Source organism: Streptomyces sp. NPDC059957 (genome assembly GCF_042730015.1).
Lineage (GTDB): Bacteria > Actinomycetota > Actinomycetes > Streptomycetales > Streptomycetaceae > Streptomyces.
Window position 1 is genome coordinate 1 of record NZ_JBHWMB010000050.1, and the last position, 56,611, is coordinate 56,611.

At 72.8% G+C, this 56,611-nt stretch carries 53 protein-coding genes; 19 read left to right on the forward strand and 34 right to left on the reverse strand.

The features are described from left to right. Positions 1–20: 20 nt before the first annotated feature. The 4 genes from ACFWBW_RS28305 to ACFWBW_RS28320 all read right to left on the reverse strand — a co-directional run bounded on the left by ACFWBW_RS28305 (position 21) and on the right by ACFWBW_RS28320 (position 3,841). Complete coding sequence (locus ACFWBW_RS28305; RefSeq protein WP_385377981.1) at positions 21–641, reverse strand: RDD family protein; 621 nt, start codon at positions 639–641, stop codon at positions 21–23. A gap of 282 nt (positions 642–923) precedes the next feature. Further along, positions 924–1,577 carry a fasciclin domain-containing protein gene (locus ACFWBW_RS28310; RefSeq protein WP_385377984.1) on the reverse strand — a complete coding sequence of 218 codons (654 nt, stop codon included), beginning with the start codon at positions 1,575–1,577 and terminating at the stop codon, positions 924–926. 115 nt (positions 1,578–1,692) lie between these two features. Continuing rightward, a complete protein-coding gene (locus ACFWBW_RS28315; protein ID WP_385377987.1) occupies positions 1,693–3,318 on the reverse strand; it encodes a molybdopterin-dependent oxidoreductase in 1,626 nt (541 codons plus the stop codon). Positions 3,319–3,601: 283 nt separating this feature from the next. After that, positions 3,602–3,841 (reverse strand): chaplin, encoded by a 240-nt coding sequence (locus tag ACFWBW_RS28320; RefSeq protein ID WP_385377990.1) that lies wholly within the window; start codon positions 3,839–3,841, stop codon positions 3,602–3,604. 468 nt (positions 3,842–4,309) lie between these two features. Between ACFWBW_RS28320 and sigK the strand changes: the two genes are divergently transcribed. From sigK to ACFWBW_RS28335, 3 genes are all read left to right on the forward strand, one after another. Further along, positions 4,310–4,834 carry an ECF RNA polymerase sigma factor SigK gene (gene sigK / locus ACFWBW_RS28325; RefSeq protein ID WP_385378147.1) on the forward strand — a complete coding sequence of 175 codons (525 nt, stop codon included), beginning with the start codon at positions 4,310–4,312 and terminating at the stop codon, positions 4,832–4,834. Next, positions 4,831–5,577 (forward strand): anti-sigma factor domain-containing protein, encoded by a 747-nt coding sequence (locus tag ACFWBW_RS28330; RefSeq protein ID WP_385377993.1) that lies wholly within the window; start codon positions 4,831–4,833, stop codon positions 5,575–5,577. The genes sigK and ACFWBW_RS28330 overlap by 4 nt, the downstream gene beginning before the upstream one ends. A 212-nt stretch (positions 5,578–5,789) precedes the next feature. Further along, entirely contained in the window at positions 5,790–7,421 is a 1,632-nt protein-coding gene (locus ACFWBW_RS28335) for an AMP-binding protein (RefSeq protein ID WP_385377996.1), read from the forward strand. A 101-nt stretch (positions 7,422–7,522) separates the two neighbouring features. On the opposite strand, the gene ACFWBW_RS28340 is transcribed toward ACFWBW_RS28335, so the two are convergent. After that, the gene (locus ACFWBW_RS28340) at positions 7,523–8,248 is read right to left on the reverse strand and encodes a PepSY domain-containing protein (RefSeq protein ID WP_385377999.1); all 726 of its coding nucleotides are present in this window, start codon (positions 8,246–8,248) and stop codon (positions 7,523–7,525) included. Between the two features lie 132 nt (positions 8,249–8,380). On the opposite strand from ACFWBW_RS28340, the gene ACFWBW_RS28345 reads away from it, so the two are divergent. Further along, positions 8,381–9,058, forward strand: coding sequence for a response regulator transcription factor (locus tag ACFWBW_RS28345; protein WP_267815321.1), 678 nt, complete (start codon positions 8,381–8,383; stop codon positions 9,056–9,058). 163 nt (positions 9,059–9,221) lie between these two features. Beyond that, the gene (locus ACFWBW_RS28350; RefSeq protein ID WP_385378150.1) at positions 9,222–10,589 is read left to right on the forward strand and encodes a sensor histidine kinase; all 1,368 of its coding nucleotides are present in this window, start codon (positions 9,222–9,224) and stop codon (positions 10,587–10,589) included. 28 nt (positions 10,590–10,617) lie between these two features. Here ACFWBW_RS28350 and ACFWBW_RS28355 read toward each other — a convergent pair whose 3' ends face one another. From ACFWBW_RS28355 to ACFWBW_RS28365, 3 genes are all read right to left on the reverse strand, one after another. After that, complete coding sequence (locus ACFWBW_RS28355) at positions 10,618–12,681, reverse strand: bifunctional metallophosphatase/5'-nucleotidase (RefSeq protein ID WP_385378003.1); 2,064 nt, start codon at positions 12,679–12,681, stop codon at positions 10,618–10,620. Positions 12,682–12,703: 22 nt separating this feature from the next. Beyond that, entirely contained in the window at positions 12,704–13,417 is a 714-nt protein-coding gene (locus tag ACFWBW_RS28360; protein WP_385378006.1) for a TetR/AcrR family transcriptional regulator, read from the reverse strand. A gap of 152 nt (positions 13,418–13,569) precedes the next feature. After that, entirely contained in the window at positions 13,570–13,818 is a 249-nt protein-coding gene (locus ACFWBW_RS28365; RefSeq protein WP_385378009.1) for a hypothetical protein, read from the reverse strand. 136 nt (positions 13,819–13,954) lie between these two features. Here ACFWBW_RS28365 and ACFWBW_RS28370 point away from each other — a divergent pair, with 136 nt between their 5' ends. The 4 genes from ACFWBW_RS28370 (at position 13,955) to ACFWBW_RS28385 (ending at position 18,453) form a co-directional block, all read left to right on the forward strand. Further along, positions 13,955–14,446: a GNAT family N-acetyltransferase gene (locus ACFWBW_RS28370; RefSeq protein ID WP_385378012.1), complete on the forward strand. Its 492-nt coding sequence runs from the start codon at positions 13,955–13,957 to the stop codon at positions 14,444–14,446. A gap of 243 nt (positions 14,447–14,689) precedes the next feature. After that, complete coding sequence (locus tag ACFWBW_RS28375) at positions 14,690–15,163, forward strand: hypothetical protein (RefSeq protein ID WP_385378015.1); 474 nt, start codon at positions 14,690–14,692, stop codon at positions 15,161–15,163. A gap of 284 nt (positions 15,164–15,447) precedes the next feature. Then, positions 15,448–17,484 carry a peroxidase gene (locus ACFWBW_RS28380; RefSeq protein ID WP_385378018.1) on the forward strand — a complete coding sequence of 679 codons (2,037 nt, stop codon included), beginning with the start codon at positions 15,448–15,450 and terminating at the stop codon, positions 17,482–17,484. Between the two features lie 9 nt (positions 17,485–17,493). After that, on the forward strand, positions 17,494–18,453 hold the full coding sequence (locus ACFWBW_RS28385; protein ID WP_385378021.1) for an aldo/keto reductase family oxidoreductase: 960 nt from the start codon (positions 17,494–17,496) through the stop codon (positions 18,451–18,453). Positions 18,454–18,657: 204 nt separating this feature from the next. Here the strand turns inward: ACFWBW_RS28385 and ACFWBW_RS28390 are convergent, their stop codons facing one another. After that, a complete protein-coding gene (locus tag ACFWBW_RS28390; RefSeq protein WP_385378024.1) occupies positions 18,658–19,548 on the reverse strand; it encodes an esterase/lipase family protein in 891 nt (296 codons plus the stop codon). A gap of 128 nt (positions 19,549–19,676) precedes the next feature. Between ACFWBW_RS28390 and ACFWBW_RS28395 the strand changes: the two genes are divergently transcribed. Then, entirely contained in the window at positions 19,677–20,927 is a 1,251-nt protein-coding gene (locus ACFWBW_RS28395) for a PucR family transcriptional regulator (protein ID WP_385378027.1), read from the forward strand. A 38-nt stretch (positions 20,928–20,965) separates the two neighbouring features. Here the strand turns inward: ACFWBW_RS28395 and ACFWBW_RS28400 are convergent, their stop codons facing one another. The 3 genes from ACFWBW_RS28400 to ACFWBW_RS28410 all read right to left on the reverse strand — a co-directional run bounded on the left by ACFWBW_RS28400 (position 20,966) and on the right by ACFWBW_RS28410 (position 23,515). Further along, on the reverse strand, positions 20,966–21,253 hold the full coding sequence (locus tag ACFWBW_RS28400; protein ID WP_385378030.1) for a hypothetical protein: 288 nt from the start codon (positions 21,251–21,253) through the stop codon (positions 20,966–20,968). Between the two features lie 116 nt (positions 21,254–21,369). Continuing rightward, entirely contained in the window at positions 21,370–22,791 is a 1,422-nt protein-coding gene (locus ACFWBW_RS28405; RefSeq protein WP_385378032.1) for an Ig-like domain-containing protein, read from the reverse strand. Between the two features lie 196 nt (positions 22,792–22,987). Further along, positions 22,988–23,515, reverse strand: coding sequence for an FBP domain-containing protein (locus tag ACFWBW_RS28410; RefSeq protein ID WP_385378035.1), 528 nt, complete (start codon positions 23,513–23,515; stop codon positions 22,988–22,990). A gap of 71 nt (positions 23,516–23,586) precedes the next feature. Between ACFWBW_RS28410 and ACFWBW_RS28415 the strand changes: the two genes are divergently transcribed. From ACFWBW_RS28415 to ACFWBW_RS28430, 4 genes are all read left to right on the forward strand, one after another. Beyond that, positions 23,587–24,156, forward strand: a complete 570-nt coding sequence (locus tag ACFWBW_RS28415; protein ID WP_385378153.1) for a TetR/AcrR family transcriptional regulator — start codon at positions 23,587–23,589, stop codon at positions 24,154–24,156. Positions 24,157–24,225: 69 nt separating this feature from the next. Beyond that, the gene (locus ACFWBW_RS28420; protein ID WP_385378038.1) at positions 24,226–25,401 is read left to right on the forward strand and encodes a GDSL-type esterase/lipase family protein; all 1,176 of its coding nucleotides are present in this window, start codon (positions 24,226–24,228) and stop codon (positions 25,399–25,401) included. A gap of 160 nt (positions 25,402–25,561) precedes the next feature. Continuing rightward, on the forward strand, positions 25,562–27,010 hold the full coding sequence (gene argG, locus ACFWBW_RS28425; protein ID WP_385378042.1) for an argininosuccinate synthase: 1,449 nt from the start codon (positions 25,562–25,564) through the stop codon (positions 27,008–27,010). Positions 27,011–27,181: 171 nt separating this feature from the next. Beyond that, positions 27,182–27,679: a GntR family transcriptional regulator gene (locus ACFWBW_RS28430; protein WP_385378045.1), complete on the forward strand. Its 498-nt coding sequence runs from the start codon at positions 27,182–27,184 to the stop codon at positions 27,677–27,679. Between the two features lie 7 nt (positions 27,680–27,686). Here the strand turns inward: ACFWBW_RS28430 and ACFWBW_RS28435 are convergent, their stop codons facing one another. Continuing rightward, on the reverse strand, positions 27,687–28,253 hold the full coding sequence (locus ACFWBW_RS28435) for a GNAT family N-acetyltransferase (RefSeq protein WP_385378048.1): 567 nt from the start codon (positions 28,251–28,253) through the stop codon (positions 27,687–27,689). A gap of 134 nt (positions 28,254–28,387) precedes the next feature. Between ACFWBW_RS28435 and ACFWBW_RS28440 the strand changes: the two genes are divergently transcribed. Continuing rightward, entirely contained in the window at positions 28,388–28,594 is a 207-nt protein-coding gene (locus ACFWBW_RS28440; protein ID WP_385378051.1) for a hypothetical protein, read from the forward strand. A 23-nt stretch (positions 28,595–28,617) separates the two neighbouring features. Continuing rightward, positions 28,618–28,971 carry a VOC family protein gene (locus ACFWBW_RS28445; protein ID WP_385378054.1) on the forward strand — a complete coding sequence of 118 codons (354 nt, stop codon included), beginning with the start codon at positions 28,618–28,620 and terminating at the stop codon, positions 28,969–28,971. A 75-nt stretch (positions 28,972–29,046) separates the two neighbouring features. Here ACFWBW_RS28445 and ACFWBW_RS28450 read toward each other — a convergent pair whose 3' ends face one another. The 4 genes from ACFWBW_RS28450 to ACFWBW_RS28465 form a co-directional block, all read right to left on the reverse strand. Further along, on the reverse strand, positions 29,047–30,405 hold the full coding sequence (locus ACFWBW_RS28450; RefSeq protein WP_385378057.1) for an MFS transporter: 1,359 nt from the start codon (positions 30,403–30,405) through the stop codon (positions 29,047–29,049). Between the two features lie 159 nt (positions 30,406–30,564). Further along, complete coding sequence (gene thpR, locus ACFWBW_RS28455; protein ID WP_385378060.1) at positions 30,565–31,173, reverse strand: RNA 2',3'-cyclic phosphodiesterase; 609 nt, start codon at positions 31,171–31,173, stop codon at positions 30,565–30,567. 5 nt (positions 31,174–31,178) lie between these two features. Continuing rightward, entirely contained in the window at positions 31,179–31,679 is a 501-nt protein-coding gene (locus ACFWBW_RS28460) for an isochorismatase family protein (protein ID WP_385378063.1), read from the reverse strand. A gap of 41 nt (positions 31,680–31,720) precedes the next feature. Next, on the reverse strand, positions 31,721–32,629 hold the full coding sequence (locus tag ACFWBW_RS28465; RefSeq protein ID WP_385378157.1) for a GlxA family transcriptional regulator: 909 nt from the start codon (positions 32,627–32,629) through the stop codon (positions 31,721–31,723). 150 nt (positions 32,630–32,779) lie between these two features. Between ACFWBW_RS28465 and ACFWBW_RS28470 the strand changes: the two genes are divergently transcribed. Further along, a complete protein-coding gene (locus tag ACFWBW_RS28470; RefSeq protein ID WP_385378066.1) occupies positions 32,780–33,463 on the forward strand; it encodes an MBL fold metallo-hydrolase in 684 nt (227 codons plus the stop codon). Between the two features lie 134 nt (positions 33,464–33,597). Further along, positions 33,598–36,123, forward strand: a complete 2,526-nt coding sequence (locus tag ACFWBW_RS28475) for a discoidin domain-containing protein (protein WP_385378069.1) — start codon at positions 33,598–33,600, stop codon at positions 36,121–36,123. 64 nt (positions 36,124–36,187) lie between these two features. Here the strand turns inward: ACFWBW_RS28475 and ACFWBW_RS28480 are convergent, their stop codons facing one another. The 13 genes from ACFWBW_RS28480 to ACFWBW_RS28540 form a co-directional block, all read right to left on the reverse strand. Then, positions 36,188–37,450, reverse strand: coding sequence for an MFS transporter (locus tag ACFWBW_RS28480; RefSeq protein WP_385378072.1), 1,263 nt, complete (start codon positions 37,448–37,450; stop codon positions 36,188–36,190). Positions 37,451–37,630: 180 nt separating this feature from the next. Then, positions 37,631–40,978 (reverse strand): S8 family serine peptidase, encoded by a 3,348-nt coding sequence (locus ACFWBW_RS28485; protein WP_385378075.1) that lies wholly within the window; start codon positions 40,976–40,978, stop codon positions 37,631–37,633. A gap of 123 nt (positions 40,979–41,101) precedes the next feature. Continuing rightward, on the reverse strand, positions 41,102–42,331 hold the full coding sequence (locus ACFWBW_RS28490) for a cytochrome P450 (protein ID WP_385378078.1): 1,230 nt from the start codon (positions 42,329–42,331) through the stop codon (positions 41,102–41,104). Further along, on the reverse strand, positions 42,328–42,645 hold the full coding sequence (locus tag ACFWBW_RS28495) for a hypothetical protein (protein ID WP_385378082.1): 318 nt from the start codon (positions 42,643–42,645) through the stop codon (positions 42,328–42,330). The genes ACFWBW_RS28490 and ACFWBW_RS28495 overlap by 4 nt, the downstream gene beginning before the upstream one ends. A 262-nt stretch (positions 42,646–42,907) precedes the next feature. Next, complete coding sequence (locus ACFWBW_RS28500; protein WP_385378084.1) at positions 42,908–43,255, reverse strand: 3-oxoacyl-[acyl-carrier-protein] synthase III C-terminal domain-containing protein; 348 nt, start codon at positions 43,253–43,255, stop codon at positions 42,908–42,910. A 42-nt stretch (positions 43,256–43,297) separates the two neighbouring features. Further along, positions 43,298–43,567 carry a hypothetical protein gene (locus ACFWBW_RS28505; RefSeq protein ID WP_385378087.1) on the reverse strand — a complete coding sequence of 90 codons (270 nt, stop codon included), beginning with the start codon at positions 43,565–43,567 and terminating at the stop codon, positions 43,298–43,300. 3 nt (positions 43,568–43,570) lie between these two features. Next, positions 43,571–43,891 (reverse strand): hypothetical protein, encoded by a 321-nt coding sequence (locus ACFWBW_RS28510; protein WP_385378090.1) that lies wholly within the window; start codon positions 43,889–43,891, stop codon positions 43,571–43,573. A 51-nt stretch (positions 43,892–43,942) separates the two neighbouring features. Further along, positions 43,943–45,199, reverse strand: a complete 1,257-nt coding sequence (locus ACFWBW_RS28515) for a beta-ketoacyl-[acyl-carrier-protein] synthase family protein (RefSeq protein ID WP_385378093.1) — start codon at positions 45,197–45,199, stop codon at positions 43,943–43,945. Next, the gene (locus tag ACFWBW_RS28520; protein ID WP_385378096.1) at positions 45,196–45,444 is read right to left on the reverse strand and encodes a phosphopantetheine-binding protein; all 249 of its coding nucleotides are present in this window, start codon (positions 45,442–45,444) and stop codon (positions 45,196–45,198) included. The genes ACFWBW_RS28515 and ACFWBW_RS28520 overlap by 4 nt, the downstream gene beginning before the upstream one ends. A gap of 313 nt (positions 45,445–45,757) precedes the next feature. Further along, positions 45,758–46,807, reverse strand: a complete 1,050-nt coding sequence (locus tag ACFWBW_RS28525) for a beta-ketoacyl-ACP synthase 3 (RefSeq protein ID WP_385378099.1) — start codon at positions 46,805–46,807, stop codon at positions 45,758–45,760. Between the two features lie 476 nt (positions 46,808–47,283). Beyond that, on the reverse strand, positions 47,284–47,607 hold the full coding sequence (locus ACFWBW_RS28530) for a putative quinol monooxygenase (RefSeq protein ID WP_385378102.1): 324 nt from the start codon (positions 47,605–47,607) through the stop codon (positions 47,284–47,286). 45 nt (positions 47,608–47,652) lie between these two features. Continuing rightward, entirely contained in the window at positions 47,653–48,756 is a 1,104-nt protein-coding gene (locus tag ACFWBW_RS28535) for an oxidoreductase (RefSeq protein ID WP_385378105.1), read from the reverse strand. 140 nt (positions 48,757–48,896) lie between these two features. Beyond that, a complete protein-coding gene (locus tag ACFWBW_RS28540) occupies positions 48,897–49,634 on the reverse strand; it encodes a TetR-like C-terminal domain-containing protein (RefSeq protein ID WP_385378108.1) in 738 nt (245 codons plus the stop codon). Positions 49,635–49,775: 141 nt separating this feature from the next. Between ACFWBW_RS28540 and ACFWBW_RS28545 the strand changes: the two genes are divergently transcribed. Then, a complete protein-coding gene (locus ACFWBW_RS28545; protein ID WP_385378111.1) occupies positions 49,776–51,236 on the forward strand; it encodes a purine-cytosine permease family protein in 1,461 nt (486 codons plus the stop codon). A 35-nt stretch (positions 51,237–51,271) separates the two neighbouring features. Here the strand turns inward: ACFWBW_RS28545 and ACFWBW_RS28550 are convergent, their stop codons facing one another. The 4 genes from ACFWBW_RS28550 to ACFWBW_RS28565 all read right to left on the reverse strand — a co-directional run bounded on the left by ACFWBW_RS28550 (position 51,272) and on the right by ACFWBW_RS28565 (position 56,207). Further along, the gene (locus tag ACFWBW_RS28550) at positions 51,272–52,708 is read right to left on the reverse strand and encodes a GH1 family beta-glucosidase (RefSeq protein WP_385378114.1); all 1,437 of its coding nucleotides are present in this window, start codon (positions 52,706–52,708) and stop codon (positions 51,272–51,274) included. Positions 52,709–52,783: 75 nt separating this feature from the next. Then, positions 52,784–53,731: a carbohydrate ABC transporter permease gene (locus ACFWBW_RS28555; protein WP_385378117.1), complete on the reverse strand. Its 948-nt coding sequence runs from the start codon at positions 53,729–53,731 to the stop codon at positions 52,784–52,786. Positions 53,732–53,735: 4 nt separating this feature from the next. Beyond that, positions 53,736–54,698, reverse strand: a complete 963-nt coding sequence (locus ACFWBW_RS28560; RefSeq protein WP_385378121.1) for a carbohydrate ABC transporter permease — start codon at positions 54,696–54,698, stop codon at positions 53,736–53,738. A 138-nt stretch (positions 54,699–54,836) separates the two neighbouring features. Then, positions 54,837–56,207, reverse strand: coding sequence for an ABC transporter substrate-binding protein (locus ACFWBW_RS28565; protein ID WP_385378124.1), 1,371 nt, complete (start codon positions 56,205–56,207; stop codon positions 54,837–54,839). Positions 56,208–56,611: the final 404 nt, after the last annotated feature.

Genomic DNA, 56,611 nt, shown 5'->3' on the forward strand with positions numbered 1-56,611 from the left:
GGCCCCGACGCAGGGCCGTATCAGCCCTTGGGCACCACGATGACGACGGTGCTGCACACCTTGTCGGCGAAGGTCTGCTTCTTCTCGTCCCACAGCGGCCACAGGTAGCCGATGTAGCAGGAGATGCTGTCGAGGAAGTGCGCGAGCTTGCGGACGAAGGCCATGCCGAAGCCGAGGACGTTGCCGTCGGCCTCGCGGCGCACGCTGATCCCGACGATCTTCTTGCCGATCGACTGGCCGGTCGCGCCTTCCTTGTAGAGGTTGAAGATGCTCATGCCGAAGGCGTAGAGGATGCCGATCATGAAGAAGACGCCCGGCCCGGAGGCGCCCGCGTCATCGCTCATGGCGAGGTCGATGAAGCCGAGGGCGTACATCGGTCCCACGGTGATCAGACCGTCGAGGAGGGTCCCGCCGAAGCGCAGGCCCCAGTGCGCCAGCGGCGGCATTCCGGTGCCGGGCATGGGCGGCATGCCGGCCGGCGGGTACGCGCCGTACGGCTGCTGCGGGGGGACGCCGCCCACGGGCTGCTGCGGGTAGCCGTACTGCGGGGGGACACCCTGAGGTGCCTGCTGCGGGTAGCCGGGCTGACCCTGCGGGGGCTGCTGCTGGCCGTAGGGGTTGTTCGGGTCGCCGAAGCTCATGGCGAAGTCTCTCCAGGGTGTGACGGGGACGAGCGGCCCGCCGGAGGGACGTGAAAGAGCGGGTTGCCCCCCTGCGCAGCCGCGAACTTGCGGGGGCCATCGTGTTAGTAACATCGGCCACTTGTCCAATCCGTTGTCACATGTGCCCAACAAGTGACGGACCCGTAAACACAGCATGGAGTCCCGGACCCTGAGGACGGGTCCGGGACTCCGGGGCCACTTCGCTGACCGCTTCTACAACGACCGGCGACCGTGCGGGTCACCGGTGGGCCGCGACCGCTGCTACTTCGGCATCAGGACGGTGTCCACGATGTAGACGGTGGCGTTCGCGGTCGGGACGTTGCCGCAGACCACGTTGGACGTGCCGTTGACCTTGTAGGACTCGCCCGAGCCGGTGGTGGTCACCTTGCCCGTCTCGAGCGTGGCGAAGGAGCCGTTCTCGAGCTGCTTCGGCGTCAGCTTCTCGCCGACCACGTGGTAGGTGAGGATCTTGGTCAGCGTGGCCTTGTCGGCGAGGACCTTGTCGAGGTCGGCCTTCGGGATCTTGGCGAAGGCGTCGTTGGTCGGCGCGAACACCGTGATGTCCTTGGCGTTGTTGAGCGTGTCGACGAGCCCGGCCTGCTTGACGGCCGCCACCAGGGTGGACAGCGCGGGGTTGTTGGACGCGGCGGTCGCGACCGGGTCCTTGGCCATGCCGTCGAAGCTGCCCGCGCCCTCCTTCGGGACACCGGCGCACGCGGCGCCGAAGGGCCCGTCCGCCGTCGTCGGAGCCGAGGCGTCCGCGGCCGGGGAGGAGGCGTCCGCACTCGCTTCGGCTACGGCGCCGGCGGCCGCGTCCTTGCCGGAGTCCGATTCGGAGCAGGCGGCCAGCGCGAAGGGCAGTACGGCTGCCGTGGCGACGGCGAGGGCGGTACGGCGGAAACGAAGGGCGTTCATGGTGTTCTCCAGAGAATGAGTTGGTGATTTACGCGTACGGAGGGGAAGGGGAGGGGGAAAGTGTGTGAAGTAGCGCGAAGGGGGCTGAACTGGTGTGTGGCCGGGGTTCCTTCGGTCAGGCGACCGTGACGAACACGCCGTGCCGGCCGCTCGCGCCGTCCGGGATGGTCCGGGTCCGCAGCTCGGTCTGGACCTCGCCCCGGCCGTCCGTGGCGCGGACGGTCAGGCGGTGGCCACCCGGCGCGGCCTTCCAGTCGAAGGACCACTGGCGCCAGGTGTCGGTGGTGGCCTGCGCCGCGAGCGAGGCCTCCTGCCACGGCCCGTCGTCGACCTGGACCTCGACCCGCTCGATGCCGCGGTGCTGGGCCCACGCCACCCCGGCCACCGTCACGGTCCCGGCCGGGATCCGGGCGAAGGGCTTGGGGGTGTCGATCCGGGACTGCGTCTTGATCGGTGCCCGGCGGGCCCAACCGCGCTTGACCCAGTACGGGTCGTAGGAGGCGAAGGTGGTGAGCTCGATCTCCCGGATCCACTTGCAGGCGGAGACGTAGCCGTACAGACCGGGTACGACCATCCGGACCGGGAAGCCGTGCTCGAAGGGGAGCGCCTCGCCGTTCATGCCGACGGCCAGCATCGCGTCCCGGCCGTCCATGACCTCCTCGACGGGGGTGCCCAGCGTCATCCCGTCCACGGACCGCGCGATCAACTGGTCGGCCCGGCCGCCTCGCGAGGGCGCCCGGACACCCGCCTCGCGCAACAGGTCCGACAGGCGTACGCCGAGCCAGCACGCGGAGCCCGCGTAGGGGCCGCCGACCTCGTTCGACACGCAGGTGAGGGTGATGTCGCGTTCGATCAGGGGGCGTTGGAGGAGCTCGGCGTAGGAGTAGGAGCGCGGGCGGGGGACGCCCGTGCCGTGGATGCGCAGCCGCCAGGTGTCGGCGTCCACCTTGGGTACCACGAGCGCGGTGTCGACACGGTAGAACTCCTTGTTCGGTGTGGTGAAGGCGCTGACCCCGGGAATCCGCAGGGCCGCCCCGGCCGGGATCGGCGGGGCCGGCGAAGCGGGAGCGGGCAGGCGTACGGCGGCGCGGGAGGCGGTGGCGCCCTGGCCGCGCCGGCCGGTCAGGGCCCGGCCGAGGGCGCCCGCGCCGGTGGAGGCGGCCGCGGTGATGCCGGCCGCGAGGAGGAAGCCCCGGCGGTTCCAGGCGGCGGGCACGTCGTCCGAGCCGCTCGCCGACGTCTCCACTGGTGCGCTGTCCCCTCCGGCGGGCCGGGTGGCGGGGCCGCCCACCTTTCCCACCAGCAGGTACAGCACCAGCGACCCGGCCGCGGCCCCCACCAGCGAGGGCAGTGCGTCCGCCGCCCCGGCCGCGTCGGGCCGGGTCAGGGCCGCAGCCGCGCCGAGGATGCCGAAGGCCAGTACGCCGGCCGCCCCCGTACGGCGGTGGCGCAGCGCGAACATCCCCAGCAGGGCCGCCAGGACGCCGATGGTGGCCAGGATGCCGAGTTGGAGGACCAGCTTGTCGTTCTCGCCGAAGGTCCGGATGGCGAAGTCCTTGAGCGCCGCCGGAGTGCGGTCGATGGCCGCCCCGCCGATCACCGTGACCGGCCCCGCCTGCGGTCGCACCAGGGACGCGGTCAGCTCGGCCGCGGCCAGTGCCGCGTATCCCGCCGGCAGGCCGCTCGCCGCGGCGAGGGCGCCGCGCTCGACTGTCCTTCGGTTGATGCTCACGACTCTCATTCGGCGCCGGACCGTTCGCGGATGGGCCGGTCATCCGATCAAGTGAAGATCCGTCGGTGTGTTGACCTTTGTGTGCGGGTCGCCAGGGCCTGGCTCCGTACGGCCTCGCTCCGCAAGGCCCGCGCACGCGGGCGGTGGCGCCGACGGCCACCGCCCGCGCGGGTCCCGCGGGGCCCGGCGGCGCTCAAGAGTGGCGACCCACTCCCCGCCGGTCCGCAGGACCACCGGCCCGCCGCCGCCCCGTAGCCGGTGGCGGGCCGGAGACTGCGGTCCGTGCGACCCGTCAGGCGTTGACGCAGGTGTTGCCGAACGCGGGGTTGAGGAGACCGATCACGCTGATCGAGTTCCCGCACGCGTTGATCGGGATGTGGATGGGGATCTGGATCAGGTTGCCCGATCCGACCCCCGGGGAGTGGGCGGCGAGGCCCTGGGCTCCGGCGTCGGCCGAGGCCACCGAGGCCCCGCCTACGAGAAGGGCACCCGAAGCGAGGGCGAGTGCGGCACTCTTGAGGACACGCGACACGACAGATCTCCTTGCCGGCTGTGCGGCGGCGGATTCCGGGGCTCGGCCCCGTGACCCGCCGCGCGGCGGGCCCTGGAGCGGACCCGCAGCCCTCCTTCGGCCCGGCCCCCCGGAGCGGTTTGGTCCCGGCGTGCCGGTTCCCCCGAACGGATGCCCTTTCGCGTGTATGTCGGCCAATCCGCGCGCGGACCGGCTCCGAAGACAGGGTGAGACAGCAAGGACCCGGCGCGCACCGCGACCTCGGCGGACGGGGAACGGGTGCGCCTGCCACGAAGGATCGTTCATGCGATGGATGGACCGGCGAGCACCGCTCGCGGCCCCGGCGTGCCCGCCCGGGCCCGGCCGTACACGGGGGGTGCCCAGGTGAACCCCGAGAAGCTGCACTTCCCCGGACCGGGCCCGGGCAGCGGCCCAGGACCCGGACCCGGCACCGGTCCCGGATCGGCCGCGGCCGAACTCGCCGATCTGATGGCGCGCGTCGCGCAGGGAGACCAGGACGCGTTCTCCGCGCTGTACGACGCCGTGGCCGGAACCGTCTTCGGCATCGCCGTCAAGGTGGTGCGCGACCGCGCACAGTCGGAGGAGGTCGCCCAGGAGGTGATGATCGACGTGTGGCGGCAGGCCGCCCGCTACCGCCCCGACCAGGGGAGCGTCATGGCCTGGGTGGCCACGATCGCCCACCGCCGGGCGGTGGACCGCGTCCGTTCCGCCCAGGCCTCGGCCACCCGCGAGCACGACGTGGGCGTACGCGGTCAGGAACGTCCCTTCGACGAGGTGAGCGAACAGGTGGAGACCCGGCTCGAACGCGATCAGGTCAAACGCTGCCTGCGCCGGCTGACCGACCTCCAGCGTCAGGCCGTCACCCTCGCCTACTACCAGGGGCTGACCTACCGTGAGGTCGCCGAGACCCTTCAGACTCCTCTTCCCACGATCAAGACCCGGATGCGCGACGGATTGATCCGCCTGCGCGACTGCATGGGGGTGACCACGTGAAGCACGACGAAGAACTGCACACCCTCACCGCGGCCTACGTACTGGACGCGCTCGGTCCGGGTGAACAGGAGGCCTTCTCCCGGCACTTGACCCGCTGCGCGCCGTGCTCCGGGGACGTGGCGGAGTTCTCCGCCACGGCCGGCAGGCTGGCCTCCGCAGTGGCGCTCGTGCCCCCGCCGCAGCTGAAGGCTGAGGTCCTCGCCCGCATCGAGACCGTCCGCCAGCTCCCCCCGAGGGTCGGCGTCCGCCGGGCTGCCGGATTCCTGGACCGGCTCCCGCGCAAGGCCGGAGCCTTCGTCGTCGCCGCTTCCCTCGTCGGGGCGGCGCTCTTCGGCGGCGCCGCGCTCCACGAGAGCGGGCAGGCGGACCGGGCCCGGCAGGAGGCCCGGCAGGCCGAGGCGCGCAGCCAGGAGCTGCGGGCCGTGGTGACGGCCCCGGACGCCCGTACCGTCCACGGCCGTACCAGCGGCGGAGCCGCCGCGACGGTGATCACCTCCGCGGCCCGGGACCGGGCGGTGTTCCTCGCCGACCGGCTGCCGGCCCCCGGGGAGGGGCGCACGTACCAGCTCTGGCTCGCCGAAGGCGGCACGATGCGCCCCGCCGGCTTCCTCGCCGGCGACGGGGCGGCCGTGCTGGACGGCGGCCTCGGCAAGGCCACGGCGGTCGGCCTGACGCTGGAGCCCGCCGGGGGATCGGCGCAGCCGACGACCAGCCCCCTGCTCCTGCTGGCCCTCCCGGCGTAGGGCACAGGGCGTACGGTGCACCCGGGCGGGTGGCCTGGAGCGAAGGCTCCGGTCACCCGCCGGCCGTGATCACGGGGCCTCCGAGCAGCCCACTCGGGGGCCGCCGCACCGGGCCCCACCGCGGTCTGGCCCCGGCCGCGGGACGCGTGGATCATGAGGGGGCGCCGGAGCGAAGGGGCCCCGGAGCCCGCCACCGAGCCCAGGGGGTCCATGTGCCGTCCGTCGAGCCGAGTTACGCGTCCGGGGCTTGTGAGGTGCCGCTGCTGGGCGACACCATCGGCGAGAACCTCGACCGCACCGTCCGCAGGTTCCCCGGCCGCGACGCCCTCGTCGACATGGCCTCAGGGCGCCGGTGGACGTACGCGGAGTTCGCCGCCGATGTGGACGACCTCGCGCTGGGCCTGCTGGACCTCGGGATCGCCAAGGGGGACCGGGTCGGCATCTGGGCCCCCAACCGCCCCGAGTGGACGCTGGTGCAGTACGCGACCGCCCGGATCGGCGCGGTCCTCGTCACCGTGAACCCGGCCTACCGCTCCCACGAGCTGGAGTACGTCCTGCGCCAGTCCGGGATCCGGCTGCTCGTCGCGGCGGACCGGTTCAAGAGCTCCGACTACGCGGCCATGATCGAGGAGGTCGGGCCGCGCTGTCCGGCACTGGAGTTCACCGCCCTGCTGGACGGCCCGCTCTGGAACTCCCTCCCGGAACGCGGCCGCCGCGCCGACCGGACCGAACTGCTGCGCGCCCAGGCCGCGCTGAGCCCGGACGACGCCGTGAACATCCAGTACACCTCGGGGACGACCGGCTTCCCCAAGGGGGCGACCCTCTCGCACCACAACATCCTGAACAACGCCTACTTCGTGGGCGAGTCGTGCCGCTACACCGAACAGGACCGGGTCTGCATTCCGGTGCCCTTCTACCACTGCTTCGGCATGGTCATGGGGAACCTGGCCTGTACCAGCCACGGCGCGGCCATGGTCATCCCCGCACCCGCCTTCGACCCCGGAGCCACCCTGGCCGCCGTCGAGGCGGAGGCCTGCACGTCGCTCTACGGGGTCCCCACCATGTTCATCGCCGAGCTGGCCCACCCGGACTTCGAGACCTACGACCTCTCGAGCCTGCGCACGGGCATCATGGCGGGCTCGCCCTGCCCGGTCGAGGTGATGAAGGAGGTCATCGACGGGATGGGCATGCGCGAGGTGTCCATCTGCTACGGCATGACGGAGACCTCGCCGGTCTCCACCCAGACCCGCGTGGGCGACTCGGTGGAGCGTCGCGTCTCCACCGTGGGCCGCGTCGGACCGCACCTGGAGGTCAAGGTCGTCGACCCGGCCACCGGCGTGACCGTCCCGCGAGGCGAACCGGGCGAACTGTGCACCCGGGGCTACTCGGTCATGCTCGGCTACTGGGACCAGCCCGAGCGGACCGCGGAGGCCGTCGACGCGGCCCGCTGGATGCACACCGGAGACCTCGCCGTCATGGACGGGGACGGGTACCTGAGCATCACCGGGCGGATCAAGGACATGGTGATCCGCGGCGGCGAGAACCTGTACCCGCGCGAGATCGAGGAGTTCCTGCACGCCCACCCCGACGTCATGGACGTCCAGGTCATCGGCGTGCCCGACCCCAAGTACGGAGAGGAGCTCATGGCGTGGGTCCGGATGCGCGAGGGCGCCGAGCCGCTGACCGCGGCGGCCGTGCGCGCGTACTGCGCCGGCCGGCTGGCCCACTTCAAGATTCCGCGCTACGTCCACGTCGTGGAGGAGTTCCCCATGACGGTGACCGGCAAGATCCGCAAGGTCGAGATGCGGGAGACCGCGGCCCGGCTGCTGGGCCTCCCCTCCTGAGGAGGGGTCCGCCGCTCGCGGACGGCCGCTCCGGTGCCCCGTACCGCTGTCGCCGTCGCTGTCGTCGCGGTACGGGACTCCGGGCGTGCGCCCGTACCCGGTCAGCGGGCCGTCCCGGCGCCCTTCCCCACGACCGTGTTGCTCGTGACCGTGCCGTCGGCGCCGGCCAGGGTCACCGCGTGCCGGACCCCGTCGGAGCCGAGGACCACGACGCGCCAGGCGCTCCCGCCGCCCTCCTGGGCGACCACGCGCAGGGCCTCGGCCTTGCCGCCGGGCACGGCGGCCTCCGCCTTCTCCAGGGCCTGGGCCGCCGGCAGCGCGGGCAGCGGTACGGGGGACCGGTCGGGCCCGTCCACGACGAACCCCTCCTCGCCGTCGGGCAGCCCCTGCCGTACCAGTCCGTCCGGCGGGAAGACCCCCCGCTCGCCCTTCTGGCCCCGCAGGCCGGGCTTGCCGGGCTCGCCCGGCTTCCCGGGGCGCGCGGGAAGTGGAGCCGTCATCTCGCCGCCCCCCTCCCGCACGACGTCGAACCGGTCCCACATCCGCTCCGCGCGCGTGCGGCGGACGTCGTGATCGTGGTCCGCCACGGCCACCACCGCGCCCCCCGCGCCGGCGGAGGCCACCACCACGAGCCCGAGCGCCACCCAGCGCCCCCGGCCCTCACGGGTGAACCGGGTCAAGCGGGCCATCCGGGCGCCGCGCCCCGCCGCCTTGCCGGCCGGGTCGCCGCCACCCTCGCCGCTGCCCTCGCCGCTGCCCTCGCCGCTGCCCTCGACGGGAACAGTGGCCGGGGGGTACTCGGGCGGCTGCGGACTGGACTGAGTCATCTGGAAGCTCCTCGCGTTCTCCGGGCGACGTGCCCGGCTCGGCCGATCCTGCGAGCAGGATGCTGAAGCCCCGCTGAAGCGAGCTGAAGAACCCTTCAGCAAGCCGGCGGCGCGACCTGAGAACCTTGCCCCATGCGCGTACTGGTGGTCGAGGACGAGCGGCGGCTGGCCGCCGCCCTGCAACGTGGTCTGCGGGCCGAGGGCTTCACTGTGGACACGGCACACGACGGTCCGCAAGGCCTGTGGATGGCCGGGGAGCACGACTACGACGCCATCGTGCTCGACATCATGCTGCCCGGCCTCAACGGCTACCGGGTCTGCGCCCGGCTGCGCGCGGCCGGCTGCGAGTCAGGCATCCTCATGCTCACTGCCAAGGACGGCGAGTACGACGAGGCCGAGGCCCTGGACACCGGCGCCGACGACTTCCTCTCCAAGCCCTTCTCCTACGTGGTCCTCGTCGCCCGGCTGCGGGCCCTGATCCGGCGCACCGGCCGCCGCAGCCCGCAGGTCATGGAGTTCGGAGACCTCCTCGTCGACCCGGCCCGGCAGCGCTGCACGCGCGGCGGCGTCGAAGCCCGGCTGACCGCGCGCGAGTTCGCGGTCCTGGTGCACCTGGCCCGGCGGGCCGGCGAGGTCGTACCCAAACGGGACATCCTCGACCACGTCTGGGACGCCGCCTACGAAGGGGACCTCAACGTCGTCGAGGTCCACGTCAGCGCCCTGCGCCGGAAGATAGACGCGCCCTTCGGCCGGGCCGCGGTGGAGACCGTCCGGGGTGCCGGTTACCGGCTGGCGGCCGACGGTGGCTGAGCCCGACCGGTCCTTTGGCTCCCGCGACGCCGACAACTCCGGCAAGCCCTACGAGCCGTACGACCTCTACGAGTCCCACGAGTCCCACGAGTCCCACAAGTCCCACGAGGGCCGGGACCGCTCCCGCGCGGTGGCCCACCGCCCGCGCGAGCTCGTGCACCGGCTGCGCCGGGCCGCCTCCCGGCTCCGGCCGAGGTCCGTCCGCGCCCAGGCCACCCTCGGCGCGTCCGCCGTGGTGGCGCTGGCCCTCGCAGTTGCCTCCTTCGCCCTGCTCGGGGCGCTGGAGACCAACCTGACCATGAGCGCCCAGGAGGATGCCGAACGGCAGGCCGTCAAGGTGGCCGCGCTGGCGGCCACCGGGCAGCTGGACCTCGTACCGCCTCCGGGCCGCGGGACCGGCTTCTTCCAGGTCGTCGACGCGCGGGGGCGCGTCCTCGCGGCCAGCCCCAACCTCCGCGGCCGCCCCGCCCTCGTCCCCGAACCACCCGTCGCACCCGGCACGGTCCGCGACACCTGGAAGGGCGGCAGGGTCCGCGAGGAACACCGCCAGCGCGTCGTGCAGGTCACCACGGTCACCGAGAAGGGCCTGGTCACCGTCTACGCCGGGACCTCGCTCCGCGACGTCGACACCGCCGACGCGACCATCATGGCGGTCCTGGCCGTCGTGGTCCCGCTGCTCGTCCTGGTCGTGGCCCTGATCACCTGGCGGGTCACCGGCTGGGCCCTGCGCCCCGTCGAGGCGATCCGCGCCGAGATGGCCGAGATCGGCGACCGCGAACTGCACCGCCGGGTGCCCGTCCCGCCCACCCGGGACGAAGTGGCCCGGCTCGCCGTCACCATGAACGCCACCCTGGACCGGCTGGAGGCCGCAGGCATCCGCCAGCGCCGTTTCATCGCGGACGCCTCGCACGAACTGCGCAGCCCCATCACGGTGCTCCGCACCCAGCTGGAGGTCGCGCAGGCCCACCCCGATCCCGAACTGTGGGGCGAACTGGTCAGCGGCGCGCTGGAGGACACCGTACGGCTCCAGGACCTGGCGGCCGACCTGCTCCTGCTGGCCCGCCTCGACACCTCGGAGCCGCCACCGGCCGCCGCCGTCGACCTCACGGAGGTGGTCCGCGAAGCGGCCCGTGCGCGCCGGGGCGCCCGCGTCCCCGTGCACGCCGACATCGCCCCCGGGATCGCGGTCCGCGGCAGCACGATCTGGCTGTCGCGGCTCGTCACCAACCTGCTGGACAACGCCGACCGCCACGCCGAGCAGAACGTCACCCTCGTCCTGCGCATGGACGAGCCCCGTGGCGAGGCCGTACTGGAGGTCACCGACGACGGAGCGGGCATCGCGCCCGCCGACCGCGAGCGGGTCTTCGAACGCTTCACCCGGCTCGACGACGCCCGCGCCCGCGACGAGGGCGGCACCGGCCTGGGCCTGGCCATCGCCCGCGACATCACCCTGCGCCTCGGCGGCACGCTCGCCGTCCGGGACTCCGCGAAGGGGGCCCGCCTGGTCGCCACGCTCCCGCTGGGCCCCTGACGCGGCCCGGGAACCCGACGGCGTCCGCTCAGCACACCGGCCGTCGTCCCGCGTCCCGCGCGGCCTCCTCCTCCGCCGCGACGGGCGCGGGCAGCCCCGGCACCGGCTCGGGCGGGGTCACCAGCAGGCCCGCGCTGCCCGGCGGGTTGAAGAGCGGGGCGGGCTTCACCGTCACCCGGCCCGTGGAGACGGCCTCCAGGGTGCCGAGGGCCGCGACGTACGCCGGGAAGCTGTCCGTGTCCCGCCGGTGGCGGGCCGGCTCCCGGTAATCGCCGAGGGCCGGGTAACCGTCCTGCCCGGTGAGCGTGTACGAGGTGGTCGCCACCCGGTACGAGGCCTCCGGCCGCAGCGGGACACCGTCGACGAACACGTCGCCGGGCGCCACCCGGTCCCCGACGGGCCCCGCCGCGTCGAAGGAGTACCGGACGTTGTCCGACACCGCGAGCGGGGCGTACGTCAGCACGCCGGAGGCGTCCAGCGCCCACTGCTGCTCCAGGGCCTCGTGGAGCCGGCGCCCGCTCACCTCGGCGCTGACCAGGGGGCATCCGTAGCCGACGGCCCGCCAGGCCCGCTCGAAGTTCACCGGGTCGTCCAGGGCGGGACCGGCGAGCAGATCGGTGTTGATCACGCTGCGGCCCACGCGCGGGGCGACCGCGATGAGCGCCAGGTCCGCGCCGGACCGGGCCGGCCGGGGACTGGTGTCGAAGGAGTCGGGCGCCTGACGGGCGGCCCACAGCGCCCAGTCGGCGACGAGATTGCCCATGGTGGACTCCCCGGCCGGGGAGAGACGGCGGCGGAAGGAGGCGCGCTGGCGTCCGATGACTCCCGCCCCGCGCCGCTGCGCGTAGCCGGCCCAGTGGGCGACGACCTCCCCCAGCACCGGATCGGGGTCCACGTCGCGGGTGTTGGGGTGGTTGACGGAGCTGGTGAGCGCGCGGACGACCGTACCGGTGTCCGCGTCGAGCCGCAGGGTGATCTCGCCGATGATCTGGCCGTGGCAGCCGGCCTCGACGAAGGGCCGCGGCCGCCCGTCCGGCCCCGGGAGCATCATGTTGAAGGCGCAGTGCCAATGCCCGGTGACGATCGCGTCGATGTCCGCGGACACGCGCAGCGCCAGCTCGTACGCCGGACCGCTGGGTTCGCTGCCGGAATCGAAGTCGGTGCCCGCCACCGCCCCGTCGTGCATGCTCAGCACGATGGCGCCCACCCCGAGCGCCTTGAGCCGGGCGGCGCAGAGGTCGGCGGCGGCGAGCTGGTCCAGGGTGGTCAGGCCGGGCTGGAAGGAGTTCCCGAACCTCTCGGTGCCGTCGACCGTCAGGTGGATGAACCCGATGGGCAGCCGCCGCCCGCCCGGTGCGTCCACCCACTCGATGTTGTACGGCGGGAGCACCGTCTCCCCGCTCGCCGCGAACACGGCGTTGGCGCTGTAGTAGCGGAAGTCGGCGCCGTGGAAGGGCGCGCCGCTCGAGTCCGGGAAGGTGTTGGTCAGTCCCGCCCCGTCGTAGGGAACCCCCTCCTCCATGTGCCGGCGCAGGAATCCGGGCGTGCGGTCGAACTCGTGGTTCCCGGCGGTCGCGAAGTCCAGACCGAGCCGGTTCAGCGCCTCGATGGTCGGCTCGTCGGCGAGGGTGAAGGCGGGGAACTCCCAGCCGGAGAAGAGGTCGCCCGGCGCGAAGAAGAAGGAGTTGGCCCGGCCTGCCCGCAACCGGGCCAGGTGGGTGGCCATGTAGGCGACCCCGCCCACCGCGTACGTACGGCCGCCCGCGCCGGTGATGAGGGAATCCCGGGCCGGGGGAGCGGACAGGTAGCCGTGCAGGTCGGTGATGTGCAACAGCTGTACGTCCACGTACCCGGCCGCGCTCGCGGCGTCGTGCGCCGCGCCGGTGGCGGCCGCCGTGGTACCGGTGAGCGCCTTGATCCCGACGGCCCCGACGGCCCCGACGGCCCCGACGGCCCCCGCGGCCCGGGCCAGGAACCGGCGCCGCCCGAACTCCTCCATCAGCGCCCCCGATTCCACGGGCGGGCCAACTGGCGCCCGCTCGGCAGCAGTCTGTGCCCGGCTGGTGACCGTCCGTGGCAGGGTGTCCGTCACCGTGGCGAAATTCCGGGAAACTTCACCCGCTCGACGAACGGCCCGCCTCCGGCGGTTGCGAAGCGGCGTAGCGGGCGAGGAAGAGGTCGACTCCCGAGGTGACCACGCGGGTCAGCTCCGCCGGGTCCGTCCCGGTGCCGGGGGCGAAGGTGTGCATCAGCTGCGGGACGCCGGCGGTCGCGGCGACGAGCTGCCGGACGGCGAGCACGGGGTCGGGGAGGTCGAGCCTTCCGCGTCGGGCGAGTTCGGTGCAGGCCTCGATGAGGGGCTTGTCGTACATGTCGTAGGCGAGCCCGCTCCAGAGCCGGCCGAGCTGAGGGAAACGGTCGGTCTCGCCGATCACCAGGCGGCTCAGCGCCATGAAGTCGGGGCGCAGCAGGAGTGCGGCCCGGTCGCCGGTGAAGGCGATCAGGCCGGCGCGCAGATCGGCGGTCTCCGTGAGGGCGGAGCCGTCGGCTTCGAGGCCGGCGCAGGTCTCGCGCAGCAGGCCGCCGACGACGGCGAGGAACAGTCGCTCCTTGGTGGAGAAGTGCTTGTAGACCGTCGCCTTGGAAACCCCGGAACGGCTGGTGATCGCGTCCATGGAGGCACCCGCGTACCCCTCGGCGAGGAACTCCGAGGCGGCCGCGCCGGTGATCGCCCGGCGCTTGCGCCGGACCGCCTCGGAGGAAGCGGGGATGGCGGGGAGGACCGGGATGCCGAATTCGTCGGTGGTGTTCGCCGTCTCGGCTTCCATGGGGGAGTCCTTCGTACCTGCGGGGGGAGGGCCTGGGGGGCCGGCGGGCGTGCGTACCGGGCCAGTGTAGGAACCGAACCGTTCGGTACGTACAGCCTGCCGTGCCGTGCCGTGCCGTGCCGTGCCGCGCCCTTGCCCGGCCGCCGCGAGGGTCAGCCCTGCGCGGCCCTGCCGTTCACCTGGACCGGCTTGCCGCCCGTGCTGGGCATCGTCACGCTCATCTCGACCTCGGCCGAGCCTGCCTTGGAGGCCTCGTCGGAGGCCTTCGTGAGCGTCGCGACCAACGACTCGGCCGCGTCCACCGCCTGCTTGCCCACGGAGGCGCCGGCCGTACAGCCGCTCAGGCCGGCCGTCACGATCACGGCCGCCGCGAGGCTCGCGGTGACTGTCCCTGCCTTCAATCCCACCCCTTGGTCGCTCGCCGCCCCACGTCCCCCGGGCCGGGACCTCATCGTCACACGCTCGCACGATGCCTCGACCGGCAAGCTCGGGAAACTCACGGGCACCCGGCCCAGCAGCCTGTATATCCTGCCCGGCATGCTGCGACTCGAACGCCTGCGGGCCGACCACGAGGATGCCCTGCTGGCCTTCGAGCGGGACAACCGGGCGTACTTCGCCCGCTCCGTACCTGACCGCGGGGACGCGTACTTCGCGGAGTTCGCCGCCCGCCATCGCGCCCTGCTCGAGGAACAGGACACCGGCGCGTGCCGGTTCCACCTCGTGGTGGACACGGCCGGAGAGCTGATCGGACGCGTCAACCTGGTGGACCTCGCGGACGGCACCGCCGACCTCGGCTACCGGATCGGCGAACGGGCGGCGGGCCGCGGCGCGGCCACCGCCGCCGTCCGGGAGGTCTGCCGGCTCGCCGCCACGGAGTACGGGCTCGGCATCCTCACCGCGTCCGCGACCCTGGACAACGCGGCCTCGGCGGCGGTGCTCAGGCGGACCGGATTCACGGTCGTGGGGGAGACCGTCCTGGACGGCGCCCCAGGGCTGACCTACCGGCGGGAGCTGACCGCCGAGGGCTGACCGGACCCGGCCGCACCTCGCCCCACCACAACACTGCGCTTCGCCCCGCCCGGCTCGAACGGGGCGACAGCCCCCGCCCTGGTGCGTACGGGTGACGGTCCGACGGCGATGCGTCACCCCATCGGTGGCCCCGGCGCGCGCGCACGGCGTTGATCACCGAGTGTGTTGATCACCGGCAGCGCGCGCTGCCCGTCGGCCCCCGCACGCTGCCCGTCGGCCCCGCACTGAGGAGTCCCCGGCCCCATGGCTGTCGCCGCCGTCCTCTCCGTCTTATGCGCCGCCCTCATCGCGATGGGCGCCGCGAAACTCGGCCACCACGCGGCACGCAGCCGCAAGGTGCCGGACGTGGGTCCCGTCCAGGACCCGGCCGTCGCGCGCATGGGCGACTACGCGAAGGCAGGCCCGCTGATAGACCTCTGCACCACCGAAGACCGGATGCCGGGGCCCGCCAAGGCCGAGGTGCGCGGCCACTCCGGGAAGTACGCGCACATGGTCATCGACCGCGAGTGGCCCAGGACGTGCGAGGGCGGGACCGGCGAGGAGACCCGGGCCATGGCCCGCGGTCTCTGCCAACTGGCCGCCAAGGTCCCGGCGCAGACCCCGCCGAAGGCCGTCGACGACGCGCGGGACGCGCTCGACCGGCTGCTCGCACAGCGCCGGCTCCGGGTGGCGGACATCGAGGGCGGGCTGCCGCGCTGCGCCGCACGGCGTTCGTGACCGCGCACGGCATCTGAGACACCCCACCTCCCGCTCCTGCTCCTTTCCTCTCCCTCCGCTCCCTCCACGTAAGGGTTCCCCATGTCCCGTCCCGGAGTCGCCCGCGCCCTCGTCGCAGGCAACCTCCCCGGGCTCGGCTCCGGAGCGCCCGCAGCGCCGCCGCGCTGAACCAGGCCGTTCCCCCCTTTCTGTTCGAGTCCGCTGGTCGGGTCCTCCACTCGATTCCCCTCTCCACGCTTCGCGCTTCGCCCCTCTCCGCCTCGCCCCCCACCGCCACTTGGAGCATGTCGATGGCCCTCGACCCGTCGCCGCACCCGGGCTGCCCCCACACCGGATCCGCCGGTGGCCCCGCCCGCGGACCCGCCCGCAGGACCGTGGTCCAAGCGGCGGCCCTCGCCGCCGCCGGAGTCACCGCGGGCCTCGCGCCCACGGCGTGGGCCGCCCAGGCCCCGGCCCGTCCGGCGGCGGGCCCGGCCGCGGAGCCCGCGCGCAGGGACACCGACCCCGCGCCCCTCCCGCTGCGCACCGACCGCGACTCCCAGGGCGACATCCTCGCCGGGTTCCGCAAGGACCACGCCTGCTTCCTCTTCCTCCGCTTCCGCGACGCCGACAAGGCCCGGCACTGGCTGACCGGCCTGCTGCCCTCCCTCTCCACCACCGAGGAAGTGGCCCGCTTCAACCGGGCCTTCAGCAGGGCACGCCGACGCAGCGGCGGCATCGACCCCGATTCCATGGCCACCCTGTGGACCGGGCTGAGCCTGACGCATCCGGGACTGCTCCTGTTCGCGGGCAAGGAGCCCTTCCCCGCGACCCCGGCGGGCTCCAGCGCCGAGGCCTTCACCCAGGGCTGCGCCGCCCGCGCGCAGCAGCTCGGCGACACCGGAACCAGCGCCCCGCAGTCCTGGCTGTTCGGCTCGCAGGAGCCCGGCCGCGTGGTGCACGCGGTCCTCACGCTCGCCGCCGACCAGCCCGAACGCCTCGCCACCGCCGTCGCCGAACACCGCGCGGGCGCGGCCAAGGCCGACGCGACGGTCCTGTTCCGCCAGGACGGGGCCACCCTCCCCGGCGAGCTCCGCGGGCACGAGCACTTCGGCTTCCTCGACTGCATCAGCCAGCCCGGAGTACGGGGCTTCGACGAGCCCGACCCGGCCGACCCCACCGGCGTGCTCGGCAAGCCCGGAACCCGGCTGATCCCCGCCGGCGAGTTCGTCGTCGGCGCCGAGCGCGTGGGCAAGCGCCCCACGGGCCTGCCCGCCTGGGCCACGGGCGGAGCCTTCCAGGTCGTACGCCGGCTCGCGCAGGACGTGCCCGGCTGGTGGACCCAGGTCGCCCTGCGTCTCGCCGACCTCCAGCGCTCCGGCGCCGCGCCCGCCGACGCCGGCCGGGAATGGCTCGGAGCCCGCCTGATGGGCCGCTGGCCCGGCGGGATGCCGGTCTCCCTGTGCCCCGCGGCGGAGCAACTGCCCGTGCCGGGCGAGCACCCCGACGCCAAGCTCGACTACAGCCAGGACCCGCAAGGCTGGCAGATGCCGCTGTTCGCGCACATCCGCAAGGGGAACCCGCGCGGCGGGCTCGTCCTCACCCCGGGCCGTCCCCCCGTGGCCCAGGCGGAGCTCGACGCGCGACGCCTGATGCGGCGCGGAATCCCGTACGGCCCCGTCTACAAGCCCGAACTGGGCGGGGAACACGGTCCGGAGACCTCGCGCGGACTGGTCTTCGTCTGCCACCAGTCCGACCTGGTGGGCCAGTTCGAGCTGGTGATGCGCAAGTGGGTGAACGAACCCGACTTCCCGGCCGGCCGCAACCCGCGCACCGGCTGCGACCCGGTGCTCGGCCCCGACTCGCCCATCGCCTTCGAGACCCCCTCGGCCGACGGCACCGGCAGCCGGGCCAACACCCTCCACTTCGGCCGGTTCGTGCGCACCGAGGGCTCCGTGTACGCCTTCAGCCCCTCCCTGCCCGTCCTGCGGGCCCTGGCCAAGGGAGAACTCGACGAGTCCATCGAGTTCCACACCGGCTCCGTACTCCGCCTCGGCGAAACCCTCGACGCCGGAACGTGTCGGCTGTCCCTGGACAACACCGGCGACCTCGCCCTGCTCGACTCGGAGGGCCGCCGTACGTGGCACAGCGACACCGCGGGCTCCGGACACGACGCCGTCCTCACCCAGGACGGCGAACTGCTCGTGCGCAAGGCCGACGGCGGCCCGGCCTGGTCCAGCGCCACCCCCGGCAACCCCGGCGCGCGCCTGCTGCTGCGCCCCGGTGGAGAGCTGGTGATCCTGGCCGGGGACCGGGTGCTCTGGAAGGCGTCCGCCTCGTAGGGTGGCGGCATGGCGATCACGGCACCAGTGACAGGCGACACCAGACTGATCTACGGCTGCATGGCTCTCGGCGGGAGCTGGGAGCCCGGCCCGTACCAGGCCGAGGACATCGACGCGGCCGAGGCGGTGATCGAGGCCGCCCTCGACAGCGGCATCACGATGTTCGACCACGCCGACATCTACCGGCACGGGAAGGCGGAGGCCGTCTTCGGCGAGGTGCTCGCCCGCACCCCCGGCCTGCGCGAGCGCATCACGCTGCAGACCAAGTGCGGCATCCGGCTCGCCGAAGGCGACCGCCCCGGGATGTACGACCTCCGGGGCGCGAGCATCCTGCGCCGCGTCGAGGAGAGCCTCACACGGCTGCGCACCGACGTCATCGACGTCCTGCTCCTGCACCGGCCCGACCCCCTGGCCGACCCGGCGGACATCGCCGAGGCGCTCACCTCGCTGCACCGCCAGGGCCTCGTAAGGCAGTTCGGCGTGTCCAACATGAACGCCGCACAATGCGCCGCCCTGCAACGCCACCTCGATGTCCCGCTCGTCGCCAACCAGCTGGAGATGAGCCTGCGGCGGCGGGACTGGCTGGAGGACGGGGTCCTCGTGAACACCCCGGCCGCGGCCGCCGTCGGCTTCCCGGCCGGCACCGTCGAGTACTGCACGGCCAACGGAGTCCGCCTCCAGGCCTACGGGGCGCTGGCCCAAGGCCGCTTCACCGGGCTGGAGGCGAGCGTCGGGGAGCGCATGACCGCCGAGCAACTGCGCGCCCTGGCCAAGGCCAAGGACACGACACCGGAGACGATCCTGCTGTGGTGGCTGCAACGCCACCCGGCCCGGATCGCCCCCGTCATCGGCACCGGCCGCCCCGAGCGCATCCGGGCATGCCGCGACGCCGCCCTGCGCGCCCCGGACCTCGGCCACGAGGAGTGGTACTCCCTGTGGCTCACGGCCCGGGGCGGGCCGCTTCCCTAGTGCTGTGGCCGGGAAGGTTTGCCGGGTCGCGGCGTCCGGTGCGGTGCATCGCAAGGCGGAGGATCGCGGCTCGTACTGGACGTACTTCCGTGGTCCGACAACGCGGCGAGGTGCCGTGCCGGGCGCCGTGACCCGGTGAACCTTCCCGGTCACAGCACTAGCCTCCCGGCTCCCGCCTCCCGCCTCCCGCTTCCCGGAGACGGCCTAGCCGGGCGAGCCGACCGCGCACACCAGGATCGGGGTGGCCCGGCGCGGGTCGAGGGCGTTGCGCACCAGGTGCCAGACGTTGAGGTCGTAGGCCTCGCCGATGTGGCCCACCGGGTCGAAGGGGCAGAAGTCCTGCACGTACTGGTTCTTGACCCCCGGCTCGCGGACGAACGCCGTCTCGGTCGGGGTCACCAGCTCGTCGTAGCGCGACGTGATGATGGTGTACGCGATGCCGGGCTGGGCCACCGGGCCGTCGTTCAGCGCCAGGATCGCGGGACCGCCGGGCACCTCGTCGGCGAGCACCGGGATGCCGATGGTGGTCACGATCTTCTCCATGGCCGCCCGGCCGATCAGCTTGTCGCCCAGGTCCAGCAGCCCGGCGGCGTTCGTGCCGTGGGTCGGGGGAGCGATGGCCACGACCGCCTTGATATGGGGCTGGATGCCCTGCATCTTCGCGAGGTAGAGGGCCTGGAGCCCGCCCTCGGAGTGGCCGACGACCGACACCTTCGCGGCGCCGGTCGCGCCGCGCACCTTCTCCACGTACTCCTTGATCTCCAGGTTGGAGACGGCCACCGGCTTGAGGCCTCCCACGAGCGGGAAGCCGTCGTAGGCGCCGTAGGTCAGGGCGAAGGTGCAGTAGCCGCGGGCGGCGAGGTCCAGTTGGAGGAAGTTGAGGTCCTCGTACCAGGTGGCGAAGGTGCCGTGGAGCAGCACCACGGGCTCGGGGTGCGCGGCGCTCGGCCGGCAGGAGAAGTCGTTGACCCCGCCGCCCGTGACGCCCTCGGTGGCGGCGTGCGCCGGGAAGGCGGCGCCGAGCATGAGGGCCAGCGGGAGAGCGGCTCTGGCGAGCAGGGTGCGGGTGCGCGACGCACGGGTACGGGGGGCCATACGACATCTCCTGACGGGGGGTCGTGCACTGGTCGGACTGCACAGAATGCTCCGGCGTGCGGCCGGTGTCCCCTGGCGGTACGCGCAGAATGCTTCCTCCCGCGTTTGTGCACGGTGACAATGCCGGGATGGACGACGCGGGCGGTACGGCAGGCGGTACGGCGGGCGGCAGCGCGGGCGGGGCGGCGGGCGGGGGGTTCGCGTCCGCGCCGGAGCTCGCCGCCGCGCTGCTGCCCCGGATACCGGAGATGGCGGCCGAGACCGTCGCCCGGCTGACCGCCGACATCCCCGCCTACCGGCTGCTGCCCGACAGCGTCCTCGGCGGAGACCTCGTCGCGAACACCGAAGCCGTGCTGAAGCTGTTCTTCACCACCGTCGCCGAAGGACGGGCGCCCACCGAAGCCGAACTGGCCGCTCCCGTCGCCTGGGGCGCCGAGCGGGCCCGGGACGGGGTCCCCCTGGAGGCGGTGCTACGGGTCTACCCGCTCGGCGCCCGCCGGGCCTGGGAGCTCGCCGCGGCCGGACCCGACCCCGTCGCTGACCCGTACGCCCTGGTCACGGGACTGCTGGCGTTCCTCGGGGAGGTCATGCCCAAGGTCGCCGAGGCCTACCTGCGCGAACAGGCCGACCTCGACTGGGAGCAGCGCGAACACGGCCGCAACCTCGCCGGGGTCCTGCTCGCCGGCCGCCCGGCCCGGCGCGCGGCCGAACGGTACGGACGCACCCTCGCGGAGCGGTACGAGGTGGTCGTACTGCGCCTCCCCGAGGCACCCGGCGGCGCGACGCACCGCATCCTGCGCGCCCTGCGTTCCGAACTGGACGGCAACCCGGAGGTGTTGGCCACCTTCAAGGGCGAGGGCGGTGTCCTCCTGGTCCCGCTCGCCCCGGACGGGACGGACGCGCCGGACGGCGCGACCCGGCGGCTGCTCGCCCGCCTCGACGCGGCGGCCGAACTGCGGTGCACGGTGGCGGCCGCCGTCGCCGAGGACCACGCATCGATCCCCCGGGCCCAGGCGGAGGCCTCCGAAGTGCTCTCCCTGGCCGAGGACTTGGGGCGCCCGCCGGGTCTCTACCGACTGGCCGACCTCGCCGTCGAGTACCAGCTCGTGCAGCCCGGCCCCGCCCGCGACGCCCTGGCCCGGGTCCTGGCACCCCTCGACGACCAGCCCCATCTGCTCACCACACTGCGGGAGTTCATCGCGGCCGGCTACCGGCGCGCCGAGGCCGCCGAAGCCCTCACCGTCCACCGCAACACCCTGACCTACCGCCTGGGCCGCATCCGGCTGCTCACCGGCCACGACGCCACCGACCCCACCGGCGCCCGCCACCTCGCGGCCGCTCTCACGGCGTACGGCGCGGCCCGCCGCACCGGCCCCTGAGGCGCGCCGGCGCCCTGGTGGGCCGGCGCGCCGGTTCCTCAGAGCACCGGCGGCCGGCCCGCGGCCGTCAGCCGCATCACCGTGCGCCAGCGCATGGGGCGCCGTACCTGGTCGTGCCGGGACGCCCACCCTTCGCGCAGGCCCTGGAGCGAGTCCCGCAGTCCGCCGCCCCGCAGTCCGCGCAGGGCCGTGACGGCCGTCCAGATGCCGAGGTAGGCCGGCATAAGGGGCGCGGGAAGGTTGCGGTAGGCGAGCCAGACGCGGTTGCGGGCGGCCAGCCGGTGGAAGAGCGCGTGCCGGGTGGGGCTGGTGACCGGGTGGTGCATCCGGACCTCCGCCGCGTACCAGCCGGTGCCGCCCTGCTCCCAGAGCCGGTGGCGGGCACGGACCGGATGCTATCGGAGCCGCCGCGCCCGCCCCGGCAGGGAAGCCGCTGGCCGGCTCAGGTGAGGGGGAGGAGCCGGGACGGCCCGTGCGCCGACGCGGGCGCGGAGGCGGGCGAGGCGAGCGGGGAGTCGGAGTCGACGCCCAGCGCGCTGCCGGCCAGCCAGGCGTCCCAGCTGAGGTTCCAGTCCCCGAACCCGTTGGCGAACGGGGCCATCGGCTCACCGCCGCTGTTCACCACCGACACCACGTCCCCCTCGCGCACCGTGTCGAAGAACCAGGCCGCGTCGGCCGTGCTCATGCCCGTGCAGCCGTGACTGACGTTCTCCTCGCCCTGCGCATCGACCGACCAGGGCGCGGCGTGCACGTACTCGCCGCTCCACGTCACCCGGGTCGCGTAGAAGACGGGCAGGTCGTAGAACTCGCTCGTACCGCGCTTGATGCCCACGCTGTCCCCGCGCATCCGCACCTTGCGCTCCTTGCCGAGTACGACCTTGATGCCGCTGCGCGTCAGGAATCCCGCTTTGCCGGTGGTCACCGGGATGGTCCGGACGGTCCTGCCGTTGCGCCGTACGGTCATCTCGTGCGCGGCGGCGTCGGTGAGCGCCTCGATCCGGTCCCCGATGGCGAACCGCAGGGGCTCCGAGGAGCCGCCGTACTGCCGTTCCCCGACTTCGACCCCGTCGAGACCGCTCACCACGTGCACCACGGCGTGGGCGGGCCAGTAGGTGCGGGGCCGGTAGTGCAGGGTCGATTCGTCGACCCAGTGCCAGGCCCCCTCGACCGCCGGCTCCGAGGTGACCTGCAGGGCCCGCTCCAGGCGGGCCCGTGCGGCCGGGTCGGTGGCGGGGACGGGGTGGCTCAGGGATGCCGTCACGATCTGCCCCGCCCCGTACGTGCCGGGCCGGGGCCCGAACTCGGCGGTGAGCCGGTCCTCCTGCGCCGCGGGCGCGGTCCGGAACGCCATGGTCACGCCGACCGGGGTACCCGCCGCGTCCTGGGCGCCGACCCGGACGGTGTAGGTCTCTCCCGCCCGCAGCGGCTCGGTGTTGGCCCAGTGGTGCCCCCGGGCACCCAGGGCGCCGCCCACGTGGCGGCCGCGACCGTCGTGGACGGTGACATAGGTGAGGAGCCCCGGTCCCGCGAGGGCGATCTCCAGGGGGCCCGCCGCGTCGGTGGGCAGGACGACCGTGTGCGCCGCCGCCCGGGACGCCCCGGCGTCGCGGGAGGAGGGATCGCGCACCACGGAACCGGCTCCGCTGGAGGTGGCCCGGACCACTTGCCGCTCCAGCCCGCTGCACAGCCCGGCCCGGAAGGCGTCCATCGCGCACCGCCGGCCCCCGCCGTCCAGCACCCGGCCGACCAGCAGCTCGACGGAGCCGGCGTGTTCGGCGCCGGCCTGCCCTCCGTCACCGGGCCGCGACGCCGACTGCGGCGCTGCGGCGACGACGAAGACCACTCCGGCCACCGCCCCGGCCACGCTCCACGTCCTGCTCCGTCGCCGGAGTCCTCCACGGTGTGTCGATGACAGCATGCGCGCCACGCAGCCCTCCCAGATCGCCTTCGGCCGGATGGCAGCATCAAAACGATTTCCGGGCAGCCTGATGATCATGCACTCGGCCCGTGGGGCCGAATGGGCACCGAAGAGGGCTCGTACGGAGTAGGGGAAGGGTGCTTCAGGCCGTGACGTCGGCGCCGGTCGTGACGTTGGCGACCGTCGTGACGTTGGCGAAGAACGCGGCGAGGTTCGCGACCGTCCGCTGGATCTTCTCCTCCAGGGTGAGCGACTCGTGGAGCCGTGCGCCCGGGCCCGCGTCCTTCTTGCCCCGTACGTAGAGCGAACAGGCGAGGTCGCCGCAGATGTAGGCGCCCACCGAGTTGCCCTGCTGCCCGGCCTTGCCCGCCTTCGGCGCGACCATCAGGGAGACGCCCCCGGTGTGGGTGGTCAGGCAAAGCGAGCACATGCTGCGCCGCGCCTGGGAGGGGGCGGCGGCGGAGGTGCGCAGCGCGAGGGCGACCGTGCGGCCGTCCAGCTGGGTGGCGAGGTAGGCGCGCTCGGGGGCCTTGGGGTCCCACCAGCCGAGGAAGTCCAGGTCCTCCCAGGGCCGTTCGGCCAGATCGCGGGGTACGGACAGGCGCTTGGCTTCGCCCTTGGTGCAGTTCACGAAGGCGGCACGGATCTCTTGCTCGGTCAACGGCTTCATGAGTGGCAGGCTAATTTGCCTAAAGGTTTTAGGCAAATACATAATGGCTATCGCCAGCTAGGAGGCACATGATGGTTCGAGCAGGACTGACCGCGGAGCGGCTGACCAGGGCCGGCGCGGAGCTCGCCGACGAGGTCGGTTTCGAGCAGGTGACCGTCTCGGCGCTCGCCCGGCGCTTCGACGTCAAGGTCGCGAGCCTCTACTCGCACCTGAAGAACTCTCAGGACCTCAAGACCCGGATCGCCCTGTTTGCGCTGGAGGAACTGGCCGACCGGGTCGCGGCGGCCCTCGCCGGGCGGGCCGGCAAGGACGCCCTCGCCGCCTTCGCGGACGCCTACCGGGACTACGCCCGGCAGCACCCCGGCCGCTACGACGCCGCCCGGCTCCGGCTCGACCCCGAGACGGCGGCCGCCAGTGCGGGCGTCCGGCACGCCCAGATGACACGGGCGATCCTGCGCGGCTACGACCTGACGGAACCGGACCAGACGCACGCGGTCCGGATGCTCGGCAGCGTCTTCCACGGCTACGTCAGCCTGGAGCTGGGCGGCGGCTTCAGTCACACCGCCGTGGATCCGCAGGAGTCCTGGAACTGGATCGTGGACTCGCTCGACGCGATGCTGCGTAAGCCCGTAAGCCCGTAAGCCCGTAAGCCCGTAAGCCCGTAAGCCCGCACCCCGTCCCGTAACCCCGATCATCACGAGGCTGAGGCGATGACCACCGACCACGACTGGATCACCACGCCCGTCACCGAGAGCCTCCTGCGCGGCGCCCTCGACACGGAGCGCACCGCGCACGGCCTGCTGCCCCACCGGCTGCCCGCCCGGGCCCGCCTGCAGATCCCCGACGAACAACTGGCCACGGCCGAGGTCCGCCCGTCCGGCGTGCGCCTGGTCTTCCGTACCCGGGCCACCGTCATCGAGCTGGACGCCCTGCCCACCAAGAGGGCCTACCGCGGCTTCCCGACCTCGCCGGACGGCGCGTACGACCTCGTGATCGACGGCGTGCTCACGGCCCGGGCCACCGTGCCCGGGGGCAGGGTCCGCACCCTCGACCTGGCCACCCAGGCCGTCGAACTCGAAGAAGGGCCGCCCGGCACCGCCCGCTTCGCGGACCTGCCCGCGCGGGACAAGGACGTCGAGATCTGGCTCCCGCACACCGAGATCACCGAACTGATCGCCCTGCGCACCGACGCCCCGGTCACGCCGGCGCCGGAGAGCGGGCGCAGGGTGTGGCTGCACCACGGCAGCTCCATCAGCCACGGCTCGAACGCGGCTCGTCCGACCGGCACCTGGCCGGCGCTGGCCGCGGCGCAGGGGGCGGTGGACCTGGTCAACATGGGATTCTCCGGCAGCGCCCTGCTGGACCCCTTCACCGCCCGCGCGATGCGCGACACCCCCGCCGACCTGATCAGCGTCAAGATCGGCATCAACATCGTCAACCTGGACCTGATGCGGCTGCGCGCCTTCGCCCCCGCGGTCCACGGCTTCCTCGACACCCTCCGCGAGGGCCATCCGACCACGCCGCTCCTGGTCGTGTCGCCCCTCCTGTGCCCGATCCAGGAGGACACCCCCGGGCCCCTCACCATCGACTTCAGCACCGGGACCGAGCGGTTCAAGGCCCTGGGCGACCCCGCCGAACGGGTCGCCGGGCGCCTGACGCTCACCATCGTCCGCGATGCGCTGGCCGGGATCGTCGCGCAGCGGGCTGCCGCGGACCCGCACCTGCACTACCTCGACGGCCGCGACCTCTACGGCGCCACGGACCACGCCGAGCTGCCGCTGCCGGACGACCTGCACCCCGATCCCGCGGGCCACGTGCGCATCGCCGAGAACTTCGCCCGCCACGCCTTCGCCGCCGGGGGCCCCTTCGCGGCCACGACCGGCTGAACCAGCTGCCGCTCCCGGCGGGGCGGCCCTCTCCGGGCGCCCCGCCGAACTCGCCGCCGACGCGGCCCCGCGCCACAATGACGGCACGCCCGTCCGGTGCCCAGCCGCTTCTCCGGCCCGGCATTTTGCATGAACATGCATCGTGGCGCATACTCATCCCATGTCAAAGGTCCTCACCTCCCTGCCCACCGGCGAGCGCGTCGGTATCGCCTTCTCCGGCGGCCTCGACACCTCCGTCGCCGTCGCCTGGATGCGCGACAAGGGTGCCGTCCCCTGCACCTACACCGCCGACATCGGCCAGTACGACGAGCCCGACATCGCGTCGGTGCCCACGCGCGCCACGGCGTACGGCGCCGAGATCGCGCGTCTGGTCGACTGCCGTGCGGCGCTCGTGGAGGAGGGCCTGGCGGCTCTCGCCTGCGGCGCGTTCCACATCCGCTCCGGCGGCCGCGCCTACTTCAACACGACGCCTCTGGGCCGCGCCGTGACCGGCACCCTGCTGGTCCGCGCGATGCTCGAGGACAACGTGCAGATCTGGGGCGACGGGTCGACCTTCAAGGGCAATGACATCGAGCGGTTCTACCGCTACGGCCTGCTCGCCAACCCGCACCTGCGCATCTACAAGCCGTGGCTCGACGCCGACTTCGTCACCGAGCTCGGTGGCCGCAAGGAGATGTCGGAGTGGCTGCTCGCCCACGAGCTGCCCTACCGCGACAGCACCGAGAAGGCCTACTCCACCGACGCCAACATCTGGGGCGCCACCCACGAGGCGAAGACCCTGGAGCACCTGGACACCGGTGTCGAGACCGTGGACCCGATCATGGGCGTCCGGTTCTGGGACCCCTCGGTCGAGATCGCCACCGAGGACGTGGCCATCGGCTTCGAGCAGGGCCGCCCGGTCACGATCAACGGCAAGGAGTTCGCCTCCGCCGTCGACCTGGTCATGGAGGCCAACGCCATCGGCGGCCGCCACGGCCTGGGCATGTCGGACCAGATCGAGAACCGCATCATCGAGGCGAAGAGCCGCGGCATCTACGAGGCTCCGGGCCTGGCCCTGCTGCACGCCGCGTACGAGCGCCTCGTCAACGCGATCCACAACGAGGACACCGTCGCCCAGTACCACAACGAGGGCCGGCGCCTCGGCCGCCTCATGTACGAGGGCCGCTGGCTGGACCCGCAGGCGCTGATGATCCGCGAGTCCCTGCAGCGCTGGGTGGGTACGGCGATCACCGGCGAGGTGACGCTGCGACTGCGGCGCGGCGAGGACTACTCGATCCTGAACACCACGGGCCCGGCGTTCAGCTACCACCCGGACAAGCTCTCGATGGAGCGCACCGAGGACTCGGCGTTCGGCCCGGTGGACCGCATCGGCCAGCTCACCATGCGCAACCTCGACATCGCCGACTCGCGCGCGAAGCTGGAGCAGTACGCCGGCCTCGGCATCGTCGGCACGACCCACCCCGCCCTGATCGGCGCCGTCGAGGCGCCGGGCACCGGCCTGATCGGCGCCATGCCCGAGGGCGGCGCCGAGGCCATCGCCTCCCGCGGCGAGGTCTCCGGCGACGACGAGCTGCTGGACCGCGCCGCGATGGAGTTCGGCACCGACTAGTCGCCACCGGCGGCAGGACGTGAAGCGGGGGAGGGGGGGGGCTTGTGGGGTGGGGGGGGGGGGAGGGCGCGGATCTTCAAAAAGGAGGGGAAGGAAGAGGAGAGGGAAAAGGGGAAAAAAAAGGAGGGGGGGGGAAGGGGGGGGGGGAGGGGATGTTTCTTTTTTTTTTCCTTGCCCCCTCCCCTCCCCCCCGCTCCCCTTGGTGGGGCGACGGCGCCCCCGCGGACCCGGCGCACCTCCGAGCGTCACCTCTGCGAGCGCCTCGGCGTCAGCCGGGTCACGCTCCGCAAGGCGCTGCACGCGCTACAGGAGGAGGACCGGGTCGGGTCGGCGGAACGGGCGGGGGGGGACGTGCCCGCCGGGACCCCGGCCGGCCGCGCCCCCGCCTTCGCGCCCACCCCTGAGCCGATCGGCGGGCTCCGGGAGTACAAACACATCATCTACCCCCCCGGGGGAGGGGGGGGGGAGGGGGGGGGGGGGGGGGGGGGGGGGGGGGGGGGGGGGGGGGGGGGCGCCACCTCCCCCCCCGGGACCCCGGCCGGACGCGCCCCGGCCTTCGAGCACACCTCGGAGCTGATCGGCGGGCTCAGGGAGTACAACCGCGTCGTCTACCGCGCCGACCGATACCGCTTCCACACTGTCCTGGCAGTCTCTCCCGGACGGGGCTGAGCGCCGGTCAGGCCGCCGGCGAGCGCCGTACGTGCAGGTGGCCGTCGAGCGGGAAGGCGGGCGGCGCGGCCGGCAGGATTCCTTCGAACCCGTAGCGGGCCTTCTCCGCGACCCGGCAGGACGCCGGATTGTCCACCTGGTGGAGGAGTTCGAGCCGTTCCAGGCCCTGGGCCCGGAGGGCGTCGAGGGACCAGGCGGTGACGGCCTCCAGAGCGCGGGGGGCGACGCTCCGTCCACGGGCCGAGGCCGAAGTCCAGTACCCGACCTCGGCGGAGGCCTTGCCGGGGGAGAGCTCCTTCACCACCACGCTGCCCACCAACCGCTCCTGCCGCACTCCGGGCGCGGCCTCCAGCACGGCGAAGCCGAGCCGCTCACCCGCCGCCCACCCCTGCTCCTGCTCCCGCACCCACCGCAGCCCCTCCTCCTCGGTCTCCAGCCAAGAACCCCAACGGCGCAGCACGGGGTCCCGGTGGATCTCGACGAGCGCGGCAACGTCCGCCGCCCGCCAGGGACGAAGGGCGAGGGCGGGAGCGGTGGCCGTCGGGGCGGCGGTGAGCGTGATGTGAGGCGGCACGGTCGGATCCTAAGGGGCTCTGGACGAGTGCCGGTTGGCGCCCGGAGTGGGGACCTTGGTCCCTTGCGAGGGGTCAAGCCGGCCGTAGCTTGGAGGAAAGGGATCTCTGATCAGCCGAGGAAGAGGCGAGAGCGATGACCGAGGTGCACTGGGAGGTCGGCTCCTACCGGATGACGGTGTCGCTGCCGGAGACGGACGCGCCGTGGGCGGTCGAGGGCACGAAGGGGTTGAGGGGCATCCGCCCCATGTTCGAGGGGCGGGGACCCGAGCCCCGGCCGCTCCCCGAAGTCGAGGGCGCGATCAACCCCCTGCTGCTGGGCGCGCTCGGCAAGGGATTCTGACGCCGTCCTGGCAGGATCGCGGCATGGAACGCGTACTGGGAATCGGTGGATATTTCGTGCGGGCCGCGGACCCGGCGGCCTTGGGTGCGTGGTACCGGGACTGCCTGGGGCTGGACTCGGACGAGCACGGCCTGTGGCACCAGGGAGCCGGACCGACGGTGTTCGCACCCTTCGAGTCAGGGACCGACTACTTCGGTTCCCCCGCCCAGCAGACCATGCTCAACTTCCGGGTCCGCGACCTGGACGCGATGCTCGCGCAGCTGCGCGCCAAGGGCGCGGACGTGGCACCGGAGATCCAGGACATGGACGGCGTCGGCCGGTTCGGCTGGGTCACGGATCCCGAGGGCAACCGGATCGAGCTCTGGCAGCCCGCCTGATCGGGTCTTCGGGTCTTCGGGCAGAAGACCGTGGTCGGGCGGACTGCGGGGGCCTCGTGGCGGGGTGCGCGCGTCTCAGGCGGTGGACGTGGCCGCCGGCTCGCTGGCAGCCGCTACCCGAGCCGCGTCCGGCGCGGGCACAGGAGCAGGCGCGGCGGCCCGCGCGGGTGTCGGAGCCGGGGGCGGCTGGGTGGCGTACACGGCCTCCGGGGGGAGGTGGCGTTCCAGGCGGGTCAGGGCGAGTGCGGCGCCGAGCGCGGCGACGGTCAGGAAGGCCCAGGGCAGGCGGCCGTCGAGGGCGAGCAGGCCCGTGAAGAGGGACGGGGCCAGCGCGGAGGCCAGGGAGTAGGACAGCTGGTAGGTGGCGAGGTAGCGACCGCGTACGGCCTCGGGCGCTGCCGAGACGGACAGGGCGCCGCCCGAGGGGCTGTGGACCAGCTCGCCGACCGTGTAGACCACCACGATGACCAGCAGCGCGACCAGCGTCGCGGTCCGTCCGGGCCGGACCGTGCCGAGCACGATCTGCCCCACGAAGGCAGCGGCGAAGAGCAGCGCCCCGAAGGCCGCGGAGCGGGTGCGGCGGGCTCCGGAGCGGCGGACCCGGCTCGCGATCAGGACGCCGATCCCCGCGCAGAGGGCGGTGTTGACGGTGAAGGCGGCACCGGTGAGGGAGTCGGGTCCGTGCAGCCAGGTGGTGATGTAGAGCGGGAAGAGGACGGACAGGGCCGAGTACCCGAGCGCGGTCAGGAAGTTGGCGGCGGTCAGGCCCAGGAAGGGCCGGTCGGCGAGCACCATCCGGTAGCCCGCGGGCGGACGCTTGGCCGAGCCGGGCGGGGCGCCCGTGCCGGGCCCGCCGTTCGCGTGGTCCCGTACCGGCTTGACGCGGGTGACGAGCAGTCCGGCGAGCGCGAAGGCGATCGCGTTGCCCCAGGCGGTGTAGGTGAACCCGTCCGTGCCCCACAGGGCCAGTACCCCCGAGACGATCAGGGCGCCGGCGCCCATGCCCGCGTTCTGCAGGGCGCGGATGGAGGCCTGGAGCCGGTCGCGGGCGCCGCCCCGGGCCACTTCGCCGATGAGGGACTGCTGGACGATGGGGAAGGACCGGTCGGCGAGGGCCGTGACCAGCGCGACGACGGCGAAGGCGGGCAGCGATCCGGCGAACGGATAGAGGGCGAAGCCGAGTGCCCGGACCCCGTAGAGCAGCAGGTTGACCTTCCTGGCCCCGAACCGGTCGACGGCCGAGCCGGCGAGCGGCATGACCGCGAGGCCGGTCAGGCCGGTCACCGTCAGCACGATGCCGACGAGGGCGAAGGAGAGGCCCGTGACGTGGTGGAAGAAGACGAGCGAGAACGGGATGTACATCCCGATCCCGATCGCGCTGACTCCCACACCGAGGAGCAGCGAGCGCTCGCCCGCAACCCGTTCCTCACGCATGCCTTTGACCACGTCGAACTCTCCCCCGAAATAGATTGACGGGAAGTAGCTTAGCGCTAAGTGACTTACCGTCAAGGAGTATTCTCGCGGTCGCGGTCGCAGGCGGAAGGCGGAAGGCGGAAGGCGGAAGGCGGAAGGCGGAAGGCGGAAGGCGGAGGCCTACTGTCCGCCCTCCGCGCGGCCCTCCCCGCCGAGGTTCCATGCCTCGATGTCGCGGTAGTGGATCGGCCCCGGGCCGCGGCCGATGTTGCTGCCGACCAGGTGCAGACGCTCGGTCCGCCAGCGGCGGCCCGTGAACCCGGCGAGTCCGGCGGCGGTCTCCACGGCCGAGGTGGCGTCGTTCCGGCGGGCCCGAGCCAGTGTCAGATGGGGGCGCAGCGGCCGGTCTTCGAAGGGGATTCCGCACTCCTTGACCACGTCGCGCACGTCGGCGGCGAGCCGGTGCAGCCCGTCGAGGTCCCCGTCGATCCCGCTCCAGAGCACCCGCTCGGCGAAGTGGCCGCCCCCGCGCAGGGTCAGGCGTACGGGACTGTGCGCCGCCGCGAGCTCCGCGAGCGGCGGCCGCAGGGGCGGGACGGCCTCGACCGGCAGCTCACCGAGGAACGCCAGGGTGATGTGCCAGTCCTCGATGCGGTTCCACCGCATGTGGGGGTACCCGGCGTAGGCGGGCCCCAGCTCGCGCGCGAGTTCCTCCTTCGCGTCGTCGGGCGGGGCGAGGGCGATGAACACGCGAACGGTCGCGGGCCGGGTCTGTTCGGTCTCGTTCATCGTGATCAGGTGTAGTCCGCCGTGTTGTGCACGTCGCCGAACCGGGGAAAGATCCGCTCCACGGTGAACTCGTGCTCGTCCGCGGTGAATCCGGACATGGCGTCGGCGACGAACTCCAGCTCGTAGCCGTGGTCGCTCGCGGACCGCGCCGTGGACTCGACCCCCATCGTGGTGACCAGACCGCCGAGCACCAGCGTGTCCACGCCCAGGTCGCGCAACCGGTCGTCCAGGCCGGTGCCGTGGAAGGCTCCCACGGTGTTCTTGACGATCAGGACGTCACCCGGCCGCTCCAGCCCGTCGGCGAAGCCGCTGCCCGGCGGCTGCTCCGCAACCCCCGGCCGGTCCACTCGGACGAGCACCACCGGGCGGCCCTTCGCCCTGAAGGCCTCGGCCAGCCGGAGGCAGCGGGCCAGCACCTCCGCACCGGAGTGAGGGGCGACCGGCAGGTCGATGATGCGGGGCATCAGGTCGATGAGGATCAGCGCGGAGGTCACGGGAACGATCATAGGACAGGGGCGTACGGGCGCCGGGGGCCTGACTCCGGGCCCTACGGCGTGCTCGTGAACGAGCGGCGGTAGGAGCGGGGCGGAACTCCCCTGCGCCGCACGAACTGTTCGCGCAGGACCGCCGCGCTGCCGTAGCCGACCCGGCGGGCGATCTCCTCGACGGGCAGGTCCGTGCTCTCCAGGAGCTCCTCGGCGCTGCTCAGCCGCAGGTTCCGCAGCCAGGCGTGCGGGGTCGTGCCGGTCGCGGCGGTGAAGCGGCGGGCGAAGGAGCGCTTGCTCATCACGGCGCGGCGGGCCAGCTCCGTGACGGGGAGCGGCTCGTGGAGGTGGTCGCGGGCCCAGGCGAGCACCTCGGAGAGCCGCTCGTCCCGGCAGTCCTCGGGGAGGGGCGCCGCGAGGTACTGGGCCTGCCCGCCGTCGCGGTGCGAGGGCAGCACCATGTCCCGGGCGACGGCGTTGGCCATCGCGGCCCCGTGTTCCCGCCTCAGCAGGTGCAGGCAGAGGTCGAAGCCGGCGGCGGCCCCCGCGCCCGTGACGATCCTGCCCTCGTCGATGTACAGGGCGTCCGGTTCGACGGCCACGTCCGGATGCCGGTGGGCCAGCAGTTCGGCGAACCGCCAGTGCGTGGTGGCCCGCAGTCCGTCGAGCAGCCCGGCCTCGGCGAGCGCGAAGGTGCCGACGCAGTGGGCCGCGAGCAGGGCGCCGCCCCCGTGCGCGGCCGCCAGCGCGTCGAGTACCGCCGGACCGGGCGGTGTACGGAAACCGGCTCCCGGCAGGGCGATCACCAGATCGGCGGCCGCCAGCCGGTCGAGCCCGTGCTCGATCGCGAGCGGCACGCCGAAGTCGGTGGGGACCGGCCCGGGCCGCTCGGCGCACAGGGTGAAGTCGAAGCCGGGGACCCCCTGCCCGTGCGGACCGAAGACCTCGGTGACGATCCCGACGGCGAGCATGCCGACACCGGGCGGGACGTACGCGGCGACGGTCTTGAAAGGGGGCACGGGGGCAGTCTGCCACCGCCGCGGGCACCTTGGCACGAATCCTGCGATCACTGGCAGGTGTGCCACTCGTACGTTCCCCGTCGCCGCGGAAGGATTACAGCCATGACGAACACGACGAAGAACCACACGACGAAGAACCACACGGCGAACACCAACACGGCGAAGCACGACACGGTCACCGCGCAGGACCTCCGCATCGACGCCCCGATCGGCCGCAGCGCCGTCTACAAGGTCCTGACCACCGGCTACGTAGGCTCCACGGGCCCCGGCGTCGCCGCCACCGTCTCCTACGTGTCCGACGCCGGCCGGCACTTCATCTTCGACCCGGGCATGGTGGCGAGCCACGCGGACATCCTCGGCCCGCTCGCGGAACTGGGTCTGGGCCCCGATGACATCACCGACGTGGTGCTCAGCCACCACCACCCGGACAACACCATGAACGTGGGCCTGTTCGGCCGGGCCCGGGTGCACGACCACAAGGTGGAGTACCAGGGCGACCAGTGGACGAACCGGGACGCCGAGGGCTACGAACTCACCCCCTCCCTGCGCCTGATCCGTACGCCGGGACACAGTCACGAGGACATCACCCTGCTCGCCGGCACGGACTCGGGCGTGGTGGCCTTCGCAGGCGACCTGTGGTGGCACGCGCAGGGTCCCGCCGACGACCCGGTCGCCCCGGACCGCGAGGTACTGCGCGCCTCCCGGCTGCGGGTGATCGCCGCCGCGGACCTGATCGTGCCCGGCCACGGAGGCCCGTTCGCCGCCGACGGCCCCGTGCCGGTCTAACCGCCCGCCGGGCAATCCCTCCCGGATCGCGCCGGTGGATGCGGTTTTGCGTCAACTCTCCGCTCATTTAGGTGAGTTGCTGACACCCTGACCTATCTTCCATGGGGCATACCGGTTCGCCCCAGGAGGTCAGATTGCAGTCCAGGCGCTTCCTCGCCTTACCCCGCGCGCTACGCCGGTCCAGGCTGCTCATAGCCTTCGGCCTCGGCGCGCTGCTGATCGGCTTCACGCCGTGGCTCGGGGTCGCGAGCCCCACGCCCACTCCCGGGCCGGCCGGCGAGCAGGCGGCGCAGCAGTCGCCGCACCACGGCGTCGCGCCGGCGAACGCCATGGAGCCGACGGCCCCGGTCCTCGACCGGACCGGATGGACGGCCGCGGCGAGCGACGAGGAGACGGCCGGCGAGAACGGCCGGGCGGCCCATGTGATCGACGGCGACACCGGCACCCTCTGGCACAGCAAGTGGTCGGGCACCGCGGCCCCCTTGCCGCACAGCATCACCATCGACATGCACCGTACGGCGGTCGTCTCGGCGCTCGTGTACACCCCCCGCACCAACGGGGCCAACGGGCGCGTCGGCGAGTACACCCTCAGTGTCAGCGCGGACGGAGCGAGCTGGCCGGCCCCGGTCGCCAGTGGCACGCTCGCGGACGACGGCAGCGCCAAAACACTCGGATTCGCCCCGCAGGGGGCCCGGTTCGTGCGGCTGACGGCGCTCACCGAGGCCGGCGGCCGCGGCCCGTGGACGTCCGCCGCCGAGATCAACCTGCTGGGCGACCCCGGCACCCCGGAGGCCACCGTGGACCTCGCCCGGACCGGATGGACGGCCTCGGCGAGCGACGAGGAGACGCTCCGCGAGAACGGCCGCGCGGCGGGCGTCCTCGACGGTGACACCAACACCCTCTGGCACAGCAGGTGGTCGGGCACCGCGGCGCCCCTGCCGCACAGCATCACCATCGACATGCACCGCACGGCCGCGGTCTCCGCACTCGTCTACCACCCCCGCACGAACGGCCCCAACGGCCGGGCGGGCGCCTACACCGTCACCACCAGCACCGACGGATCCGCCTTCGGCGCACCCGTGGCCGCGGGCACCTGGCGCGACGACGACACCGTCAAGACCGCCACCTTCACCCGCAGCACGAACGCCCGGTTCGTGCGGCTCACCGTGACCACCGAGGCCGGCGCCCGCGGCCCGTGGACCTCCGCCGCCGAGATCCGCCTGAGCGGGCCGGCGAGCCCCGCCGTGCACGGATCCTGGGGCCGGATCACCGGATTCCCCCTGGTCCCCGTGGCCACGGCCGTACTGCCCGGCGACAAACTGCTGGCCTGGTCCGCGTACGCGGTGGACCGCTTCGGCGGCAGCAACGGCTACACCCAGACCGCGATCCTCGACCTGAAGACGGGCAAGGTCACCCAGCGCCGCATCGACAACACCGGGCACGACATGTTCTGCCCCGGCATAGCCATGCTGGCCGACGGCCGCGTGCTGGTCACCGGGGGCAGCAACGCGGAGAAGGCCAGCATCTACGACCCCGCCACCGACGGCTGGTCCGCCGCCGGCAACATGAACATCCCCCGCGGCTACCAGTCCATGACGCTGCTCTCCACCGGCGAGGCCTTCGTCCTGGGCGGATCCTGGAGCGGCCCCGCGGGGGACAAGGCCGGTGAGGCCTGGTCGCCGCAGACCGGCACCTGGCGCGGACTCCCGGGCGTCCCCGCCCTCCAGGCGTCCACGGCCGACCCGGCCGGACCCTACCGCGCCGACAACCACATGTGGCTGCACGCCACTTCGGGCGGCAAGGTGCTGCAACTGGGCCCGAGCAAGCAGATGAACTGGATCTCGACCACCGGTACGGGCAGCATCACCCCGGCCGGCACCCGGGCCGACAGCGCCGACGCCATGACGGGCAACGCCGTGGCCTACGACATCGGCAAGCTCCTCACCCTCGGCGGTTCGCCCGCCTACCAGGACACCCCCGCCACGCGCCGCGCCTACACGGTGAGCATCGCGGGCAGCCAGGTGGAGACCGCCCGTACCGGGGACATGGAGTACGCCAGGGCCTTCGCCAACAGCGTGGTCCTGCCCGACGGCAAGGTGATCGTCTTCGGCGGACAGAGCCACCCGGTGCCGTTCAGCGACGCCACCTCGGTCCTGACCCCCGAACTGTGGGACCCCTCGACGGGCGTGTTCACCCCGCTCGCCACCATGGCCGTCCCGCGCAACTACCACAGCGTGGCCAACCTGTTGCCGGACGGACGGGTCTTCTCCGGCGGCGGGGGCCTGTGCGGTGACTGCGCCACCAACCACGCCGACGGGGCGGTCTTCACACCGCCGTACCTCCTCAACCCGGACGGATCGCCGAAGCCGCGTCCCGAGATCACGGGAAGCGTTCCCGCCAGGACGGCCCCCGGCACCTCGCTGACCCTCTCCACCTCCACCCCGGCGGCGTCCTTCGTCCTGATGCGGGCCGCGGCCGCGACCCACTCCACCGACAACGACCAACGACGGGTCCCCCTGACCTCCACGGCCACGGGAACAGGCACCTACACGGTGTCCGTACCCGCCGACCCGGGCGTGGTCCTGCCGGGGACCTACATGCTCTTCGCCCTCGACGCCCAGGGAGTACCGAGCACGGCCCGGTTCCTCACCATCTCCTGACCCGCGTACGGTGTCCCGCCGGCCGGAGCCCCACCGCTCCGGCCGGCCGGACCCGGCCCAGGTCTCAGCTCAGCGGTACTTCCTGCTTCGGCCGTGGCGTGCGGTCGCGCCGGGGGAGCAGGAGCGGGGTCGCCATGGCCAGGACGCCGGCCGTCGCGAGGGCGGTGCGGGGGTCGGTGAAGGCGGCCAGCAGACCCCACAGGGCGGTCAGCGCGGCGATGGAGGCCTTGCTCGTGACCGACCACGCGGACAGGACGCGGGCCACCCGGTCCGGCGGGGTCAGGGTGAGCCGGCGGGTGGCGAACACCGGGTTGAACACGCCCATGCAGGTGATCAGCCCGAACTCGACGGCCATCACCAGGACGAGCCCGCCGGTCCCTGAGTGGACGAAGGCCAGCCAGGGCAGCCAGCACGCCCGCAGCACGCCGGCGGTGATCATGACCCGGTGCTGCCCGAACCGCTCGACCAGCCGTGGTGCCAGCCGGGAGCCGAGCAGGCCGCCGGCGCAGGGCACGGCGAAGGCGAGTCCGTACTGCCAGGGCGTGAACCCGAGCGGGCCGAGCATGAGGACGGCGAGCAGCGGCGCGGTCGCCATGACCAGGCCGTTGACCAGGATCGTGTTGGCGAAGAGCGGGCGCAGCTCGGGGTCGGCCAGGATGTACCGCCAGCCTTCGAAGAGGTCGCCGAAGCGCAGCCGCGCCGGGGCTCCGGCAGGCGGTGCGGGGCGTGGCTCCCGGCCGCCGATCGCGCGGATCCCCACCGCCGAGAGCAGGTAGCTCACCGCGTTGCCCACGACCGTCATCACCGGCCCGAACACGGTGATCGCCACCCCGCCGAGCGGGGGCCCGAGCATGGTGGCGGTCCATGTGGTGGACTCGAACCGGCCGTTCGCGACGAGCAGGTCCTCCGGCCGGACGATCGCCTTCAGACAAGCGCCGCCGGCCGCCGTGAAGGCGATGTCCGCCGCGCCGACGACGACCGAGACGGCCAGGAGCTGGGTGACCCCGAGCCGGCCGAGCGCGAAGGCCGCGGGCACGCTCATCAGCGCCGCGAACCGGATCAGGTCCATCGCGATCATCACCGGCCGCTTGCGGCGGAATTCGATCCACGGCCCGAGCGGCAGCGCCACCACCGCGGCGACCGCCGGCCCGGCGGCCGCCAGCGCCGACACCTCGGCCGGCCCGGCGTGCAGGACGAAGATCGCGATCAGGGCGAAGGCGTCGAAGGCGAGCCAGGTGCCGAGGGTGCTGACCGCGTACGCCGCCCAGAGCCACCGGAACTGCCGCCCCAGCGACCGCCTGGTCCTCGTGATCGACGTGATCCGCATGATCGCCGCAGCCCCCGCTCTCTCCCGCACACGATGGCGCGAACAAGCGTACGAATCTACTCGTGTCGGCCGGAGCAATCAAAGCGAGCGGCACACCGCCGGGTCAAACCACGCCCCGGGCACCGCTCCGGCCCGGCACCCGCGCGGTGCGGGGCCGGGCCGGAGCGTCGTACGGGCGGCTCAGGGAGCGAGGAGGTAGGCGTTCGTGATCGTCTCCCGCACCGTGTTGCCCGCCTTGTCCCTGAGGTCCACCTGGAACGACACGGCCTTGGCCGACGCCGGGTGCTTCACGGTCACCGACCGCGCGCCCTTCGGGTCCTTCGCCACCGCGAGGAGGCTCCAGGTCTTGCCCCCGTTGTAGGAGACACGCACCGTCAGCGTGGCGACCTGGCCGTTCGCGGCGACCGCCCCGCCCAGCAGCAGCGGCACCTTCAGCGCACCGCCCGCCGGCGCCGTCCCGCTCAGGCTCAGCTTCGGTGCGAGCCGCACCGTGGACAGCGGCAGCGCCACACGCTCGTCCGCGCCCGCCGGGCGGGCCGAGGTGAACGTCCAGCTCGCCCGCACCTTCGTGCTGGTGGCGGTGTCCTTGGCGGACCGGGTCGCCTCCTTGGTCAAGCGGTACACGGCGGAGCCGACCGGGACCTTCGCGCTGATCCAGCCGCCCGGGTCGGACTCCGCGAGGACCCGGCCGCCGGACTCCAGCCGGGTGAAGCCCCCGGTGAAGGCGGACGAACCCTCGTGACCTCCGCCGTCGTTGAACAGCCCGACATTGGCGTCCAGGTAGTCGCCGGTACGCCAGCCGCCCTGCTCCTCCCCGGCCTCGAGGTCGGGTCCGACCACGCCGGTGTTGAAGTTCAGCGTGTAGCGCTTGCCCGGCAGGTAGGACGCCTGGTTCTGCGCGTAGATGATGCGGCCCTCGCCCCGGGAGTCGACCTGCGTGGCGACCCAGTCCCAGCGCACCCCGGTGGCGCTGACGTACTGCGTGCTCGCCAGCGGCAGGCTCTGCTCGGACGGGTCCGTGATGCCGGAGGTGTAGCCGTCGGCGCCGGTCGGCGTCGCGTGGATCAGGCCCTTGGCGCCGGTGACCGAAGCGCCGAAGCCGAGCTTGACCTCGGCGACGTCCGCCCGGGTGAGCTTGCGGTCGAGCCCGTCGAACCAGGTGCCCTTGCGGTTGAAGGCCAGCCGGTAGTCGACGTTCTTGCCCGCAGCCCCCGGCGTCTTCCACAGGCCGTTGTACTGCGCGCTCAGGGTGGTCCCCTTCGGGCCCAGGTGCTGGGTGAGGATCCGGGTGGCGCCGTCGGTGGCCCACATGTCACCCACCATCGCGGCCTCGTCGTAGAACCCGGCGTACGCGCTCACCAGCTTGGCCGACGGATCCGGCGGGGTGACGGCGAACGGCTTGGCCTTGCGGGAGTCGAAGGTGACCGTGCTCTTCCCGGTGACCTTCAGCACCGGCTGGACGAAGAAGCCCAGGGTGGAATCCGGGCCCCAGACGACGCCCTCCAGCAGGTAGTCGCCCTTGGGCAGCCGCTGGACGACGGTGCCGCTCGGGTCGTACGGGACCTCGAAGCGGGCGTCCATGCCCTCGCCGAGCTTCGTCACCGTGGTGTAGTACGTCGACGGGTTCGCACCGTTGACGTCCAGGTGCTTCAGTGTGATGTCGTAGGACTCCACCTCGCGGTCGACCACGAGACCGGTGCGCACGTGCTGCCCGCCCCCCGAGGCCAGCACGGTGCCGCCGAAGGCCCCGTCGACGCTGCCCTTGCGGGTGTCCGCGGTGACGGTGGTCTTCGCGGTGCCCCCGGCGGGGACGGTCAGCTGGGCATCCTTGACGGTGAACATCCCGGCCGGGGCCGGGCGGCCGGACTGGTCGGTGCCGGACGTGCTCAGCTTGAGCGTGACGGGCTTGGTGCCGTGGTTGCGGTAGGTGAGGGTCTTGGTGACCGGCTTGTCGTCGGCGTGCGGCCAGGAGTGCGTGCCGAAGGCGAGTGAGCCGGGCACGGAGGTGACGACGGCCTTGACGGCCCGTGCCAGGTCGACGCGGCCCGCGCCCTGCTGGTAGGAGTTGAGCGTGGGGTTGGGCTTGGCCGAGCCGGTCAGCAGTGCTTTGATCCGGGCCGGGCTCCAGTTCGGGTGCTGCTGGCGGACGAGGGCCGCGGCGCCCGCGACGTGCGGGGTGGCCATGGAGGTGCCCGACATGCCGACGTAGCCGTCCGCGGGCCCGGTGTCCGGGCTCTGCGTGGTGTGGGCGGCGGTGATGTCCACGCCCGGGGCGGTGATGTCCGGCTTGGCCGCTCCGTCGGCGCTCGGACCGCGGCTGGAGAACTCCGCGAGCTGGTCCTGCTTGTCCACCGCGCCGACCGTGAGCGCCGCGGGGGCGCTGCCGGGGGTGCGCAGGGTGCCGGCCTTGGGGCCCTCGTTCCCCGCGGCCACGACGAACAGCGCCTTCCCGGAGAGCTGGGCGACCGCCTCTTCCATGGGGTCGACGCCCGGCTCGTCGGGGGAGCCCAGGCTCATGTTGACCACGGTCGCACCCTGGTCCACGGCCCACTGCATGCCGCTGATGATGCCGGAGGAGTCGCCGTAGCCGTCGTCGCCCAGGACCTTGGCGTCCAGGAGCTGTACGCCGGGCGCCACCCCCTTGTACAGGCCGCCCGATCGCGCACCCGTTCCGGCGATGGTGGAGGCCACGTGGGTGCCGTGCCCGTACCGATCCGCGGAGTCGGGCGAGCTGCTGAAGTTCCGCTGCGCCGTCTCGACGCCCTTGAGGTCGGGGTGGGTCTCGTCGACCCCCGTGTCCAGGACGGCCACCTTGACCCCCTTGCCGGTGTAGCCCGCCTGGTACATGGCGGGCGCGCCTATCTGGGCCACGCTCTTGTCCAGACTGGCGCTCACCTTGGCGTCCAGCCACAGGTGGGCCACGGGCGACACCGGGGCGCCCGCCACGCGGGCGCCCGTCCGGCCGGTGACCGCCGCCCACAGGGCCGCGGCGTCGGCCTTCGGCGCGTTGAACGCCTCGCCCGCCACCGCGGGCAGCGGGCGGCGGTCGCGCGCGACCCCGGCGAGCGTGTCGCCCGCGGCACCGAAGGTCTGCGCCCCGGAGGCGTCCCGCCGGTAGCCGGCGATCAGCGGCAGCGCACTGCGGTGCGCGTCGTTGTACCCGTCCTCGACCAGCCGGGCCACGTCGAACAGCCGCCGGTCCAGGACCCCGTCGGCGATCAGGCGCAGCGCGTCCTGCGGGACGGCGTACGTGTGCGCGCCCTCGCGCCGCACCGAGAAGGCCGTCCCCTCACGGCCCGCGCCCCGGATGAGCCGCTCGACGCTGCCGTCGCCCTTGACGACGACCCGGTCGCCGGTGATCAGGGTCACCGTCGCCGACGGTTTCGCGTCCGCCTTCGGCCTGCCCTTCGCCGAAGCCCCCGTACCGTCCGGCGCCGGCTGGGCGCCGGCCGCAGCGGTCCCCGCGATCAGTGCCCCGGTCACCGCCGCGGCGAGCACCGCCGTCCTGGCTTTCCTTGCGAATCCCACCCGTGTTCCCCCGTGTTCGTGTGCATGCCGTTCGTGTCGGCTACCACGCGACCCGGGTCCGTCCGGTTCTCTGCCTGCTCTGGTAAATCCGGACAACGGCCAGGTGGTTGGCCGAATCGGGTATCACCAGGCGGCGGGGAGCTCCCGCAACCCGTAGACGATGGTGTCCCGTTGGAACACGAGCTGCTCCTCCGGTACGGCCGGCCGCAGGCCGGGCAGCTTGCACAGCACGGCCTCCAGCATGATCTGGAGCTCGACGCGCGCCAGGGTGTGGCCCAGACACTGGTGCGGACCGTGGCCGAAGGCCACGTGCCGGCGTGCGTCCCGGGTCACGTCCAGCTCCGCGGGGCAGGAGGCCTCGCCGTCCAGGGTGTCCCCGGCCCGGATCGCCGCTCCGCCGACCGTGACGTCCTCGGTGGCGGCGCGGCCCAGGCCGAGGTGGATGATCGTGAGGTAGCGCAGCAGTTCCTCCACCGCCCCTGGAATCAGGGCCGGTTCGGCCCGCAGCCGGGCGGCCTGCCCGGGCCGGCGCAGCAGGGCCAGGACACTGAGCGCCGCCATGTTGGTGGTGCTCTCGTGGCCGGTGATCAGGAGCATGAAGCCGAGCGAGGCCGTTTCCCGCGCGGTCAGGTCGGGCCGGACGGCGAGCCGGCTGAGGATGTCGTCCCCGGGATCGCGACGCTTGCGTTCGGCCGGCCCGGCCAGGTAGCCCATCAGCTCGCGGTGGGCCTCGGCGGCCCGTCCGGGGTCCGTGGTGTTGTCGAGCAGGGTCCGGCTGAGCGACTGGAACAGCGCGTGGTCCTCGTACGGGACCCCCAGCATCAGGCAGATGACCAGCGAAGGGACGGGCAGCGCGAAGTCCGCGACGAGGTCGGCGGTCCTGCGGCCGTCGGCGGTCATCGCCCGGGCGGCGGCCTCGACCACGTCCACGATGGCCGGTCGCAGTTCCTGGACCCGGCGGGTCAGGAAGTCCTTGGCGACCATCCTGCGCAGCCGGGAGTGCTCCGGGTCTTCCATCCGGATGAAACTCGGCTGAGCGGTGGCCAGTTGACGTTGGTCGGGGGACAGGAAGGGGAAGCCGGGGGTGCGTGCGTCGGCGCTGAAGCGGGCGTCGGCCAGTACCGCCCTGACCTCCTGGTGGCCCGTAACGAGCCAGCAGGGGGTGCCGTCGGGCAGTTCGGCACGGACCGGTGCCGCGGCGGCGGCCTGCGTGTAGCCGGGCGGCGGGTCGTAGGGGCAGGAGCCGTAAGGGGCGGGGAGGGTGAGCGACCTCGGGGCCGGGCTTCCGGTGGCGGCGTCGGCGGAGGCGGGGGCGGTCGCGGAGGCGTCGGTCGGCGTGGTGGTGACGGTCATGGTGGCGGATCTCGTCCGGAGGGGGTTCGGCCGCCGTCGGGCGGGGTGTGGAGGGCGCCGAGCGTCGCGCACATGGTGGCGCACTGCCCGGGGAGGATCAGCAGTTCGATCAGTTGGTCGGGGCGCAGTCCGCCCGCCAGCCGGTCCCACAGCTGCTGAGGCACCGGCTCGCCTGCCGCGAGCGCGTCGGAAGCCTCCAGCAGGGCCAGGTCTTCGGCGGACCAAGGGTGTTCGGCAAGGGGCGACGCCGTCGCCGCGACCTCCCGGGAGTCCAGCCCGGCGTCGGCGGCGACCGCGCTGTGACGGCCGAACACGAAGGACCCGTCGCGCCGGTGCGCAGGACGACCAGCTCCCGCTGACGACTCGTCAAGGTCCCTTCGTGGGTCAGGACCCGGGCGAGGGAGAGCCAGGCGTGTGCAAGGCCGGGATGGTGGGCGAGGGTACCGAAGAGGTTCACCCGCCCCGGGCCGTCCTTGGCGGATCCGGCCGGCAGCCCGCGCAGTGCGGGAGTCCACTGCTCGGGCGGCAGCGGGGTGATGCGTACGGGGCGCTCGGGCGGTTCGGTGGTCATCGGGCTCACCACCTGCAGACGACGACGCCGGCGCTGGCGCCGCTCGCGAACCCGAACATGCCCACCAGGTCGCCCGGGTGGAGCCGGTCCGAGTTCGGAGCGGTGGCCGGTTGCAGCGGGATGGTGTTGGTCGCGACGTTGCCGTGCGCGGGGAAGGTGGACAGGATTTGCGAAGGGTCCACGCCCACCCAGCCGCACGCCACCCGGGTGAAGGGCACGGACGGCTGGTGCACGCAGACGAGGTCGAAGTCCTTGACGTCCACCCCGAGTTCGCGCACCGCCCCGCGCACCTTGGCCGGCATGCCGTCGAAGGAGGTGACGAGCCGGGCCGAATCGATCTCCAGGCGGCCCATCCTGCGGTGGTTCGCGTACGGATTGGGCAGTGTCGCGGCCTCTCAGCCCCAGGAGTTGGCGAAGAACCGGCTCCCCAGGATCCCGGGCCGCGTGCTCGCGGCGACCAGAACCGCCGAGCCCATGTCGCCGGTGCTCAGGCTCGGCAGCGCGCCCAGCACCTCGTCCGGGTGCGTGACGCTCCAGCGGCTCTCCCGGGTGCTGACCTCGGCACTGGTGATCAGCACCCGCCGGTACTGTCCGGTCCGCACGAAGGCATCGGCCACCTCCAGTGCGTTCAGTACGCCGTTGCAGGCGTTCTTCAGATCGAACACCGGTCAGTCCAGGCCGAGTTTGGCCGCCATCACATGGGCGGTGGCAGGTTCCTCCATAACGGCGAGGATGCCGGCGTAGAGCAGCAGGTCCACCTTCCGGGCGGGGGTGCCGCTCTCCTCCAGCAGACTGCGGGCGGCGCGCACCGCCAGGTCGGAGGGCTGCTCATCGAAGGGGGCCACCGTGCGCTGGTTCAGCCCGTACACGTGCTGGAGCACGCCCCGGGACATCGGGATGCCCGGGCTGCCGGCCCGGAAGCGGTCCTCGACCGCGGAGACGCACTGGCGCTCCTGCGGGTACGTGGACGGTGGCGTGGGCGACGGCACTGTGAACGGCCAAGGGTACGAAGCCTCTGCTGGTGGGGAGGACGGGGGCGGTCAGGGCGCGGTCAGGAGGAGCACCACGTTGTGCCCGCCGAAGCCGAAGGAGTGGCTGACGGCGGCGCCGACCCGCTGCTCACGCACCGTGCCGGTCACGCAGTCGATGTCGTAGGAAGAGCCGGAGCCGGGGCCGGAGCCGGGCGCCGCGAGGTTGGCGATCGGCGCCACCCGGGAGTCCCGGATGGTGAGGGCGGTGAGCGCGGCCTCCACGGCGCCGGCTGCGCCGAGGCTGTGGCCGAGCACCCCCTTGGGGGCGGTCACGCTGGGGCCGTGCGGCAGGACACGGGCGATGAGTTCCGCCTCGGTGCGGTCGTTGAGCGGGGTGGAGGTTCCGTGGGCGTTGACGTGGTCGACGTCGGCCGGGGACAGCCCGGCCTCGGCGAGCGCCGCCCGCAGGGCCGCCTCGGCGTACTCCCCGCCGGGGGACGGCGCCGTCGGATGGTGGGCGTCCGAGGTGAGGCCGGCTCCGGCCAGGTGCGCGTACCCGCGCCGCCCGCGAGCCGCCGCGTCCGCAGGCCGCTCCAGTACGAGCACTGCGGCCCCCTCCGCGATGACGAAGCCATCCCGGTCCACGGCGAACGGCCTGGAGGCCAGGGCAGGCTGGCCCACCCGCCCGGACAGGGCGCCCATCCGGGCGAACCCGGTGGTGACCACCGGGGTCACCGCAGCCTCCGCGCCGCCGGCGATCGCGATGTCGCAGGCACCGGAGAGCAGCAGGTCACGGGCGATGGCCTGGGCGGTCGCCCCGGAGGCACAGGCCGTCTCGGTGGCCAGGGAGGGCCCGTGGGCGCCGAGGTCCGCCGACACCTCGCCCGCGGCCATGTTGGGGATGAGCATCGGGATGAGGGAGGGCGAGACCAGGTCGGGTCCGCCCTGGTGGTGGCGCAGGGTCTGGGTCTCGAGGTGGGGAGCCCCGGCCAGCCCCGAGCCGATCACCACCGCCACGCGCGTCCCGTCCCAGGAGGCGGGGTCGAGTCCAGCGTCGGCCACGGCCTCACGGGCCGCCAGGACCGCGAGCTGCGTGAAACGGCCCATCCGCCAGGCCTTGCCGCCGCCGATGCGCCCCTGCTCGGGGGTCATGGCGGGGATCCGGCAGGAGAAGTCGACCGGGCAGCCCTTGAGTTCGGGATCGGTGTCCGCCGTCGAACGGCCCCGGAGCACCCCGGCCCAGGTGTCCTCGCGGCCGATCCCGGCCGGGGTGATGAGCCCCAGGCCGGTGACGGCGACGGCGCGGGGGCGCGGCGAGGCCGTCACAGGGCGTCCTGCTCGGTCCGCTTGGAGTGGAGTACGGCCACGAGCTCGCCGATGGTGGTGCGCCTGGCGGCCTCGTGCTCCTCGACCTTGACGCCGAGCTCCTCCTGGAGGGCGAGGGCCAGTTCGGCGAGGGCGAGCGAGTCGAGGTCGAGGCTCTCCAGGGTGGCGTCGGGCAGGACGCTCTCGGGAGAGACCTCGAACTTCTCGGTGAGCACAGTGGTGAGGATGGTCTGGAGCGGGGGCATGGCGGGGTGTCCTTCCGGGACGGGCGGTGATCGGTGAGCAGTCACGGGGAAAGGGGCCGCCGGGCAGCAACCAGCCGGGGGCGCAGCCGGGGCCGGGTCGGAGGCGCTGCTTCAGGGGATCGGCGACCAGGGAGCGAAGGCCGCTTCGGCGCGGGTGGCGCGCGGGGTGAGAGAGGGGCCGGGGAGCCCGGTGAGAGGGAGGAGCCGGTGAGCCCGGGGTGAGGGGAGGGGCCGGGGAGCCCGAGGTGAAGGGAGGAGCCGGTGAGCCCGGGGTGAGGGGAGGGGCCGGCGAGCCCGGGACGAAGTGCGGGCCTCAGGGGGCCGGTTCGATGCCGGGCACCGCGCGCTCGAACCGCGGCCAGAGCACGGCGGCCGACCCCCAGGTGAGCCCGGCCCCGAAGGTGGTGAGCAACACCTTCTCCCCGGCGTGCAGTTCGCCGCGCGAGGCGGCATCGGCCAGGGCGAGCGGGATGGACGCGGCGCCGGTGTTGCCGACCCGCTCGATGTTGGTCACCCGGCGCGGTCCGGGTACGGGCAGGCGCTCCCCGACGGCCTTCACGATGCGGGCGTTGGCCTGGTGGGCGCAGAACCGGTCCACGTCCTCGGGCGACCAGCCCGCGTGCTTCAGTACGGTCTGCGAGGACTGGGTCATCCGGGTCACCGCGTGCTGGAACACCTCGCGCCCCTGCATGCGGAAGTGCCGGTCGCCGGGGCCGTAGGCGTCCGGGGCCGACCGCTCCCTGGCCCCGCCGCCGCGCACCTCGATCAGCTCGTCGCCCGAGCCGTCGCTGCCGAGGTCGAAGGCGAGGATGCTGCCCGGTTCCCCGGAGCGGCCCCGGCGCAGGACGACGGCGCCCGCGCCGTCGCCGAAGACGATGCCGGCCGAGTGGTCCTCGGGGTCCAGGAGGGTCGAGTACAGGTCGGCCGCGACGAGCAGGACCCGGTCCGCGCAGCCGGACAGCAGGGCGCTGGCGGCGGTGGCGAGCCCGTAGAGGAAGCCGCTGCAGGCGGCGTTGACGTCCCAGGCGGCCGCACCGCCCAGGCCCAGACGGGTGGCCAGCTGCGGGGCCATGGCCGGCATGGGCCGGTCCGGGGTGGAGGTGGCCACGAGCACGGTGTCCACCGGAGCGCCGCCCGCCACGGCCAGGGCGCGGCGCCCGGCTTCGAGGGCGAGCTCACCGGTGGACACGCCGGGGTCGGCCCGGCGCCGTTCGCGGATCCCGGTGCGGCGGTGCACCCAGGCGTCGTCGATGCCCCATGCCGAGGGGAGTCCGGCGTTGGCGACCACCCGGGGCGGGACGTATCCGGCGATGCCCTCCAGCACCGCCGCGGGCGGGGCGGAACGGGTGGCCGTGGTCGTCAACTGGTCTTCTGGGCAAGGCAGGAGGGAAGTCACGCACGTCTCTCAGGAGGGATCTCGGGGGAGCGGCACGACTGTAGGGCGCGTCAAGATCACGGCGGGCGCGGAGGCGCAGGGGAACGGATGTGCTGAACGCCTGGTTCGGCATCATCGCCGCAGCTCAGGGGAGTGAAGGAAGAAACGTTACGGCCAATGGGCCATCGGGGGATCGCCCGAAAGGTTGAACCAAATGCGGCTGACCAGGCCTCCTGCTGACGTCGGGGTGCAGCCGCCGCCGGGACCATCAACCGCTTCTGCGGGCCGAGGGCAACGGTGTGGAAGGGGTACCGCTGTTGAACGTGTTGCACACGCACCTCTCCCGGGCCTCTCCGTGGCGTGCGAAAGCGAGAAGAGGCCGGGAGGGGGGCGGGCGTGAAAGGGGCAGAAAGGAGAGTGACGAGACAGGGGAGAGGGGGTGCCGGGGCAGGCAGGGGCGCCCGTCAGTCGACCTGGAGCTCGCCCATCCGGCTCCAGCCGGTCGCGCCCTCGATGGTGGTGCTGACGATCTCCGGCGTCCGGGTGACCAGGGGGCGCATGGTCTCGAGGGCCGCGCGGAAGTGCCCGGAGGTGACGTGCGCCTCCGCGGCATCGTCCTGGAACGCCTCGACCAGGACGTAGGTGTCCGGCTCCTCCAGGCTGCGCGACCACTCGAACCACAGGTTGCCCGGCTCGGCGCGCGTGGCCAGCGTGAACTCCGAGACCAGCTCGGGCCACTGGTCGACGTACTCGGGCTTGACGGGGAATTTGACCACAATGAAGATCATTCGAGCATTGTAGGCGCGGCCGGGCCCGCCGAGCTTGGAGCGCCCTCAGGTCTGCTCGGGGGCCGCATCCGAAGGCGAAGCCGCTCCCGTTTCCGCTCCCGTTTCCGCTCCCGTCCCTGTTTCCGCCCCCGGCACCGGTGCGGGGAAGGCGACGGCGGTGAGTGTCGCCGCGAAGTCCTCCTTGCGCATCCGCTGGTCGACGTAGAGCAGGGAAATGACCAGTTGCGGGAAGCTGAACTGGAACAGCGAGCTGACGACACCGCCGAGCAGCATGACGGCCCCGTAGACGAGGAACCCGAAGACCAGCGTGCCGGGGTCCGGTGACGGCTCGTCCGGCCCCGGCAGCGTCGGGAAGATCGCGAACATGCCGACGAAGCCGAACGGCATCTGGATGGCGTACCCGATGGCCATGGCCACGAGCTGCCCGAGCAGTGAAACGCCGAACACCCTCCACCAGCCGTCGCGGATCAGTCGCGAGGAGCGCCGCAGGGACGCGACCGGGCCGAGTCCTTCGCACACCGCCGCGGCGGGCGCCAGGCTGAACCGGGTCACGAGCCAGACCGAGAAGGGCACGCACAGGAGCGAGCCCAGGAGGAGCAGGCCGATGGCGGCTGGCGGGCCGGAGCCGTCCGGGTCAGTGGTCATGATGATCAGCGGGATGCAGATCGCGTACAGCAGGAGCGCCGGCCCGCCCGCGATCAGCGCCGTGAGCAGTACGGCGGCGAGTACCGAGGGCAGCCGTGACCAACTGCGGCGCCACATCGCGCCGAAGGACGTGGGGAGGCCGAGCACCGCCTTCTGGATCAGCGCGGGACACAGGGCGCTGAACATCGCGGCGGCCACCGTCATCACGACGAGCAGGACCACGCCCGCCGGTACGAAGGACAGGAAGAGGGCCGCCACGTCCGAGCCCTCGGGGTCCTGTCCCGGCGGGAGATCGAAGACGGCGGAGAACCGGTCGTGCAGGGCCGCGTAGGAGATCGCGAGCGTGGCGGCCACGAGCAGGATGCCGATGCCCAGGACCACGGCCATGACGCCGATCAGGGGCTTCCAGTACCGCCGGAAGGTCCCGAAGGCCCCGTTGATCACATCGCCCGTACCGAGCGGGCGCAAGGGTATGACGCCCGGCTGCGGGGCCGGCGGTGGCATCCAGCCGCCACCCCACTGCGGCGGTACGGGCTGACCCGGGTGGTGACTCCACCCAGTGTGGTGCGACATTGCTGTTCCCCCTCGTATGGAGGGACACGGTAACCCGCAGGTGAAAGCCTCCTGTCAAAGACCCCCGGTCCTCAGCGGGTGTCCGCGCCCGCCCCGTCCAGGGGGACCACGAGTCCGATGGTCTCGGCCGCCACCGCGACGGCGTAGTCGAAGAACGCGGACTCGTCCCGGACGCTGTCGTGGGTGCGGCTGAAGACCTGGAACACCAGGAGTCCGATCAGGCTGCTCCACAGGACGATCCCGCGCTCGATGACGTCCGAGAACGGAGCCGGGGGCAGGCCGCCGAAGGCCTCCACGGCAGCCGGCAGCAGCAACGGCGGCCCGGGCACCGCGCGCCGCGCCGGGGTGAGTTCGCCGCCCGCCAGCGCCGCGCCCACGATGCCGGCGAGGACGCCGGGTGTGCGCGAGGCGGGCAGGACGGTGTCCTGCGGGGCGTGGTAGCCGGGTACGGGCGACCCGTAGATCAGTGTGAACTCGGCAGGGTGGTCGAAGGACCACCGGCGCAGGGCGCGCGTGACCGCGAGCAGCCGCGCACCCGCCGACGCCTGGACTGCGGTGGCGGCCGCGTCGGCCTGCTCCATCGCGGCGCCGGACGCGTCGTAGGCACCGACGACCAGCGCGGTCAGCAGGTCGTCCCGGTGCGGGAAGAGGGCCCGCACCTCGGTGACGGCGCTACCGCAGTCGCGCGCGATGGAGTCCAGGGACAGCCCTGCTCCGCCCAGCTCCGCCAGGTGCAGGCGCGCGGTCTTCTTGATCGACTCCGACAGGACCGCGTCGCCCGATGTCGATTCCTTTGCGTAATCGTCCATGCCGAAACCGTACCGTTCGGCGGCAACTGCCTTGCGTGCGGGCTCTGTAGGGCCGGCGACGAGGGACCCGGCAGGAAGCGCCGCCCAAGTGCGCTGATGTCGTCGTACGCGACTCCTCCCCGGGTGCGTGAAGATCGCTCCATGGGATCCACGGACAGGGACTCGGGCACGGGCAGGGGCTCGCAGACGGACCCGCACCCGGAAACGGACACGGACCGGCCCGGCCGGATCGAGGCCCACGGCATCGACCACGTTCCCGACGAGGAACGCCACGGCCGTCCCCGCGAGCTGTTCCCCGTCTGGGCGGCGGCGAACGTGAACTACCTGAGCATGGTGGTCGGCGGCGCCCTGATCCTCATGGGCCTGAGCCTGGGTCAGGCCATCGCGGTCATCGTGCTGGGCAGCCTGTTCTGGGCGCCGATCGGCCTGCTCGCCGTCTCGGGACCGGCCTCCGGCACGCCGAGCGAGGTGATCGCGCGGGCGATGTACGGCATCCGCGGCAACCGGGTGAACATCGCCGTCAACGGCTGGCTGCTCTGCATCTGCTACATCGCTCTCAACCTGGCCGCCGCCGCGGTCGCCGCCTTCGTCCTCGTGGAGAAGGCGGGCATCGAGACGAACAGCGGGGTCAAGATCACCGTCGTGGTGGTCATCGCCGCCCTCACCCTGGCCATCGGCGTTTACGGACACGCCACCATGGTGAAGCTCTACCCCCCGATCGCGATCGCCCTCACGGTCACGTTCGCCGTCGTCGCCGCGTACGTGTGCACCCGCGCCGGCCTCGGACGCCAACCCGCCGAACCACTGACCGGCGGCGCCCTGTGGGCCACCCTCGCGGCCGGCATCACGCTCATCGCATCGGGCCCGCTCTCGTACACCAACAGCGCCGACTTCTCCCGCTACCTGCCGCGAACGGCCTCACGGACGGCGGTCGCGGGCTGGACCGCGCTCGGCGGGTTCCTGCCCGGAGTCCTCCTCACCTCGCTGGGCGCCCTCGCCGCGACCGTCGTGGACATGGCCGAGCCGCAGGCCGGGCTGGAGGGCATCCTGCCCTCCTGGTTCTCGCCCGTGTTCCTGTTGGCGATCGTGTTCGGCACAATCGCCAACAACGCCATGACCGCCTACAGCTCCGGCCTCGCCCTCCAGGCCATGGGCGTCCGCGTCCGCCGCTCCGTCGGCGTCCTCGTCGACGGAGCGCTCGCAGTCGTGGTGACCCTGTACGCGCTGCTCGTCTCCGACTTCCTCGACACCGTCGGCAACCTCCTCCAGTTGACCGTCGTCGTGCTGGGCCCCAGCACGGCCGTCTACGCGACCGACATCCTGCTGCGCCGCTGCCGCTACGACGGCCCCGCACTCGGCGACGAGACCCCGGGCAGCCCCTTCTGGTACACCGGCGGCGTCAACTGGGCCGGAGCGCTGGCCCTGACGGCGGGCATCGCGGCGGCCGCCCTCTGCGTGGACACCCTGTACACGGGCCCCGTCGCCCGGGCCCTCGACGGCGTGGACCTCTCCCTGCCCGCCGGCATCGCCGTGGCGGCCTCCCTCTACGCGCTCCTGATGCACCGCTCCCTACGAGACCGGACCACCGGGCCGGAGGCCTGACCCGGTACGCCACCGGCGGGCGCCTCCCGCGCCGGCTAGGACGGGGCGTGCAGCTCGCCCGTCCGCGCCACGCGGGCGTACCAGCGCGCGCTCGATTTGGGTGTGCGCGCCAGGGTCTCGTAGTCGACGTGGATCGCACCGAACCGCTTGGCGAACCCGTACGACCACTCGAAGTTGTCGAGCAGCGACCAGAGGAAGTAGCCGCGCACGTCCACCCCGTCGGCGATCGCCCGGTGCACCGCGTCGAGGTGGGCGTGGATGTAGGCGGCCCGCTGCGGATCGTGCACCGTGCCGTCCGGACCGACCTCGTCCTCGTACGCCGCTCCGTTCTCGCTGACCACGAGCGGCAGCCCGGGGTACCGGGCGGCGGTCCGGGTCAGCAGGTCGTACAGGGCGCTCGCGTCCACGGGCCAGCCCATCGCCGTGCGCTCACCCGGGGCCCGGTGGAACGCCACGCGCTCCGCGCCCGGCCACGGCGAGTGCTCGCTGTTGCCGTGCCCGTCGTCCTGCGGCACGCCCTCGCCCTCCGCCGCGCACGAAACGACCGTCGGGGTGTAGTAGTTGACGGCGAGCAGGTCCAGGGGTTGGTGCACCGTGGCGGTGTCACCGTCCCGGACGAAGGACCAGTCGGTCAGGTGCGCAGTATCCGCGAGCAGGTCCTGGGGGTACGCGCCCTCCAGCATCGGGCCCAGCCAGATCCGGTTGCCGACGGCGTCGATGCGCCGGGCCGCCTCCCGGTCCCCGGCCGACGGGGTCAGGGGACGGACCTCGTGGAGGTTGAGGGAGACCGCGACCCGACCGTCCCCGGGCAGCGCCGCCCGCAGCGCCTGCACGGCGAGGCCGTGGCCGAGGTTGAGGTGGTGGGCCGCGCGCAGGGCGGCGACCGGATCGGTCCGGCCCGGGGCGTGCACGCCGGAGCCGTAGCCGAGGAACGCACTGCACCAGGGCTCGTTGAGGGTGATCCAGTGCTTCACCCGGTCCCCGAGGGCGTCGGCCACCTGGCCCGCGTACGTGGCGAAGCGCTCGGCGGTGGAGCGTTCCGGCCAGCCCCCCGCGTCCTCCAACTCCTGGGGCAGATCCCAGTGGTAGAGGGTGAGGGCGGGGGTGATGCCGGCGGCGAGCAGTTCGTCGACCAGCTTGCGGTAGAAGTCGAGGCCCTTCTGCACGGCAGGTCCCCGGCCGGTCGGCTGGACGCGGGACCAGGAGACGGAGAACCGGTAGGCACCCAGGCCGAGTTCGGACATCAGCCGGACGTCCTCGGGGAAGCGGTGGTAGTGGTCCACGGCCACGTCACCGGTATGGCCTTCGAAGACCTTGCCCGGGGTGTGCGCGAAGGTGTCCCAGATGGACGGCGTCCGTCCGTCCTCGCGGGCGGCGCCCTCGATCTGGTACGCGGCGGTGGCCGTGCCCCAGAGGAAGTCGGACGGGAATGAGCGGACGGCGGTGAGCGGCCGGGTTTCGGACGCGGTCATAGGAGAGCGCTCCCAACGCAGGGTCGGATGAAGTGGTGCCGGACGAAGGGGTGCCGGACGAAGGGGAAGTGGCGGTCAGTTCTTGACGGCGCCGGCCGTGATTCCGCCCACGATGTGCTTGCCGAGCACGGCGAAGACCAGCAGCAGCGGCAGCGTGGATATGAGTGCGCCGGTCAGTACGACGGCCTGGTCGACGGTGTGATTGCCCGATCCGAGGCCGGCCAGGGCCACCTGAAGGGTCGGATTCCCGTCCGGGGTCAGTGCGATGAACGGCCAGAAGAAGTCGTTCCAGGCCTGGACGAAGACGAGCATCCCGAGGACCGCCATCGCGGGCCGGGCCACGGGGAAGACCACGTGCCAGATGATGCGCAGGCTGTGCGCGCCGTCCATCCTCGCCGCCTCCACCAGCTCCACCGGCAGCGCCTCAATGAGGTACTGGCGCATGAAGAACACGCCGAAGGCGGCGACCAGCGAGGGCAGGACGACCGACTGGAGCTGATCGACCCAGCCGAGGTCGGTGATGATCTGGTAGAGCGGGATCACGCTCAGCTGCGGCGGAATCGTCATGGTCGCCACCACCAGTGCCAGCAGGGCGCCCCGGCCCTTGAACGGCAGCCTGGCGAAGGCGAAGCCGGCCAGGGTGGAGAACAGGACGGTGGACAGGGCCACGAGCCCGGCCACGATGGTCGTGTTGACCAGCGCCTCGCCCATGTCGACCTGGTTCCACGCGAAGGTCAGGTTGTCGAAGAGCCGGGGGCCGGGCAGGAGCGGGGCCGGGGCCTCGACCACGCGCTCGCCCGTGTGGGAGGCGGCCACGAGGTTCCAGTACAGCGGGAAGAGGGAGACGAGGGCGGCCAGGCCGAGGAGGACGTACGTCAGCGGTCCCGCGTGGTGCTGACGGCCGGCCGACTGGCGCAGCAGCCTGCGGCGCGGCGCCGGTGTGGTGGCCCTGCCCCGGGGCGCGGCCGGGGCCTCGAGTGCGGGCGTGGGCGTGGGTGTGGGCGTGTCGACCGTGCGGGCCATGAGCTCAGCTCCCCGACTTCTTGCGCTTGTGGTTCGAGCGGGTGACCAGCGCCTGGACGCCGCCGATGAGCAGGAGGAGCAGCAGCATGACCCAGGCGATGGCGGAGGCCTGGCCCAGCGCGCCGGTCACCCACCCCTTCTCGTACATGAGCAGGCTCAGCGTCTGGAACTGGTTCCCGCTGCCCCCGCTGATGCCGACGCTGCCGCCGTAGAGCATCGGCTCGCCGAAGAGCTGGGTCGCACCGATGGTGGAGACGATGACCGTGAAGAGGATCGTCGGCCGGATGGAGGGGATGGTGACGCTGAGGAACTGGCGCAGGCGCGAGGCCCCGTCCAGCGCGGCGGCCTCGTACAGGTCCTGCGGTACGGACTGCATCGCCGCCAGGTAGATGAGCGCGTTGTAGCCCGTCCAGCGCCAGATCACGATCGTCGAAATGGCGATCTGCGCGGGCCACTTGGAGGACTCCCAGGCAACCGGGTCGAAGCCGGCCCAGCCCAGGACCGTGTTGATCAGCCCGTAGTCGGTGTTGAAGAGCTGCGCGAAGACGAGCGTCGCCGCCGCGATGGAGGTGGCGTACGGGGCGAGGACCGCGACGCGGAAAAAACCCCGGCCGCGGAGCCGGTAGTTGAGCAGGTGCGCGAGGCCGAGGGCCATCAGCAGCTGGGGGACGGTGGAGATCACGCCGATGGTGAAGGTGTTGGCGAGCGCGTTCCAGAAGAACTCGCTGGTCGCCAGGGAGCTGTAGTTCTCCAGCCCCTTCCACTGCGCGCTGCCGCCCAGTTCGACGCGGTGGAGCGAAAGCCAGCCCGTGTAGATCAGGGGGAAAAGACCGAAGGCCGCGAAGGTGAGGAAGAAGGGGGCGACGAAGACGTAGGGGACCGCCTTCAGGTCCAGGCGGTAGAGCGTGCTGCGCAGGCCGGCGGGCGGCGCGGAGCCGCTGCTCGTCGCCCGTACGGAGGTGGCCACGGGGGCGTCCTTCCGGGTCGGTGCGTAGGGGTGATGCGTACGGCTGCGTACGGCTGCGTGCGTACGGGGGGGGTACGGGAGACACGGACGGGGGCGGCCCGCCGCCCGCAGGCGGCGCGACGGGCCGCGCGCGACCCACTACTGATCGATCTTGTCCTCGACCAGCTTCTTGACGTTCTCCCAGGCCTTCGCCGGGTCGGTGCCGCGCTGCTCGATGTCGAGGATGCCGTTGTCCGTGAGGAAGGTCTTCACCTGGCCGTCCCAGCGGCTGATCGGGGCGGGCGTGATGCCGGCGGCGGCCTCCGAGTAGATCTTGCCGACCGGGGTGTCACCGAAGTACGGCAGCTTGGCGTCCTGGACCGCCGCGGAGGTGAGCGTGTCCTTGGTGGAGGGGATGTTGCCGTTCACGCCGAAGACCTTGGCGTGCTGCGCCGGCGCCGTGAGCCAAGCGGCGAGCTCGGCCGCCTCCTTGGCGTGCTTGCCCGACTTCGGCACGGCGAGGAACGAGCCGCCCCAGTTGCCGGCCACGGGCGGCGCGGCGATGTCCCACTTCCCCTGGTTCTCCGGGCCCGCCTGGTCCTTGATGATGCCCGTCATCCAGCTCGGGCAGGCGACGGTGGCGAACTTCGTGTTTTTGAAGGCCGCGTTCCAGGTGCCCTTCTCGTCGAACTGGCGCAGCTTCGCGGTCAGTTCTCCCTTCGCCGCCGCCACGGCGGTGTCCCACGCCTTCTTCACTCCCGGGCTGTTCTCGTAGTCCAGCTCGCCCTTGGTGTTGGCGTACTGCACGGGCTGGCTGGAGATCACCGCGTTGAACAGGCCGCTGGCGGAGTCGTGGAAGGCGGTTCCGGCCGGGGCGTTCTTCTTGTACGTCTCGCCCGTGGCGATGAACTTCGCCCAGTCGCCCGCCCAGAGCTTGGCAACCTCGGTGCGATCGGTCGGGAGCTTGGCCTGGGCGAAGAGGTCCTTGTTGTAGCAGATGGCCATCGGGCCGATGTCCGTGCCGAGGCCGATCACCTTGCCGTCGCCCGTGGTGGCCTGCTTGACCTTCCAGTCGAGGAACGCGCCGAGGTCCGCGCCGCCGGCCTTGCCGAGGTCGGTCCACTTGTCCGCCATGGCCGGACCGGTCGCCTCCGCGATGTAGCCCACCTCCAGGGCCTGGATGTCCGCGAGACCGCTGTCGCGGGAGAGGCGCAGCTTGAGCGTGTCCCAGTACTTCTGGCCGTCGGCGACGTTCGACTCTTCGATCTTGATGTTGGGGTGGGCCTTCTCGTACTCGGCGTAGAGCTTGGCTCCGGTGGCGTTGTCGTAGCCGAAGGAGCCGAAGGTTCCGATCCGCAGCGTGATCTGCTCGCCGCCGCCGGCCGCGCCGTCGCCCTTGCCGCTGTCGCCGTCGCTGCCGCATCCGGTGAGCAGGGCCGTACCGGTCGCCACGACGGCGATCGCGGCGACCGCGTTGATCGCGGTGCGGCGTCCGCGTCCGCGGTCGTGTCTGCTGATGGAAGTGCGCATTCCACTCTCCTCGTCCAAGGTGGTGCTCGTTGTGCGCCGGGGGGTCCGGAGGGCTGTTCGCGGCTCGGCGAGGGCCCTGCCCGGACCTGATGTGAAGGTCGTTCTGGCATCCCAGAGTGGGAGCGCTCCCACGTCGTTGCCGGAAGGTTGCTGCTTGGTGGGTGCAGGTGTCAAGACGTGAACGCGAATTCGTGACGTGACGGCCTTCGGCGCCCCTCGCGCCCCGCTTGCCGGCGCGGCCCCGTCGGGTCCTGAACGCGGTCATGGCATTGAGCCGGGATCATGAGTAATGTGGGAGCGCTCCCACTCGGGCTCCCGGGCGGCGGATCGGCGTAACGTGTTCCGCGTGAGACGGGGGCGGGAACCGCTTCTTACCTGATCAGCCGCGACCGGCCCGGGCATGC

Bases quoted from the DNA above. Each gene is read 5' to 3' on its own strand.
- ACFWBW_RS28565 (WP_385378124.1), bottom strand. From the start codon at position 56,207: ATGCGCACTTCCATCAGCAGACACGACCGCGGACGCGGACGCCGCACC.
- ACFWBW_RS28400 (WP_385378030.1), bottom strand. From the start codon at position 21,253: ATGCACCACCCGGTCACCAGCCCCACCCGGCACGCGCTCTTCCACCGG.
- ACFWBW_RS28550 (WP_385378114.1), bottom strand. From the start codon at position 52,708: ATGACCGCGTCCGAAACCCGGCCGCTCACCGCCGTCCGCTCATTCCCG.
- ACFWBW_RS28305 (WP_385377981.1), bottom strand. From the start codon at position 641: ATGAGCTTCGGCGACCCGAACAACCCCTACGGCCAGCAGCAGCCCCCG.
- ACFWBW_RS28370 (WP_385378012.1), top strand. From the start codon at position 13,955: ATGCTGCGACTCGAACGCCTGCGGGCCGACCACGAGGATGCCCTGCTG.
- ACFWBW_RS28465 (WP_385378157.1), bottom strand. From the start codon at position 32,629: ATGCTCGCCGTCGGGATCGTCACCGAGGTCTTCGGTCCGCACGGGCAG.
- ACFWBW_RS28345 (WP_267815321.1), top strand. From the start codon at position 8,381: ATGCGCGTACTGGTGGTCGAGGACGAGCGGCGGCTGGCCGCCGCCCTG.
- thpR (WP_385378060.1), bottom strand. From the start codon at position 31,173: ATGAACGAGACCGAACAGACCCGGCCCGCGACCGTTCGCGTGTTCATC.
- ACFWBW_RS28415 (WP_385378153.1), top strand. From the start codon at position 23,587: ATGGTTCGAGCAGGACTGACCGCGGAGCGGCTGACCAGGGCCGGCGCG.
- ACFWBW_RS28530 (WP_385378102.1), bottom strand. From the start codon at position 47,607: ATGATCTTCATTGTGGTCAAATTCCCCGTCAAGCCCGAGTACGTCGAC.
- ACFWBW_RS28520 (WP_385378096.1), bottom strand. From the start codon at position 45,444: ATGCCCCCGCTCCAGACCATCCTCACCACTGTGCTCACCGAGAAGTTC.
- ACFWBW_RS28385 (WP_385378021.1), top strand. From the start codon at position 17,494: ATGGCGATCACGGCACCAGTGACAGGCGACACCAGACTGATCTACGGC.
- ACFWBW_RS28490 (WP_385378078.1), bottom strand. From the start codon at position 42,331: ATGACCGTCACCACCACGCCGACCGACGCCTCCGCGACCGCCCCCGCC.
- ACFWBW_RS28410 (WP_385378035.1), bottom strand. From the start codon at position 23,515: ATGAAGCCGTTGACCGAGCAAGAGATCCGTGCCGCCTTCGTGAACTGC.
- ACFWBW_RS28360 (WP_385378006.1), bottom strand. From the start codon at position 13,417: ATGGAAGCCGAGACGGCGAACACCACCGACGAATTCGGCATCCCGGTC.
- ACFWBW_RS28540 (WP_385378108.1), bottom strand. From the start codon at position 49,634: ATGGACGATTACGCAAAGGAATCGACATCGGGCGACGCGGTCCTGTCG.
- ACFWBW_RS28535 (WP_385378105.1), bottom strand. From the start codon at position 48,756: ATGCCACCGCCGGCCCCGCAGCCGGGCGTCATACCCTTGCGCCCGCTC.
- ACFWBW_RS28450 (WP_385378057.1), bottom strand. From the start codon at position 30,405: ATGCGTGAGGAACGGGTTGCGGGCGAGCGCTCGCTGCTCCTCGGTGTG.
- ACFWBW_RS28500 (WP_385378084.1), bottom strand. From the start codon at position 43,255: ATGGGCCGCCTGGAGATCGATTCGGCCCGGCTCGTCACCTCCTTCGAC.
- ACFWBW_RS28420 (WP_385378038.1), top strand. From the start codon at position 24,226: ATGACCACCGACCACGACTGGATCACCACGCCCGTCACCGAGAGCCTC.
- ACFWBW_RS28545 (WP_385378111.1), top strand. From the start codon at position 49,776: ATGGGATCCACGGACAGGGACTCGGGCACGGGCAGGGGCTCGCAGACG.
- argG (WP_385378042.1), top strand. From the start codon at position 25,562: ATGTCAAAGGTCCTCACCTCCCTGCCCACCGGCGAGCGCGTCGGTATC.
- ACFWBW_RS28555 (WP_385378117.1), bottom strand. From the start codon at position 53,731: ATGGCCCGCACGGTCGACACGCCCACACCCACGCCCACGCCCGCACTC.
- ACFWBW_RS28460 (WP_385378063.1), bottom strand. From the start codon at position 31,679: ATGATCGTTCCCGTGACCTCCGCGCTGATCCTCATCGACCTGATGCCC.
- ACFWBW_RS28470 (WP_385378066.1), top strand. From the start codon at position 32,780: ATGACGAACACGACGAAGAACCACACGACGAAGAACCACACGGCGAAC.
- ACFWBW_RS28480 (WP_385378072.1), bottom strand. From the start codon at position 37,450: ATGCGGATCACGTCGATCACGAGGACCAGGCGGTCGCTGGGGCGGCAG.
- ACFWBW_RS28375 (WP_385378015.1), top strand. From the start codon at position 14,690: ATGGCTGTCGCCGCCGTCCTCTCCGTCTTATGCGCCGCCCTCATCGCG.
- ACFWBW_RS28310 (WP_385377984.1), bottom strand. From the start codon at position 1,577: ATGAACGCCCTTCGTTTCCGCCGTACCGCCCTCGCCGTCGCCACGGCA.
- ACFWBW_RS28445 (WP_385378054.1), top strand. From the start codon at position 28,618: ATGGAACGCGTACTGGGAATCGGTGGATATTTCGTGCGGGCCGCGGAC.
- ACFWBW_RS28390 (WP_385378024.1), bottom strand. From the start codon at position 19,548: ATGGCCCCCCGTACCCGTGCGTCGCGCACCCGCACCCTGCTCGCCAGA.
- ACFWBW_RS28395 (WP_385378027.1), top strand. From the start codon at position 19,677: ATGGACGACGCGGGCGGTACGGCAGGCGGTACGGCGGGCGGCAGCGCG.
- ACFWBW_RS28340 (WP_385377999.1), bottom strand. From the start codon at position 8,248: ATGACTCAGTCCAGTCCGCAGCCGCCCGAGTACCCCCCGGCCACTGTT.
- ACFWBW_RS28315 (WP_385377987.1), bottom strand. From the start codon at position 3,318: ATGAGAGTCGTGAGCATCAACCGAAGGACAGTCGAGCGCGGCGCCCTC.
- ACFWBW_RS28380 (WP_385378018.1), top strand. From the start codon at position 15,448: ATGTCGATGGCCCTCGACCCGTCGCCGCACCCGGGCTGCCCCCACACC.
- ACFWBW_RS28440 (WP_385378051.1), top strand. From the start codon at position 28,388: ATGACCGAGGTGCACTGGGAGGTCGGCTCCTACCGGATGACGGTGTCG.
- sigK (WP_385378147.1), top strand. From the start codon at position 4,310: ATGGCGCGCGTCGCGCAGGGAGACCAGGACGCGTTCTCCGCGCTGTAC.